This is a genomic window from Meridianimaribacter flavus (genome assembly GCF_004366715.1).
GTDB lineage: Bacteria > Bacteroidota > Bacteroidia > Flavobacteriales > Flavobacteriaceae > Gaetbulibacter_B > Gaetbulibacter_B jejuensis.
The window spans coordinates 230,686-288,356 of sequence record NZ_SOQZ01000001.1; the positions used below are offsets into that span (position 1 = coordinate 230,686).

Genomic DNA, 57,671 nt, shown 5'->3' on the forward strand with positions numbered 1-57,671 from the left:
TAATGAAGATTTTACTATCCAAAATGGTGAGCGTATTGCACAATTGGTTATTGCAAAACACGAACGTGCAGAATGGGAATTAGTAGAAGAACTCTCTGAAACCTCAAGAGGTGAAGGTGGTTTTGGGAGTACAGGAACTAAGTAAATTCCTGCAAACGCAGGAATCTCTTTTTGCAATTGTATGAAACTGTGGTATGTGTATATAATGAGCAATAGAGCTAATGGAGTTTTGTATATTGGTGTTACTGATAATATTGAAGAAAGGGTAAAAGAACATAAACTAAAAGTTTACCCAAAATCTTTCACAGCCAAGTATAATTGTACTATGCTTGTCTATTTTGAAGAGTTTGAAAATGGAAAAGATGCTGAAAAGAGAGAAAGACAATTCAAAAAATGGAAAAGAAATTGGAAAGTTGAATTGATAGAAGAAATGAATCCTAATTGGATAGATATTAGTGCCAATTGGAATCTAAATTTTAACAAACTAAGAGAATAAAGAGATTCCTACTTTTATAGGAATTAAGTTTAACACAAAAAAGATACCTGCTTTCGCAGGCAGTAATATGAAAATAATAGTTCCAATGGCTGGTCGAGGCTCTCGACTTCGTCCGCACACATTAACAGTTCCAAAACCATTAATTCCTGTTGCTGGACAACCAATAGTACATCGATTAGTAAAAGATATTGCTAAAATTTTAAAACAACCAATTGAAGAAGTTGCTTTTGTTTTAGGTGATCCTGCTTTTTTTGGCGACGATGTTGTAGATAGTTTAACTGCATTAGCGACCGATTTGGGAGCTAAAGCGTCAATTTATAGGCAAGATCAACCTTTAGGAACAGGACATGCTATAATGAGCGCTAAAGCATCACTTTCAGGACCTGCAGTTATTGCCTATGCTGATACATTAATAAGAGCCGATTTTAATTTAGACCCAGAAGCTGATGCTGTAATCTGGACAAAACAGGTTGATAACCCTCAAGCGTTTGGAGTTGTAAAACTTAACGCTAACAACGAAATTATTGAACTGGTTGAAAAACCTCAAGAATTCGTTAGTGACCAAGCGGTTATTGGTATTTACTATTTTAAAGATGTAGGTGTTTTAAAAAGCAAACTACAAGAAGTTCTTGATGAAAATATTATGAATGGTGGCGAGTACCAAATAAATGATGGTATAAAACGCATGATGGCAGAAGGAAAAGTCTTTAAAACAGGAACTGTTGATGAATGGATGGACTGTGGTAACAAACCTGTAACGGTTCAAACCAATAGTAAAATGCTCAATTTTCTTAAAAATGATGGTGAGCATCTAATTAGCGATTCTGTGACACTTCACAATTCAAAAATCATAGAGCCTTGTTTTATAGGAGAAAACGTGGTGTTAAACAATACAACAGTAGGTCCAAACGTTTCTATTGGCAATAATTGCGTTATTGAAAATTCAACCGTTAAAAATAGCTTAATTCAAACGTATACAACCGTTAAAAATGCTAATTTAGAGGATGCTATGATTGGTAATCATGTTTCCTATGACGGAAATTTTAAAACCATTAGTATTGGAGATTATTCGGTTTTGGAATAAATTCTAGTGAAAACAGGAATCTTTTAAACCTAAGTTTGGAATAACAATTGCAATAGCATTCAAGACAAAGCAAAGAAACACTAATAATGAAATACAATACCTACATCGTTGCCATACTATTTGGACTATTTTTTATTCCACAAACTAGTATTGCTCAAGTCGATTTTAACAAACGACCAGACGATGATTTAGGTAATGTCGAAGATGCGTATCAAGAATTATTTTTTGAAGCCCTAAAGCAAAAAGGTATTGAAAACTACCAACGTGCAGTAGATGCTCTTTTAAAATGCATAAAAATTGACGATTCTGATGCTGCTTTGTATTTCGAGTTAGGTAAAAACTATAATAAGCTTAAAAACTTTGGAGCTGCTGAAGATGCTCTAAGAAAAGCCATTTCAAAGTCACCAGAAAACGAGTGGTACATGGACGAGCTTTATGATGTTTACATTCAGCAGAATGATGTTGACAAAGCGGTAAAAACCGTTAAACAGCTTGTTAAATACCATCCAGACTACAAAGAAGACCTAGCAGGATTATACATAAAAGCCGAAAAGTATAAAGACGCTATAAAACTTCTTGATGAGTTAGATGAAGAATTTGGGATTAGTGAGAATAGAGATTATATGCGAAATCAAATCTATAACATAACAGGGAATGATGACGATCGCATTGAAAATCTTGAAGACCGAGTTAAAAATAATCCTCAAAACGAAGACAATTATTTAAAACTCGTGTACAGATATAGCGAAATAGGAGACACACAAAAAGCGTTTGATACAGCGCAACGTCTTTTAGAAATCAATCCAGAATCGCAATTGGTTCATCTTGCATTATATAAGTTTTATTTAAATGATAATGACACTCAAAATGCCATTAACTCTATGAAAATTGTACTTACAAGTGCATCGATTAACCCTGAGGCAAAAACCAAAGTGTTTAACGATTTTGTAGAGTTTGTATCTAAGCATCCTGAGTACGAATCGCAATTAGTAGATGTTACAGCTTTGGTGGATAATGATAAAAGCAAAAAAACACTATTAGAATTAGGTCAGTATTACTTAAAATCTGGAGACAAAACCAAAGCACTAAGCTACTATGAGGAAGCTTTAAAGCAAGAGCCTAGCAACTACAACATTATTAAAGATGTATTGTTACTTCAGTTAGAACTTAATCAGAATGATAAAGTAGTTGTTAAGAGTAACCAAGCGTTAGAACTTTATCCTGCACAACCCATATTTTACCTTTTAAATGGTGTTGCAAACAATAAGCTAAAGCAACCAAAACAAGCAATTGAAAGTTTAGAAACAGGATTAGATTATATTATTGATGATCCTAAAATGGAAGCCGATTTTTACACGCAATTAAGCACTGCATATAAATTGAATAATAATATATCAAAATCTGAAACGTTTGCTAAAAAAGCCCAAGCTATTGCTGGTGGTCAACAATAATGTTCCTGAAAATCTATGATGAAGCAAATTAAAATATTAGTTGTTACAGTTGTGGTATGTGCTGTTTATGGATGTAAATCTACCAAAAGCGTTACTGACACTGGAACGCTCAATACAAGCATTACTGCAAAACAACTTATTAGAGAAAATTCTAAACAGGAAATCCGATTTAAAACCTTGCAAGCCAAAGTAAAAATAGACTATACTCAAGGTGACGACTCTCAAGGCTATACAGTAAACCTTAGAATAAAAAAAGATGAAACCATCTGGTTGAGTGCTACTTTGGGTTTAGCTAGAGCCATGATAACACCAGATAGAGTTCAGTTTTACGACAAAATAAACAATCAGTATTTTGATGGTGACTACACCTTACTAAGTAATATTTTAGGAGTAGAATTAGACTTTAAAAAGGTTCAAAACCTACTTATGGGAGAAGCTATTTATAATCTAAAAGATGACACCTACAAGGCATCAACTCATCAAGAATCTTATGTGCTTGAGCCTAAAAATCAAAAAGCAGTATTAGAGCTGTTTTACTTAATTAATCCAGGACATTTTAAAATGGATTCTCAACAACTGTATCAACCATTACAGCAACGTATGTTGCAAGTAGATTATAAATCCTATCAGGAAGTACAACGTCAAATTGTTCCAGAAAACATACACATTTCTGCTGTTGAATCAACCAGTGAAGTTACTATTGATTTAGAGTACAAATCAGTGTCGCTTAATGAAGAAGTACGTTTTCCATTTAAAATACCTTCAGGGTTTAAAGAAATAATATTATAACATGTATAGTAAGCCAACCTTAATAGTAATGATATGTTTCTTTATGAACATTGGTTTCGGTTTTGCGCAAAGTGATAAGCAAAAGGAACTCGAAGCCCAACGTAAGAAATATCAAAATGAATTAAAGCAATTAAATGCGTTGCTGTTTTCTGATAAGAAAAAGGAAAAGTCAGTAATTTCATTGGTAGAAGACCTTAACTACAAGGTAAATGTTAGAAAAAACCTGATTAAAATTACTAATGACCAAGCCAATTTATTAACTAGGGAAATCAACGATAACCAAAATGAAATTTCCAGCCTTAGAGAGCAATTAAAACAGCTTAAAGCAGATTATGCTGCAATGATTGTAAAGTCTTATAAAAGCAAGTCAGAGCAAAGTAAAATAATGTTTCTGTTATCGGCAGATAATTTTCAGCAAGCTTATAAGCGTTTACAATACCTAAAGCAGTATAGAAATTACCAAGAAGAACAAGGCGAAGCGATTAAATCAAAAACTGCACGTTTACAAGAATTAAATACGTCTTTAATACAACAAAGAGAAGACAAGCAAAAGCTTATTGAAGAAAACCGAATTGCCAAAAAGCAGTTGGAAGGAGAACTCAAAGAGCACGAAACACTTATGGCTTCTATACGCCAAAACATGAGTAAATATGCGTCTCAAATAAAAGTAAAGCAGCAGGAAATAGATAAAATTGACAAAGAGATTGACAGGTTAATTAAAGAAGCTATTGCTGCGTCTAATAAAAAAGCAGGAAAATCCACTACATCTAAAGGGTTTGCATTAACAGCTGAAGCTAAACAGTTGGCTGCTAACTTTCAGTCTAACAAAGGACAATTACCTTGGCCTGTTGAAAAAGGAGTTGTTAAAGTACGCTATGGTAATCAACCATCACCAATTGATAGAACTGTAACGTTTAATAGTCCTGGAGTTAGAATTGCAACCGAACAAGGCGCAAAAGTGCGAGCGGTTTTTGATGGTGAAGTTTCTGAAATTTTAGTTATACCAAATGCTAATCCTGTAATTATGATTAGGCATGGTAACTACATTACAGTTTATAAAAACCTATCAAAAATTTACGTCAAAAAAGGCGATAAAATTACTACCAAACAAGAAATAGGAGAGGTGTTTACCAATAAAAATACAGGTGAAACTATGCTAGGTTTTGGAGTTTACAAAGATTCCCAAACTCAAAATCCTGCAAGCTGGATTTACAAAATGTGATAGCATTTTGAAAACTATTTTAGGATTTACAAATGTGATAGCATTTTGTAAACTCTATCATTCTGTACTTGATAGGGAACCCAAAAAACTAATTACTCAAACAATGCTTTAAGTTCAGTTGCGTCGTTTGGTTTTAGCTTTCCTGCAAGTACTAAACTTAACTGTTTACGTCTTAAAGCAGCATCAAAGCGTTCTTTTTCTAAATCGGTTTCAGGAACAATTTCAGGAACAGATACAGGTCTTCCAGTTTCATCTACAGCTACAAAAGTGTATATAGCTTCGTTAGCTTTGGTTTTAATTCCAGACTCTCTATCATCAATCCAAACGTCAATATAAACTTCCATAGATGTTTTAAAAGCTCTTGATACCTTAGCTTCAACAGTCACAACACTCCCTAATGGTACTGACCTATTAAAAGCTACATGGTTAACCGAAGCAGTAACTACAATACGTCTGCTGTGGCGTCTTGCAGCAATACTAGCAGCACGATCCATACGAGCTAAAAGCTCTCCTCCAAAAAGGTTGTTTAATGGATTGGTTTCACTTGGAAGTACCAAGTCGGTCATTACAGTTTTAGATGCATTGGGTGTCTTTGCTTTCATGTCTATGAATTTGAATGCAAAGGTAAGGTGCTTTTAAAAACTAAAGAAAGAAAATATTAGTTTAATGCTTTTACTAATAACCAAGCGTCAGGATTATGGGTTCTTTTTATGTCACGCAAGGTTTTAAGAGCTTCAAGTCTATCAACATGACTAGAATATACTACCTCGTGTAAGCCATATTTGTTAACACCAATTTTTCTAGCCTTATAACCAAGTGCTTTTAACTGTGCTACTTTCTTATCAGAGTTTTCTTCAACTCTAAAAGCACCAGCAATAATGTGGTAGTTGCCTTGTTGTTTTTCAACAGTTAGTGTTGCAGCAGGTAAAGGATTTTCAATTACAAACGTAGCCTCTTGTACTTTGTTGTCTAGTTGGGTGTTAGCTTCTTCTTGTGCTAATTGATTTTGAGATTCTATTTCATTAATGTAATAGTTAGAAGCTACAAAACCACCAAGACCTAAAAATAGAACAGCAATGGCAGCATATTTTAAATAGGGTCTAGATTTGCGTTTTTCAGGAGTTACAGTAATTGGAATGACGTTCTCAATAGTTTCAACTTCTTCTTTGTAAACTTCTCGACTAACTTGATTTGATACAAATTGAGATAAACCAAAAGCATCAGTTAAGTAATTGATGTGATAAGAAGGGTCAAAAACAATTTTTCCTTCAGCATTTAAAACCAATTCACCAATATTATCAAAGGTTAAGGTTTCACCTTGAACCAAATACGATTTAATAGATTTAACGTGCTTGTTTAGTTTTTGAGAAGCAATTTCATAAGGAATTTTTTCTACCTCAGCAATATAAGATGATAATAAACCATCATTATGTTGTAGTTGCTCGTTAAAAGACAACACTTTTTTTGGAGGATAGAATGAGTTAGTAGACTCATGTACTTTTGCAGAAACGCTTTTGGTTAAAAACGCTCCAAACTCTGGTATAGTTACACAATCATATCTGTATAACAAATCACTTATGTAGGTTTCCAATTGCATAAAAACAAAGTTAAAAATTTTTGTATGCGAATAAAAATTCGGCTTAACTATTTATTAACACTTTAAAATTTAGTTTATTGTAGGTTCAAAACCAGCGTGATAGTTATGAATACCGAACAATTAATTTATACATTGGCGTTACAACACGTACCAAATATTGGTGATATTACCGCTAAGAAGCTTATAAAAAGTTGTGGTTCTGCTGAAGCTGTTTTAAAAGAAAAGAAGCAAAACCTTTTAAAAATAGATGGTATTGGTAGTGCTACAATTAGCGATTTGTTTAATTCATCGCATATTGTAGCTGCTGAAAATGAAATTAAATTTATTGAAGACAACAATATTGCTTGCTTATATTTTATGGATAACGATTATCCAGAACGGTTAAAACATTGTATTGATGGACCAATTGTGTTGTTTCAGTCTGGAAATATCAACCTTAAAGAAAAACGCATTATTAGCATTGTTGGAGCAAGAAAAATTACTACATATGGTATAGCCTTTTGCGAAAAGTTGGTTGAAGAATTAGCTGTTTTTAATCCTGTAATCGTTTCAGGGTTTGCTTATGGAACAGATATTACTGCCCAAAAAGCAGCATTACAACATAATTTGCAAACCATAGGTTGCTTAGCTCATGGTTTAAATCAAATTTATCCTAAAACCCATAAAAAATATATGGTTGATGTTGAGAAGCATGGAGGGTTTTTTACTGATTTTTGGAGTACTGACGTTTTTGACAGAACCAATTTTTTAAAACGCAACAGGATTATTGCAGGACTTAGTGAAGCTACTGTAGTTATTGAATCTGCAGAAAAAGGAGGTAGCTTGGTCACTGCTGATATTGCAAGCTCATATAACAGAGATGTATTTGCTGTTCCTGGAAGAACTACCGATTTGCAAAGTGTAGGTTGCAATAATTTGATTAAATATCAAAAGGCACATGCATTAACTACACCATTAGATATTCCATATATATTAAATTGGCAGTTAGAAGGCGAAAAAAAGCCAGTAGTACAAAAGCAATTGTTTGTTGAACTAGATACTACAGAAAAAGCAATATATAATTACCTAAAAGAAAACGAAAAGCAACAACTAGATGTCATAGCCATTAACTGTAATTTGCCTATTTTTAAAGTAAGCAGTACGTTGCTAAATATGGAGCTAAAAGGCGTGATAAGACCTTTACCAGGAAAGCTGTTTGAGGTTATTTAATAACCAGCTTTTTCTCTAACTCTTTTTAAAACATCGTCAGCAACCACTTTTGCTTTCTCAGCACCTAAAGCAAGTGCTTTATCAATTTCGCTAAGGTTATTCATATAGTAGTTGTATTGCTCACGTTGTTTCGCAAATTTTTCAATAATTAATTCAAACAAAGCCTGTTTAGCATGTCCATAACCATAACCACCTTTTTCATAATTGGCTTTCATGGTTTCTATTTGACTTTCTGTAGCTAGTAAACTATAAATCGCAAAACAATTACAAGTTTTCCAGTCTTTTGGCTCTTCAAGAGGTGTACTATCCGTTTCAATAGACATAATTTGTTTACGCAGCTTTTTATCAGCTAAAAAGATATTAATAAAATTACCTCTACTCTTACTCATTTTTTCACCATCGGTTCCAGGAATGAGTTTGGTGCTTTCTTGAACTTTAGCCTCTGGTAAAACAAAAGTTTCACCCATTTTAGTATGAAAACGAGTCGCTACATCACGTGTCATTTCAAGGTGTTGTAGTTGGTCTTTTCCAACAGGAACAATATTGGCATCGTATAATAAAATATCAGCAGCCATAAGCATTGGGTACATAAACAAACCAGCATTTACATCGTCTAGCCTATCAGCTTTGTCTTTAAAACCATGCGCTAATTTTAAACGTTGATAAGGAAAAAAGCAATCTAAATACCAAGCAAGTTCGGTTACTTGCGGTACGTCGCTTTGTCTGTAAAACACAGTTTTTTCAACATCTAACCCAAAGGCTAACCAGGTTGCTGCAACAGAGTAGGTATTGTGTCGTAACTCCTCAGCATCTTTTATTTGTGTAAGTGTATGCAAATTGGCAATAAATAAAAACGATTCGTTTTTTTGATCGTTTGCCATTTCTATTGCAGGTATAATTGCACCTAAAATATTACCTAAATGTGGAGTTCCTGTACTTTGTATTCCTGTTAAAATTCTTGCCATATCAACTTCCCTCTTAAGGGAGAATCTCATTAAATTAAACTTGATTATATCGTCAGCAAAGGTAATTTTTTTAGTAGAATTGTTGAATTAATTTGAGTAGTTTTGAGGCTTATGAAAATTTTCAAGTACATTTTTTGGGTTTTTTACAGGATTTGGTTCTACATTTTAGTAGCACTACCTATAATTGTGCTCTTCCCTGTACTTTTAATTTCTATCTTAAAAGAGTCTTGGTATCCATTTTTTTTCAAGTTAGCACGCATTTGGGCTAAGTTTATTTTAATTGGGATGGGTTTCAATTACAAAATTGAAAGAGAGCAAACACCTGAAAAAGGAAAAAGCTATATGTTTATTGCTAACCATACCTCTATGACAGACATTATGCTAATGCTAGTGGCTGTTAAAAATCCATTTGTGTTTGTTGGAAAAGCTGAATTAGCTAAAATACCTTTGTTTGGATTTTTCTATAAACGTACAAGTATATTAGTAGACAGAAGTAGTGAAAAAAGCCGAAAAGCAGTTTTTTTAAGAGCGCAACGAAGACTCAAACAAGGTATGAGTATTTGTATTTTTCCTGAAGGTGGTGTTCCTGATGAAAGTATTGTTTTAGACGAATTTAAAGATGGCGCTTTTAGAATGGCTATTAACCATCAAATACCAATTGTACCTTTAACTTTTGCTGATAATAAAAAACGTTTTTCTTATACTTTTTTTAGTGGAGGACCAGGAAAAATGAGAGTTAAAGTACATAAGTTTTTAATCACTAATGGACTTAAAGTTGACGCAACAAAACCATTGAATTCTAAAGCACATAGCATTATTTTAAATCAGTTATCAAAGTATCATAAAACCTAAAAAGCTGCCCTTGGCACAGAGCAGCTTTTAGTCATCATTGCGAGTTTGCAATAACTAATCTAACCAACTAAAAAAACCTAAAACTTATAACTTAAACCTGTATATACGCCAATAAAGTAAGGTTGAAAATCGCCTGAACTGTTAGAGAACGTATTTATTTGGTACTTGAACATAGGTTCAAGATTTATTTTTACTTTTTCTGATAAGTTATAGTTCATTCCTAATCCAAAATTGGCACTATAACTCATGTCTTTTATATTAGTAGCTTCACCTATAAGAGTTCTACCATTTTCATTAACAGCATAAATTTCATTTTTGTTTACAAACAACGTACTGAAACCACCAATAACATTAATTCCTACCTTTTTATTTAACAATGTATACTCCAGTTCAATAGGAACTTCTATAAACCCAAATTGCTGATCGATGGAACTATTTGCTTGAGCTTTTATAAGTTCTGGTGAGTGAACATTGTTTAAACTTTGAGCGCTTATTAGTGTATTGTTAGAGGCACTGTTGTTAAGTTTTACATTGCTTAACCTAGCACTCATAGAGTCAATGTTTTGGTAGGCAATAACATTGTTTGTGCCATAACCTAAATCTACTTTATTTACACCAACTCTTACTTTTAGTTTATCGTTAAACGCATAGCTACCGTTAATACCATAACTCATGCTGATTTCACCAGTTTTTGAGTTGTCCACAAACTGCTCGTCAATAGCTGAACCTTTACCTAGTGAATTGAAATAAACAGGCGCCACATTTGGAGAAATGTTCCACCTGCTTAGTTTCGATTCTTCTTTTTCTTCTTCATTTGTATTATTAGCTTCAGCAATAGCGTCTTCTATAGTTTTGTCTTCTGTATTTTCGTTTTCTTCATCTATAGCATTAGTTTTAGGATCATTGTCCTCTGCTGTATCACTATTATTGTCCTTAGTTGATGATTGAGCAACAGTCGTTTCAGAATCTTTAGCTCCTTTTATAAGATTATCTAAGTCTTCTTTGTTTTTCAAATGGCTTTCAGGCTTTTGATTGCTATTTGATGATTTAGTATCATTTTGGGCAACTGTAGTTGCTTTATTTGGATTGGTAGTTGGGTTGTTTTGATTTTTAGAAAAATGCTTTTGATTTTCTTGAGTTTTATAATTGATGTCTTTGGTAGTGTTGGAGCTTGCTACTTTAGATGTTGAATTTGATGAGTTATCACTTATAACTTTTGATGTTTTATTTTTATCTTCTTCAAAAGTACTGGTGTTTTCATTTGCAACTTCAGAGGTATTACTTATTGAGGTGCTGTTGTTTTCAAAATTACTATTGTCTTTGTTAGAATCTTCGTTGTTTGAAGCTCCATTAGGAGTTTCAGTATCTACAATTTCAGAAGGTGTGTTTGTAGTGCTAGAATCTGACAAGATACTATTACCTACAGTAAATAACAGCACTAAAAATGCTGCAACACCTGCAACTTTCCACCAAATAGGAATAACTCTGCGTTTACGTTTTTTATTATTTAAGTTAGCCTGAATGTTTTCCCATACAGCATCATTAGGAGTGGCTTCAAAGTTTTTGAGCTTCTCCTGAAAAAGTCTGTCTATGTTCTTTTTTTCACTCATTATAATGTTTGCGAGTTTATGCTCGCCTTGTATTGTTCAATCTTTTCTTTTAAAATCAATCGTGCTCTGGCAAGATTAGATTTTGAGGTTCCTGTTGATATGTTTAGCATCTCTGCTATTTCTTTATGCGAATAACCGTCTAGAGCATAAAGGTTAAATACTAACCTATAACGATCTGGTAACTCTTGAATAATGCTTAGTAAAAAGTCAATAGTTACTGCGTCTTCATCAATTTCTACACTAACATCTTCAATTTGCTCTTCATTAACAATATCAAAAACACCAACACTTCTATACCTTTGTAACGCAGTGTTAATAGTTATTCGTTTCATCCAGCCTTCTAAAGAACCTTTACTTTTATATTGTGATATTTTGTTGAAAATAGTCACAAAAGCATCTTGCAGATTGTCTTCTGCCTCTACATAATTTCTTGAGTACTTAAGACAAAGCGAAAATAGTTTGCTCGAATAGAGCTTATATAGTTGACTTTGAGCTTTAGTATCATTTTTTTTACAATGTTCTATGAGTTGCTCTAAACTCACATTATAAAGGTATTAGTTAGTCCAAATTAATTACTCAACAACAGGAATTTCTACTATGTAGTACAAATCGTTACCATTTTCGTCTTCACCTTGCCAAAATCTAAACACATAATTACCATTGCTGTTTACCATAAAGTTAAAGGATACTTCCTCTAAAGTAGCTGATTGGGTACAGCTTTGCTCTGGGTATACTGTGTTTATGACAGCAATAGTTCGTTGGTTTAACTCACTATCGTAATAAAAGTCATTAAACACATAACAGCCTGATGGTTTGTAGTAGCTTACATATATTGTGTAAGTTTCACCTAATACAAATTCTTCTGGCATATCCACACTCTCTACAGGTAATATCTCATAGTAAAATGAGGGAGCATCATCTTCTAACGAACATGACGTTAGTGATAGGATAAAAACAAATAGAAATAATATTTTTTTCATAGTTAAATTTGGTTTTGGGTAATACCTTTTTCAAAAGGTAGATACATAAAGTGTAAAAAGGTTGCGTTAAAAAATAAAAAAAATCCCGTTTTAAGGGATTTTTAAGTTTTAATTAGCTTCTTTAATAGTATTCCTAACTTTCTCTTCGAGTTCATCCATAAGTTCAGGATTGTCTTTAATTAGGTTTTTTACAGCATCTCTACCTTGACCTAGTTTGGTGTCATCATAACTAAACCACGAACCGCTTTTCTTTATAATTTCATGTTCAACAGCAATATCCAAGATTTCACCAACTTTTGAAACTCCTTCTCCATACATAATATCAAATTCAGCAGTTTTAAACGGTGGAGCTACTTTATTTTTAACCACTTTAACTCGTGTTTTATTACCAGAAACATTTCCGTCAGATTCTTTAATTTGAGTAGAGCGTCTAATGTCTAATCTAACTGAGGCATAGAATTTTAAAGCGTTACCACCAGTTGTAGTTTCAGGGTTTCCAAACATAACACCAATTTTTTCACGTAATTGGTTAATGAAAATCATTGTACAATTAGTCTTACTGATAGAGCCTGTGAGTTTTCTAAGTGCTTGAGACATTAATCGTGCGTGTAGTCCCATTTTAGAGTCACCCATTTCACCTTCAATTTCACTTTTAGGTGTAAGAGCAGCAACAGAATCAATTACTATAATATCAATAGCTCCAGAACGCACTAAGTTGTCGGCAATTTCAAGTGCTTGTTCACCATTGTCTGGTTGAGAAATGATTAGATTTTCTAAGTCAACACCTAATTTTTCAGCGTAAAATCTATCAAAAGCATGCTCAGCATCAATAAAAGCAGCAATACCTCCAGATTTTTGAGCTTCAGCAATAGCATGTAACGTTAAGGTTGTTTTACCAGAAGATTCCGGACCATAAATTTCAATAATTCTACCTCTTGGATAACCACCAACTCCTAATGCAATGTCAAGCCCTAATGAACCAGAAGGGATAGAATCAACATCCGCAACAGCTTGGTCACTCATTTTCATTACAGTCCCTTTTCCATAGGCTTTATCTAGTTTATCTAAAGTAAGCTTAAGTGCTTTTAATTTAGCGTCTTTTTCAGTACTCATCTACACAGTGTTTTTCTTAAATTAATCATGCTAAAATACGATAACTTTTGATTTTTTTCAATCATACGACGCAACCTTTTTACACTTTTTGCATCTACTTAATAATTAAGGGAAATCTTGCTATGAAATTCTTTAAAAAAACAATTGTAAACAATGCATTAGGTGTTTCAGTTGCTATACATATAAATAGCAACTGTAAAGCCGATGGAGGTTAACTCGTGTTATATTTTGGATTTTTAAATGAAAAAATATTAATAACGAGTTAGTCTACTAAAAGCACTTTATGAAAACCATAAAGTGCTTTTTGCATTTTAATAAGGCTAATCCTTAAAAAATAGTACCTTTGCCTAAAATTAATCTTTAACCTTAAAAAAATAGTATAGCATGCAACTGTACAATAACTTAAGTGCTAAAGAAAGAGCAGAACTTATTGAAAAAGCGGGAAAAGAACGCTTAACGATCTCTTTCTACAAATATGCCAAAATTGGCAACACTCAACTTTTTAGAAATCACATGTTTTTAGCTTGGGACGATCTTGACGTCTTGGGAAGAATTTATGTTGCACACGAAGGTATTAACGCACAACTTTCTGTTCCTGCAGATAATTTTGATGCTTTTAAAACGCATTTAGATACCATCACTTTTCTTGAAAACGTGCGTTTAAACATTGCAATTGAACACGATAATTATGCGTTTTTAAAGCTGAAGGTAAAAGTGCGCGACAAAATTGTAGCTGATGGATTAAACGACAATACTTTTGATGTTACTGATAAAGGAGTTCATGTTGAAGCTGAAAAGTTTAACGAGCTTATTGAAGACCCTAATACTGTTTTGGTAGACATGCGTAACCACTACGAAAGTGAAATAGGACATTTTAAAAATGCCATTACTCCAGATGTGGATACCTTTAGAGAATCTTTAGACCTAATAGAAGAAGATTTAAGAGAGCACAAGGAAGATAAAAAGCTAGTGATGTATTGTACTGGTGGAATTAGATGTGAAAAAGCTAGTGCATATTACAAACATAAAGGCTTTAAGCAAGTCTATCAGTTAGAAGGCGGTATTATAAATTATGTAAGACAAGTTGAAGAAAAAGGGCTTGAAAATAAGTTTATTGGTAAAAATTTTGTGTTTGATCAAAGACGTTCAGAACGTATAAGTGATGATGTTATAGCGCAATGCCATCAGTGTGGTGAACCTGCTGATATGCACACTAACTGTGCTAATGAAGCTTGTCATTTACTATTTATTCAATGTGATGCTTGTAAAGAAAAAATGGAAAACTGCTGCTCTACAACATGTATGGAAATAAACCGTTTACCACATGAAGAACAAAAAGCATTACGTAAAGGACAAGGCAATAGCAATGATATTTTCAAAAAAGGAAGAGCAGACCATTTACCGTTTAAAAAAGATTTGCGCAATATTTTTGAGACTATAGGCAAAAAAGTATAAATGAATACGTATAGGCTTTTACAACTTAACAGAAAAATTGAAGATCATAGAATAAAATTTTTTTGGATCTATTTGTTGCATAAGCTTAACAAACGTTATTTGGCTGTCAATTTAGACCCTGTAATGGCATGTAATTTACGTTGTAAAATGTGCTATTTTACAGATGCCGACTATGTAAAAACTCTTAAAGGCCAATTTAAGGAAGAAGACTTAAAGCTTGTCGCAGACACAATTTTTAATAGAGCTTTAAAACTTCAAATAGGTTGTGGAACCGAACCAACACTTTTTAAGGATTTACCAAAAATTGTAGCATTGGGTAAACAATATAATGTACCTTATATTTCGTTAACTACAAATGCGAATTTATTGACCGAAGAAAAGATTGAAGAACTTGTTAAAGCAGGCTTAAATGAGTTTACTATTTCATTGCATGGAGTCACTAAAGAAACCTATGAAGGCTTTATGAAAAAAGCCAGCTATGAAAAGTTTCACAATGCATTTAAGGCTTTTGCTAAGTTGAAAACTAAATATAATTTTAAGGTTCGAATTAATTATACATTCAATAAAGACAATTTTTACGAGCTAAAAGAGTTTTTCAATCACTTTAATCCAAATAGTTTTGATATTCTTCAAATACGACCTATTCAAAAAATAGGAAATACAGAGTATAATGATTTTGACATTTCGTCATTAACTCAGGACTATCCTGAGGTAATAGCTAGCATAAAAGAGGTTTGTAAAACAAATAACATAACTCTATTAGCACCTAATACACTAACGGGTTTAAATTCTGAAAATCAATCTAGCTTTGTGTTTGACTATACATTTTGCTACATTTCGCCTCAAAAGTTTTGGAAAGAAGGCTTTAATTGGAGAGAAGTAAGTTTTAATGAGTTTTCCAAACAAATAAACTGGAGTCAAACACTGTTTTCAAATATTTTTAGGTCTAAAAAACAACTTAAGTCACTGTCTAATAGACTTAACTATGAAATTGAGTTTAATTAAAACTCGGTTAAATAGTGCTTTTTAAGTCGATATAATAATCTTATATTTACAACTTAAACGATTTTTTAATTTCCTTCTGAAGAACGTGTTTTTCAGAATCAATATATATATCAAAAATATGGCTTGTAACAGTTGCTCAACTGGTAAAGATGGTCAACCAAAAGGATGTAAGAATAATGGAACATGCGGAACAGATAGCTGCAATAAACTAACTGTTTTTGATTGGTTGGCGAATATGTCTTTACCTAATGGAGAAGAACCTTTTATTGGTGTTGAGGTTAGGTTTAAAAATGGAAGAAAGCAATATTATAAAAACACTGAGAACTTAACATTAAGTATTGGAGACATAGTTGCTACTCAAGCTAAGTCAGGACATGATATAGGTATGGTAACGCTTACAGGAGAATTGGTAAGAATTCAAATGAAGCGAAAAAAGGTTGACATTAATGACGAAGAAGAAGTCTTAAAAATTTACCGCAAAGCCAACCAAAAAGATATTGATGTTTGGTCTTCTGCAAGAGATAAAGAAGAAGCTATGAAAGTTAAAGCAAGACAGTTTGCGATTGACTTAAAGCTAAAAATGAAAATCTCTGATATTGAATATCAAGGAGATGCCAGTAAAGCTACGTTTTACTATACTGCTGAAGAGCGTGTAGACTTTAGAGAACTTATAAAAGTATTTGCTAAAGAGTTTAGAACACGTATTGAGATGAAGCAAGTAGGTTTTCGTCAAGAAGCTGCAAGACTTGGTGGTATTGGCTCTTGTGGTAGAGAATTATGCTGCTCAACTTGGTTGACAGATTTTAGGTCTGTAAGTACTTCAGCAGCACGTTACCAACAGTTGTCGCTTAATCCATTAAAATTAGCAGGACAATGCGGAAAGTTAAAATGCTGCTTAAACTATGAATTAGACGCTTATCTAGAAGCGCTTAAACAATTTCCTAAAACTGAAATTAAACTTCATACAGAAAAAGGAACAGCGGTTTGTCAAAAAACTGATATTTTTAAAGGTCATATGTGGTATGCCTATGAAGGCGAATGGATGAATTGGCATAAGCTCACTACTGACCAAGCTAATGAAATCATAGAAAAAAATAAGAAAAAGCAAAAGGTTGCAAGCCTTGAAGAATATGCGGTTGAACTACTTGAAGATACTAAAGTTGCTTTTGAAAACGTTGTTGGTCAAGATAGTTTAACACGCTTTGATAGTCCAAAACGCAAAAAGAAACGTAGAAATAATAGAGGGAAACAAAAACGAAATAACAAGTCTCGAAATAATGCTAAAAAATAGTTGTATTGCACTTATAATGAGTATCCTTTGTTACTCATGCGATTCTAACCTTGTTTTTGATGAGTACCAAACTGTACCTAACCAATGGAATAAAGACTCATTAGTTTCGTTTAATGTAACACCTCCAGATTCAACCAATACTTATAATTTATTTCTTAATTTAAGAAACAACAATAGTTATAAGTACAGTAATTTATTTCTTATTGTTGAAATGAACTACCCAAACGGTAAGGTTCAAAAAGATACTCTAGAGTATGATATGACTGCTCCAGATGGCACTTTTTTAGGAAAAGGATTTACCGATGTTAAAGAAAATAAACTTTGGTATAAAGGTTATGAAAAACCATTTGTATTTAATGAAGTAGGAGAATATACGGTTAAAATTCAGCAAGCAATGAGAGAAAACGGTAAAGTTGATGGAGTAGAAAATCTAGAGGGAATTACTGAAGTAGGATTTAGAATAGAACATTCAAATACTAATTGATTATGGCTAAAAAAGCAGCTTCAAAAAAGCAAGAAACGAACGATTTCTCAAAGTATATACGTTGGTTTTGGATCGTATTTTTAGGAGGAATCCTTTCAATAGGTTTAATATTTCTATTAGCATCTTGGGGCGTTTTTGGTGAAATGCCTGATCATACGGTTTTAGAAAACCCTAAAACAAATTTAGCAACCGAAATTATTTCTTCTGACGGAAAAACCCTAGGTAAATTCTATTTTGACGACAACCGTACACCTGTTGATTATAGCGAGCTACCAAAAAACTTGGTTGATGCTTTAATTGCAACCGAAGATGCGCGTTTTTATGACCATTCAGGAATTGATGCTAGAGGAACATTAAGAGCTGCAATAAAACTTGGAAGTGGAGGAGGAGCAAGTACAATTTCGCAGCAATTAGCGAAACAGTTATTTCATGGAGAAGGTTCAAAAAACATTATAGAGCGTGTATTGCAAAAAGCTAAAGAATGGATAATTGCTACAAGATTAGAACGTCAATATACTAAAGAAGAAATCATCGCTCAATACTTCAATATTTATGATTTTGGTAATAATGCTGATGGTATAAGAAGTGCATCAAGAATTTATTTTGGAAAAGAGCCACAAGACTTAAACCTTAAAGAGTCTGCAATGTTGGTAGGAATGTTCAAAAACTCATCATTGTACAATCCTAGGCGAAATCCTGTTGGAGTTAAAAATAGACGTAATGTAGTCTTAGCTCAAATGAATAAATATGAGTTTATTGATGAAACAGTAAAGGACTCATTACAAAAAACAGAATTAGATTTAGATTACACTCCAGAAACCCACAATGCAGGAATAGCGACTTACTTTAGAGAATACTTAAGGGATTTTATGAAGCAGTGGATTAAAGATAATCCAAAACCAGACGGTGAAAAGTGGAGTTTATACAACGACGGATTAAAAATTTATACCACAATAGATTCTAGAATGCAACAGTATGCCGAAGACGCTGTGCAAAAGCACATGCCAAGGCTGCAAGCTGAATTTGACCATCAAAACACACCAGATAGAAACCCAACAGCTCCTTTTTTAGAATTAGATTTGGATGAGATTGATGCTTTAATGAAACGTAGTATGCGTCAGTCAGAACGATGGAGACACATGAAGTATGATTTGAAAAAATCTGATAAAGAAATTATCGAGTCTTTTGATAAACCTACCCAAATGGAAGTGTTTTCATGGAAAGGAGAAATTGATACCATCATGAAACCAATAGACTCTATGCGTTACTACAAATCATTTTTGCATACAGGTATGATGTCTATGGATCCTCAAACAGGACATGTAAAAGCATGGGTTGGAGGAGTTAATTATAAACACTTTCAGTATGACCATGTAAAACAAGGAAAGCGTCAAGTAGGTTCAACTTTTAAGCCTTTTGTATATGCTACAGCAATTGACCAATTGCACCTTTCACCTTGTGACACGCTTCCAAATACCCAAATTACAATTGAAGCAAATAAGTATGGAAATCCAGAGCCTTGGACTGCTAAAAATTCTGATGGAAAATATGGAGGTTTTAAAACATTAAAGAACGCTTTAGCCAATTCTACAAATACTATTACTGCAAGACTAATGGATAAAGTTGGTCCGCAACCAGTTATTGATATGGCAAAAAACTTAGGCGTTGAAGAAGAGATTTTACCAGTACCTGCAATTGCATTAGGAACACCAGATTTAAGTGTTTATGAAATGGTTGCAGCATACTCAACCTTTGCAAATAAAGGAGTTTATAACAAGCCTGTTTTGGTGACCAGAATAGAAGATAAAAATGGCACAGTATTATTTCAGTTTACTCCAGAGTCTAAAGACGTTTTAAGTGAAGAAGTAGCCTATGTAACTGTTAATCTTATGGAAGGAGTTACCCAAGGTGGTTCGGGTACTAGATTAAGACATACTTGGGCAGGAAATACTCAAGTATATAAAGAAATAATCACAGGTTATCCTTATGGATTTGATAACCCAATTGCTGGAAAAACAGGAACTACACAAAACCAAAGTGATGGTTGGTTTATGGGAATGGTCCCAAATTTAGTAACAGGTGTTTGGGTTGGTGCCGAAGATAGAGCAGCTCACTTTAGAACCATTACCTATGGTCAAGGAGCGTCTATGGCATTGCCAATTTGGGGATTGTATATGAAGAGTTGTTATGAAAATCCTGAGCTAGGAATTTCTAAAGGTAATTTTGAAAAACCTAATGAGTTATCCATACAAGTTGATTGTGACAATTATCAACCCGATGAAGGTGCAAGTCAGTCCATTGATGAGGATTTAGATGGAGTCATAAACTTTTAAAAAAATCAAAAGCCATTCATTTTAGAATGGCTTTTTTATTTTGTATTTTTCGGTAGAAAATATTCTTAAAAATGATAAATAAAAAAGTTGCAGATGTCACAGAAGCACTCAAAGGTGTTTCTGATAATATGACATTTATGCTTGGTGGTTTTGGGCTTTGTGGTATTCCTGAAAACAGTATTTCTGAATTGGTTAAACGCAATGTAAAAGGTGTGACTTGTATTTCTAACAATGCAGGTGTTGACGATTTTGGATTGGGATTATTACTTCAAAAACATCAAATAAAAAAAATGGTGTCTTCTTATGTAGGAGAAAACGATGAGTTTGAACGCCAAATGCTAACTGGAGAACTCGAAGTTGAGCTTATTCCTCAAGGCACTTTAGCTGAACGTTGTAGAGCTGCTCAATCTGGTTTTCCTGCATTTTACACTCCTGCAGGTTATGGAACCGAAGTTGCAGAAGGCAAGGAAACAAGAGAGTTTAATGGAAAAATGTATGTGCTAGAACAAGCCTTTGAAGCCGATTTTGCTTTTGTAAAAGCTTGGAAAGGTGATGAGGCTGGTAACTTAATTTTTAAAGGTACAGCAAGAAACTTTAACCCAGTAATGTGTGGTGCAGCCAAAATAACTGTGGCTGAGGTTGAAGAGCTAGTACCTATTGGAGAATTGGATCCAAACCAAATACATATCCCTGGAATTTTTGTACAGCGCATTTTCCAAGGAAAAGACTATGAAAAACGAATTGAGCAACGCACAGTAAGACAAAGAGATTAATTATGTTAGACAAAAACGGAATTGCAAAACGCATAGCAAAAGAGGTGCAAGATGGTTACTATGTAAACCTTGGTATTGGAATACCAACTTTAGTTGCCAATTATGTAAGAGATGATATTGAGGTTGAATTTCAAAGTGAAAATGGTGTTTTAGGTATGGGTCCTTTTCCTTTTGAAGGCGATGAAGATGCTGATATTATAAACGCTGGAAAGCAAACTATCACCACACTACCAGGAGCTAGTTTTTTTGACTCTGCTACTAGTTTTTCAATGATTAGAGGTAAGCACGTTCATTTAACAATACTTGGTGCTATGGAAGTTGCTGAGAATGGAGATATAGCCAATTGGAAAATTCCTGGACGTATGGTAAAAGGTATGGGAGGCGCAATGGATCTTGTTGCAAGTGCCGAAAATATTATTGTAGCAATGATGCATACTAATAAAGTAGGTGAATCTAAACTTCTAAAAAAATGTTCATTACCACTAACAGGAGTGGGATGTGTAAAAAAGATTGTGACCAATATGGCTGTTTTGGAAGTAACTGATGACGGTTTTAAACTTTTAGAAAGAGCTCCAGGTGTTTCGGTTGAAGCTATTAAAAATGCAACCGAAGGTCGTTTAATTGTTGAAGGAGATATTCCTGAAATGGACGTTTAAAATTCAATATAAATTATAATAAATTGAGCCACTTTTTTAAGTGGCTTTATTTTTTTACAACCTATATTTGTAAGAAAAATCTTCAGACAATCGCTTAAATGTTAAAAATTTATGCTTTTTATCGATTTTTTATGTATTTAAGCCGATTTATTCAAAAGTTTATTTCATATTAGCAAAACCAAATCGAAACTAAATAATTAACCAAATCTGTCATAAACTTAATTTATGATTTTCCCCAAATCTATCATAAATTTCTACTTATGAAAAATGTAGCCCCAAATCTACCAAGACCTACTTTTTTTGAAAGCAAGATTTTTTCAACCTTTCAAAGCACGTTAAGATTAATGAGAAACATCTTAGCGTTAACCAAAAAAATATTCATGCTATAACCCTTTTGGGATGGCATGAATTAATTTTTTTGTGTACTCTTTCTGAGGAGAGTTGTAAATTTCATCAGCATCATTCATTTCTTCTATTTCACCTTTATTCATAACCACTAATTGGTCTGACATATATTTCACTACAGATAAGTCGTGCGAAATGAAAATATATGTAAAGTTGAAGTTTTCTTTCAACTCGTTTAAAAGATTCAATACCTGTGCTTGAACCGAAATATCTAAAGCCGAAACCGATTCGTCACAGATAATTAACTTTGGTTGTAATGCTATAGCTCTTGCAATACCTACTCGTTGACGTTGCCCACCAGAAAACTCATGTGGATACTTGTAAAAAGAATCATTATCTAAACCAACCCTTTCTAGCAAGTCCATTACTTTCTCTTTCCTTTCATTATTTGAAGTTCCTATACGATGCACTTTCATAGGTTCCATTATGGCTTTACCAATAGGTAGTCTAGGATTTAACGAAGCATAAGGGTCTTGAAAAATAATTTGGATGTCTTTTCTAAGAGCTCTGATTTTAGATTTTGATAAGGTATTAATGTCAACTCCATTGTATAGGATTTTACCAGCTGATGCTTTGTCTAATAATAAAATGGCATTTGCTAATGTTGACTTACCACAACCAGATTCTCCAACAAGCCCCAAAGTTTCTCCACTGTACAATTTAAAACTTACATTATTAACCGCTTTAAAAACTGTAGGCTTAGAAAACCATCCAGATTTTGAGAAATACTCTTTTTCCAAATTAACTATTTCAAGCAATGGAGGTTTTGAATAAATAGTCTTATGAGTTATTTGTCTTTCTTCAGTAGATACAACTGTATAATCAGTAGTTTTATTAATAAAATCGCTAATGGTTGGTAGGGTTTTCAGTCTAACATCCAATGAAGGTTTTGAATTTATTAATGCTTTTGTGTAAATGTGTTCAGGTGTTTTAAAGACTGTATTAACATCACCTTGCTCAACAATTTCGCCCTTGTACATAACAACAATTCTGTTCGAAATTTCTGAGACCAAAGCGAGATCATGAGAAATAAAAATAATGCTCATGCCTTCGTTTTTTTGAAGCTCTTTTAAGAGTTTAATAATTTCTTTTTGAACAGTAACATCTAGAGCTGTTGTAGGTTCGTCAGCTATAAGTATTTTAGGTTTACATGCAATAGCCATGGCTATCATTACACGTTGCTTTTGTCCGCCAGAAATTTCATGAGGATATGCGCTAAACACACGTTCAGGTAATGGCAGTTTTACTTTTTCAAAAAGAGATAAAGTTTCTGCTTTAGCTTCAGTTTTTGAAAGCGTGGTATGTTTTAAAATAATTTCAGAAACCTGCTTACCACATGTCATAGAAGGATTTAACGAACTCATTGGTTCTTGAAAAATCATAGCAATATCATTGCCTCTAATATGTTCAAAAGCTTTTGGTTTTAATTTTGTTAAATCAAGATTGTTAAATACAATTTCACCAGAAGTTATTTTTGATATTTTATTAGGCAAAAGTCCTAAAATAGCTAGAGAAGATACTGATTTTCCAGAACCAGACTCTCCAACAATTCCTAAAATTTCATTTTCATAAAGCGTATACGAAATGTGTTTAATTATGTCTTTTTCTCCAGAATTTGAAGAAAATGAAATTGACAAGTCGTTAACCGAAAGTAATTTTGATTTGGACATGTGTAAATGTAATCAAATTTTAAGATGAAATATTGAGGTTTAAGATAGCTTATTGAAATATGTAAGACATTTCTTGTGATGAATTACGGAAAAACCGTAAAAATCAATTTTTATTACGAAGTTATCAACAAAACAGTTAATTTTTTGAATTTTAATATTATTTTGAACAAATAATTAATAAAAAAAGCTATCAATAACCCTTAAATCCCTAAATGATGAAAGTAAAATTACTTTTGCTCATTTTTACAATGAGTATGAGCATTGCTATGGCTCAAAACAAATCTTTATGGCAAAAACAATCACTTAATAATAGTGAAAAGATCAAACCTTCAAAAGCAAATTTGCCTAGAGCAAATAGCTATGTTTTAGACATTGAAAGTTTAAAACATGCGCTTAAAAGAGCACCATTAAGGTCTTCTTCATTAAATTCATCAAGTGTTGTTTTATCTTTTCCTAATTCTGAAGGACAACTCGAACGCTTTAAAATATTTGAAGCTCCTGTCTTTAGTCCAGAGTTAGCTGCAAAGTATCCTAACATTAAATCTTATATAGGAAAAGGTGTTGAGGATCCTTCTTTAACAATACGATTTAGTGTTTCTCATTTAGGCTTTCAATCTATGAGATTAGCTGCTGATAAATATGCAACATTTATTGAAGCTATAACTGACGATTTATCATATTATACAGTTTATAAAAGAGCAGATAAAATTGATTTTTCAGATGATTTTGAATGTGAAGTTACAGCACAAATGAACTCTAGTTTAAATGGTCAAAACCCTCAAATGGCTATGAGAAATGCCGATGATGGTATACTACGAACGTATAGGCTTGCGGTTTCTGCTACTGGAGAGTACACACAATATCATGGTGGTACAAAGGCTTCAGCATTGGCAGCAATAAACGCAACTATGACTAGAGTTAATGGTGTTTTTGAAAACGACTTTAATGTTAATATGGTTTTAATTGGCAATAATGACGACGTAATCTATACAAACGCTAATACTGATCCATATAGTAATGGAAGTTATAACAGTCAGTTACAGTCTACCCTTACTAGTGTAATAGGAGAATCTAATTATGATATAGGTCACTTATTTGCAAGAGCTTCTAATAATGGAAACGCAGGATGTATAGGTTGTGTTTGTGTAAATGGTCAAAAAGGTAGTGCATTTACATCGCGAACTGATCCTGAAGGAGATCCTTTTGATATTGATTATGTTGCTCATGAAATTGGGCATCAGTTTGGGGCAAATCACACTTGGACTTTCAATGGAAATGAAGGCACAAATGCACAAATGGAACCAGGAAGTGGTTCAACAATTATGGGTTATGCAGGAATTACAGGTGCAACAGACGTACAATCAAATAGTGACCCTTATTTCCATGCAGTTTCAATTGAGCAGGTAACAGACTATATTAAATCTACAAGTTGCCAAACAAATACAAATACAGGTAATGCTGTTCCGGTTGTAAATGCGGGAGCTAATTATACTATTCCAAGAGGAACTCCATTTGTATTAGAAGGTTCAGCAACCGATGCTGATTCTGGAGATGTACTAACCTATTGCTGGGAACAATATGATGAAAACAATGCATCTACAACTTATCCAAGTGTTAATGCAACTAGTGGAGTTGCGTTTAGATCATATAACCCAACAACTGACAATAAAAGATACTTTCCAAGATTATCTACCATAAAAGCAGGTAATACATCGTGGCAATGGGAAGCGGTACCTAATGTAGCAAGAACTTTAAATTTTAGATTGACCGTTAGAGATAATCAAATAGGAGGAGGAACTAATAATAGTGACGACATGGTTGTTTCTGTAAACAGTAACGCAGGACCATTTGTGGTTAACTCACCAAATACTAATGTTACATGGAACGCAGGTACAACTCAAACCGTAACTTGGGATGTTGCAGGTACAACCGGAAATGGAGTTAATACTGCTAATGTTGATATTTTCTTATCCACTGATGGCGGAGACACTTATCCAATTTCGTTAGCATCTGGTGTTCCAAACGATGGTTCACATGATATTATAGTTCCTAATAACCAAGGAAATCAAAACAGAGTTATGGTTAGAGGTTCAAATAATATATTTTTTGATATCTCAAACAGCAATTTTACAATTGCAGGACAAGTGGTTTGTAATGCAACAGTTCCAACTGGGTTATCAGCATCAAATATAGGCTCTAACTCAGCAACATTAAGCTGGGATGCAGTTCCTGGAGCGTCTTACGATGTTCAGTATAGGGAAACTGGAGCGTCAACATGGACAACCTTATCTGTAAATGGAGTATCTACTAACTTATCTGGTTTAGCTACATTAACGCAGTATGATGCAAGACTAAGAAGTGTCTGTCCTGATAACGCTACATCGTCTTATAGTAGTATTATTAATTTCACAACTACTGATGTGCAATTAAACTACTGTTCATCTACAAGCTCAAATGTAAATGATGAATATATAAGTAGAGTACAGCTAAACACAATTGACAATAGCTCAGGAGCTCAGTTCTATTCAGATTTTACTAGTATATCAACTACCTTAATTAAGGGAAATCAATATACAATTACTGTAACACCAACATGGACAGGAACTGTGTATAATGAGGCATATTCGGTATGGATAGATTACAATAGAGATGGAGATTTTAATGATGCAGGAGAACAAGTGTGGACACAATCACCAACCCAAACAACACCAGTTTCAGGAACATTTACTATTCCAACAAGTGCAGTAGAAAACGCAACAAGAATGCGTGTGTCTATGAAATATAATGGAGTTCCAACTGCATGTGAGTCGTTTACTTATGGTGAAGTTGAAGATTACACAGTTATTATTCAAGGTTCAGGACCAGATGTTGAAGCTCCTAGTGCACCAACTAGTCTTACTGCTTCAAATACAACTCAAACTACAACAGATTTAAGCTGGAATGCTTCAACCGATAATGTTGGAGTTACAGGTTATGATGTCTATCAAGATGGAAGTGTAATAGCAACAGTTACTGGTACAAATTACCAAGTTACAGGATTAACGGCTAGTACAACTTATGCGTTTTATGTGGTTGCTTTTGATGCTGAAGGAAATGAATCGAATAATAGTAATACAGCTAACGTAACTACCTTAGACCCACCAGATACACAAGCACCAACAGTTCCAACAAATTTAGTAGCGTCTAATACAACACAAACCACAACAGATTTAAGTTGGAGCGCTTCGTCAGATAATGTTGGTGTTGCTGGATATTACGTATACCAAGACGGAGTTAATATTGCAACAGTTTCAGGAACTACATATCAAGCTGTAGGCTTATCACCAGAAACATCGTATAGTTTTAATGTAGCTGCATTTGATGCTGCAAGTAACACCTCTTCACAAAGTAATACAGCTAATGTAACAACGTTAGTACAACCAGATACCCAAGCACCAACTGCACCAACAAGTTTAACAGCGTCCAATACAACTCAAACTACAACAGACTTAAGTTGGAATGCTTCAACTGATAATGTAGGTGTTTCAGGGTATGATGTGTATCAAGACGGAAGTGTAATAGCTACAGTTACTAGTACAAGCTATCAAGTAACAGGTTTAACAGCGAGTACATCCTATGCATTTTATGTGGTTGCTTTTGATTTAGCAGGTAATCAATCTAGTGCTAGTAATACAGCAAATGTAACTACTTTAAGCCCACCAGATACTCAGGCACCAACAGCACCTACAAGTTTGACTGCATCAAATACAACAGATACATCAACAGATTTAAGCTGGAATGCTTCAACAGATAATGTAGGTGTAACTGCGTATAATGTTTATCAAGATGGAAGCTTAATAGCATCTACGCCTTCAACAAGCTATCAAGTAACAGGGTTAAGTCCTAGTACAACGTATGCGTTTTATGTTACTGCGTTAGATGCAGCAGGAAATATGTCTTCGCAAAGTAATATAGTTAATGTTACTACTCAAGATGTACAGATTACATACTGTTCATCTACAAGCTCAAATGTAAATGATGAATATATAAGTAGAGTACAGCTAAACACAATTGACAATAGCTCAGGAGCTCAGTTCTATTCAGATTTTACAAGTATTTCAACTACCTTAACTAAGGGAAGTCAATATACAATTACTGTAACACCAACTTGGACAGGAACAACCTATAACGAAGCATATTCGGTATGGATAGATTACAATAGAGATGGAGATTTTAATGATGCAGGAGAGCAAGTGTGGACACAATCACCAACACAAACAACACCAGTTTCTGGAACATTTACTATTCCAACAAATGCAGTAGAAAACGCAACAAGAATGCGTGTGTCTATGAAATATAATGGAGTTCCAACTGCATGTGAGTCGTTTACCTATGGTGAAGTTGAAGATTATACAGTTGTGATTCAAGGTTCAGGACCAGATACAGTTGCGCCTGTTATAACACTTAATGGAGCTTCAGCAATTAATCTAGTTGAGGGTTCAACATATAGTGAGTTAGGAGCTACTGCTACTGATAATGTTGATGGCGATATTACAGCAAATATTGTTATTGGAGGAGATGTGGTAAATACAAGTTCTGTTGGTACTTATGTAGTAACGTATAATGTTAGTGATGCTGCAGGTAATGCCGCTGCAGAAGTTACTAGAACTGTTACTGTAACCGAAGCACCTGATGGCTGTTCAGGAGGAATTTCGTCTTTCCCTTATACCGAAGGGTTTGAAAATACTTTAGGTGCATGGACACAATCAACTAGCGATGATGTTGATTGGACAGTAGATGCAAATGGAACACCATCAAGCAATACAGGACCTTCAAGCGCTTTCCAAGGATCTTACTATGTGTATGTTGAGGCTTCTAGCCCAAATTATCCAAATCAACGAGCAATATTAAACTCACCTTGTTTTGACTTAAGTAGTTTATCTGATGCTACGTTTAGTTTTAAATATCATATGTATGGAGCTGCTGACATGGGAACTCTTGATTTAGAAATTAGTACTGATAGTGGAAATTCTTGGAGTAGTATTTGGAATCAATCAGGAAACCAAGGAAATGCATGGCAAACTGCTAGTATAGACCTTTCAAGTTATGTAGGTTCAGCAGTTCAATTACGTTTTAATCGTTTTGTAGGCGGAACATGGCAAGCTGATGTTGCTGTTGATGATATTAGTTTATCTGAAAGTGGAAGCACAGGAGGTAACGGTTGTGTTAGTGGTATTAGCTCTTATCCTTATTCTGAAAGTTTTGAAAACACAATTGGAGCTTGGAGTCAATCTTCTTCTGACGATTTAGATTGGACAGTTGATGCAAATGGAACTCCATCTAGTGGTACAGGACCATCAAGTGCTGCTCAAGGGTCTTACTATATCTATGTTGAGGCTTCGGGTCAAAATACGGGTTACCCTAATAAACGAGCAATTATCACATCACCTTGTTTTGATTTAAGTGCAGTTGTATCAGCTTCGTTTAGTTTTCAATATCACATGTATGGAGCTGCTGATATGGGAACTATTGACTTAGAAGTTAGTAATGACAATGGAGCTAGTTGGACTAGTCTATGGAGTCAATCAGGTAATCAAGGTAACTCTTGGCAATCACAAACGGTAAACTTATCTGCATATATTGGTGAAAGTATTCAATTACGCTTTAACAGATTTGTAGCTAGTACTTGGCAAGCCGATTTAGCAATAGATGCTATTAACTTAACAACAGCAACAAGTGCTAAAACTGAGACTTCAAAAGGAGAAGATATAGCAGATGTTTTTGATGATATTAAATTGTATCCTAACCCAGTAAAAAGTAATGTGTTAAATATTCAAACTAGTCATAACAATATTGCATATGAAATTTACAATACTATTGGTCAAACAGTAGCTAAAGGAGAGGTAGTCAACAATAAAATTGACGTTTCAAATTTAAAAGGAGCTGTTTATCAAGTTAGGTTTACTATTGAAGATAAAATTGTTGTAAAACGATTTATTAAAGAGTAAAATAAGTCTACCAACAAAAAAGTCCGAATTTAAAATTCGGACTTTTTTATTTTTTACAATTTTTTAAATGTGAATAATCTCGTTATCATGCAGCAGTTCGTCACCACGCAATCGAAGTAATATTTGTGCTACTGCAATTGTATCTTTTTCACAATAAGTGACAATTCGGTCAATATCATTTTCTTCATAATACACTCTGTAAACTTCACTACCATCAATATCATCCTTAGGCGAAGGAATACCTAAAACATTGGTTAAAAGCTTTAAAGAAGTATAGGTTTTGTAATCACCAAATTTCCAAAGTTCAAGAGTGTCTAGGTGAGGTACTTCCCAAGGTTTTTTCCCAAAAAGGTTGAGTTTATAAGGTAATTCTATATTATGAATAATCATTCGTCTTGCTATGTAAGGAAAATCAAATTCTTTTCCGTTATGAGCACAAAGCAAATGCTTGTTTTGACTAAAATGAGTGATCAATAAGTTTTTAAAATCTTTTAAAATTTTGATCTCATCACCATGAAAAGAGGTTACTCTAAAGGTTCTAACATCTCCTTGCATTTTAAAATAGCCTACTGATATGCAAACTATTTTACCAAACTCTGACCAAATTCCTGCGCGATCATAAAATTCTTCAGCAGTGTATTCGTCTTGTCTTTGGTATCTCGATTTTGCTTCCCAAAGAGCTTGCTTAGTATCGTCTAAATCTGAAAAACGAGGTGTCTCTGGAACAGTTTCAATATCCAAAAAGAGAATGTTTTCAAGATTTAGTTTACTAATCATAATTTATTGTTCTAACATTTTATAGGCTTCATCAATATACGCTGAAATATCAGGTGTAAAAGATGCCACAGCATCTCCAGGACCTTTAGAGTGTCCTAAACGAACTATAATAACATTGTCATTTGGTTCAACAATAACATATTGTCCTAGATGACCACGCATCATAAAAAAGTGTTTATCGCCAACTGTTTTTAACCACCATCCATATCCATACTCTGGGCTTTCAGTAAAACGAGGTGTAATAGATTTAGCTATAAATGCCGAATCCAATAACTGCTTCCCATTCCATTTACCATGGTCTTTATACAATTTACCCATTCTTGCAAAGTCCTTAGCATTACTTGCTATACAACAATAGGCTTTAACCAAATCGTGGTCTTCACTATCTACTTGCCAAAGTGCTTGGTTTTCGCTACCTAAAGGTTCCCAAAAACTTTCGGTTAGATAGTCATATAATTTTTTTCCAGATGCACGTTCTATTGCAATAGCTAGCATTTGAGTATCACCACTGGCATACTTATATGACGTACCAGGTTCTCTAACTACTTTTAAACCTGTCATAACCTTGGTTAAATCGTCGTCAAAATACGCACGAGTAGTTATTGAAAAAGGAGAGTAGTAACGTTCGTCCCAGTTGGTTCCTGAAGCCATACTAGATAAGTCGCCAACGGTCATTTTTGCAGCTTCGCCTTCACAAAATTCTGGTATAAAATCGCAAACAGGTTGGTCAAGATTTTTTATGTAACCATCCATAATCGCTTTTCCTAATAGAGCAGACACATAACTTTTTGCCATAGAAAAAGAGTTGGATTTAGAATCTTCATCAAAACCATCATAATAGTTTTCAAACCAAATACTGTCATTTTTTATAATAACGTAAGCAATCGTACCGTTTTGAGCATTAACATTTTTAAGGGTTTCAGTTTCTTTTACTGAGTTATAGTCTTTGTGATTTGGCCAAGGCTGAGGTGTTCCAGTATCTAGAGGTTTATTGTCAAAATGTTTATAATCTTCTAGATAAGCAGTTGTATGACCTTTCATATAAATGGTTCTTACAGCTTTTAAAAGATAATCAGTATCAGTGACGTAAAGTGTAATTATGAGTAAACCAAATAGAATAGCAACCCATTTAAGGAGTTTTTTGAGGAATTTCATTCAGTGATTATTTAATAATTAAATATAACTAAAAATTTAAAATAACGATTGTTGTTTATAAGGACTTTCGTGTTCTAAAAGCCATTGTTTTCTATGAAGTCCTCCAGCATAACCTGTTAAACTACCATCAGTTCCTATAATTCGGTGACATGGAACAATAATCCATAACGGATTTTTACCGTTAGCATTAGCCACAGCTCTAATGGCTTTGACGTCTCCAAGTTGTTTTGAAAGTTCAAGGTAAGACATCGTTTTTCCGTACGGAATAGTTAAAAGAGCTTCCCAAACTGTTTTTTGAAAATCGGTACCTTGAGGATTTAAGTTTAAATCAAAAACTTGTCGTTTGCCTTCAAAATATTCGTTGAGTTGATACACGCAGTCTTCTAAAGACTCAGGAATAATATCAGAGATTTGCTCTTCAGAATTTAAAACCGTTACACTTGCAATACCATCATTATCACCAGTTATTTTGGTGTAACCCAAAGGTGTTTTGATGATACAGGCTTCCATTATTGGTTGTCGTCTTTAGTATCTTCAAAAAGTCCAAGATGTTTTGCTCTTGTTTCCCAACTTTTTCTTGCAAGTAATTGTAGGTCAGGAACATTATCGCTTTCGTCCATTATTTCTAAACCAAGTAAAGTTTCAATAACATCTTCTTGGGTTACTAAACCACTTACACTTCCATATTCATCAACTACCAATGCCATATGGTTTTTACTTTCAATAAGCTTTTCAAAAAGATCAGGAATTGGTAGGCTGCGACCCACTATAATAATGTTTCGTTTAATGTCAGACAGCTTTTTGTCGCCATTATCAAAGGCCATTTCTTTAAAGACATCGTCCTTTAAAACTAATCCTGTAATATTATCAGGATCGTTAGTGTATACTGGAATTCTTGAAAAGCGAATGTTATGGTTTTCAGCAAAAAAAGACGAGATAGTTGTGTTTTCATTTTCTGTTTTAATCACAGTTCTAGGCGTCATTACATCTTTTGCCATTACGTTTTTAAAGGTCAAAAGATTTCTAATTACTTTACTTTCAGATTCATGAAAAACACCTTCTTCGTGCGCAATATCAGTCATTGCAAGAAAACCTTCTCTACTTAAAACACTACCATGACCTTTGCCACCAATAAGTTTTGTGGTAAGTTGTAATAACCATAAAATTCCTGTCCATTTTAATGGAAAAATTAAAACGTTTAAAGCTTTTGCGGTAAAGTTTGCAAGTTGTTTCCAGTAAGTTGCACCAATGGTTTTTGGTATAATTTCAGAAGCTACAAGAATTAAAACCGTCATTATAGAAGATACAATACCAACCATAACATCTTCGGTAATTGTAAGTCCAAAAGCAGTACTAGGGTTGCTTCCGTAGAGTTCGGCATAAGCAACTTTGGCTTGTACACCAACTAAAATTGCACCTACAGTATGCGCAATAGTATTAAGTGTAAGTATGGCAATAAGTGGCTTGTCAACATCTTTTTTAAAGGTTTCTAAAGTAAGCGCATAGGCTTTGCCTTCTTTCTTTTTAATATTAATAAACGTTGGTGTTACACTTAAAAGCACAGCTTCTAGTATTGAACATAAAAAGGAAAAGAAAATAGATACGAGAGCGTAAAGTATGAGTAAACCCATTAGTGTGTTTTAGTTTGATTAATGCGAAGTTACGAAATAGAATATTTAAATTAAGGGTTAAATTATTTTTCATAAATTGAAGTATGAAAAACCTGTTTTATATTTTATTGTTTTTGACTTCAGGAGCAATAGTATCTCAAACCAAAGGAAAGATTACCTATTTGGCTACTATGAATAAGGACAGTATTAAAAAGCCTACTGAAGACATAAAAGACCAAGCTAAATATGACGCATTACAACTCATTCATGGGTCGCATCCTGTTGAAGCATATTTAGTATTTAACGATAGTATTGCGTTGTACTCTGTAGAGCCTAAAATTGAAATTCCTGGATGGAATACTTCTGATGGTCAAATAACTATTTCAAAGGCTAACTTAAACTTAACTTGGATTTTTGCAGGAGGAGAATCGTTATACTATACCGATTGGAGTAGGGATTGGAATATTTCACAGAAAGATGTGTATTTTGAGCGTAAGCGTATTAAATACGAAGAAAAGCCTTGGGAACTCACAAAAGAGACTAAGGAAATTTTAGGATATGTTTGTTATAAAGCTGTATCAGAAGACTCTAAACTTGAAGTATGGTATGCTCCTGAACTTAATGTAAAACATGGACCACAAGGAATTAATGGTTTACCTGGATTGGTTTTGGAAGCAAAACGAAATAGGTTTTTAATTAAAGCCACAAGCATCGATTTAGAAAACAATGAATATGAAATTATAGAAGAACCAGTTGAAGGCGAACTCATGCAAGAAGCTGAATACAGAAAACTAGGTAAAGCTATATTTTCAAAAGAATAATATTACTTATTCAAAATTTTCACAACATCCTTAGCAAAATAAGACGCAATAACATCAGCACCAGCGCGTTTTATGGCAGTAATTTGCTCCATCATAACAGCATCGTGGTCTAACCAGCCTTTTTCAGCAGCAGCTTTAAGCATAGCATATTCACCAGAAACCTGATATACAGCTACAGGAACATCCACTTCATTTTTGATTTCGCGAACAATATCCAAATAACATAAACCTGGTTTTATCATAACAATATCAGCACCTTCATCAATATCCATTTCGGTTTCTCTAATGGCTTCAAAACGGTTAGCAGGATCCATTTGATAGGTTTTTTTGTCTTTTGGAATATTTTGAATATCAACAGGAGCAGAATCTAAAGCATCACGAAATGGTCCATAAAATGCCGAAGCATATTTAGCAGAATAACTCATAATCCCAGTATCTGTAAACCCATTATCTTCTAAAGCTTCGCGAATGGTTAAAATACGACCATCCATCATGTCGCTTGGTGCTACAAAATTTGCGCCTGCTTCAGCGTGTGATAAGCTCATTTCAGCTAAAACATCAGCAGTTTCATCATTAAGAATAACACCGTTTTCAATTATACCATCATGTCCATAAACAGAATAAGGGTCTAAAGCAACATCAGTCATTACCAGCATGTCTGGACAAGCGTTTTTAACTGTTTTTATAGCGCGTTGCATAAGTCCGTTAGGGTTTAACGCTTCCGTACCTTTGTTGTCTTTAAGGTTGTCAGGAACTTTTACAAACAACAATACCGATTTTAAGCCTAAACGCCACAGTTCTTTAACCTCGTTTTCCAAAAGGTCTAAACTATACCGAAAGTAATTTGGCATAGAAGCAATTTCTTCTTTTACACCTTTACCTTCAACCACAAAAAGTGGTACTAAAAAATCATTTGGTGAAATTATAGTTTCTCTAACTAGGCTTCGAATAGCTTCGTTGGTTCTAAGTCTTCGGTTTCTTCTTAGTGGGAACATAAGTATAAGTTTTAAGTTGTAAGCTCTTTAAACCCAATTTTTAGGGTTTTGTAATACTTTAATTAGTTTTTCTTCTTCACTTCCTGTTTCAGGATGATGGTCATAAATCCATTGCACATGAGGTGGTAAGCTCATTAAGATACTTTCAATACGACCATTTGTTTTTAGTCCAAACAACGTGCCTTTATCGTGCACCAAATTAAACTCTACATAACGACCACGTCTTATTTCTTGCCAATTTCTTTGAGTTTCAGTGTATGGTAGCTGCTTGCGTTTTTCAACAATTGGAACGTAAGCTTCTAAAAAGCTATTGCCAACTTCGGTTACAAAATCATACCAATTTTCCATGCTCATTTCATCTGTTGCTTTGCAATAATCAAAGAATAACCCACCAATACCACGTGCTTCGTTACGATGTGTGTTGTAAAAATATTCATCACATCGTGCTTTGTAGTTTGGGTAAAACTCTGCATTGTGTTTGTCGCAAGCCGTTTTACAAGTTTGGTGAAAATGTTTTGCGTCTTCCTCAAAGAGATAGTATGGTGTTAAATCTTGTCCGCCACCAAACCATTGGTCAACAATGTTTCCGTTTTGGTCATACATTTCAAAGTATCGCCAATTGGCATGAACCGTTGGAACCATTGGATTTTTTGGGTGAAGCACTAAACTCAATCCACAAGCAAAAAAGTCGGCATCTTTTACGCCAAAATAGTTTTGCATGCTCTCAGGTAAAGCACCATGAACAGCAGAAATATTTACACCTCCTTTTTCAAAAACAGCTCCATTTTCAATAACACGAGTACGTCCACCACCACCTTCAGGTCGTTTCCAAAGGTCTTCTTTAAATTGAGCAACACCATCAATAGTCTCGAGTTTTGACGTGATAGTGTTTTGTAAATCTTGTATATATTGATAGAATTTATCTTTCATGATTATTGTTTTAAAAGGCTTCTTTATGCAATTCATAAAGTTCCATATCTAGAGTAGATTTCCCAGAAACATACTCTTTTGGTAAGGTTTTAACCCAAGTAAATCCAGAACGCTCAGCGACATTTACACTTTCGGTATTAGTTTTATGTACTACTATTTGCAACGTGTTTAATTGTAATTCTGAAAAGGCAAAATTTGTTACTGCTTTAATGCTTTTGGTCATCCAGCCATTACCAGAATATTTGCTTCCTAAGCAATATGCGAATTCACCTAATTTAGATTGATAATCCAAGTGTTTTAAAATCACTAAGCCAGCAATAGCATTAGAGTCTTTATCTTTTATGGCAAAAGTGAATTCGGTTTTATTCTGTATTTCACTATTCTTTTTTTTGATATAGTCTTTTGAAGCGTCTTCAGAAATATTCTGAGATAGTGTTATTGGTAAATACTTTTGAAATCGTTTTCCGTTAGAAATCATTAATCGGCTTAAGTTTGAAGCGTCTGAGGGTTGTAACGTTTCTAATCGAAATATGTCAGTAACCAATACCATTTTTAAGCGTTTGATGAAATATGATTATTGGCTTTTAAAATAGAAACGGTCTCTTTTGAAGCTGCTGTAACCGAAAACGGTAATACCAAAATAACTCCCAAAACAGGAATTAACAAAAACAGCATAAACACAATACCATTACCTATGGCAACACCTCTATTTTTACGAACAAAACGTAAACTTTCGGCATATTTAAAATGACGTTCTAAGGTATAGTCCATGTTTCCAAATCCAGCATAGTAGGCTTGTACTAAAAACAATATAATACTAGACAAGAACCCTATTACAGGAATAAAACTTATAAGAAGAATAGGAATGGTAAGTAAGAGCTCCATACATAGGTTTCTGAGGTTAATTCTAATACCTCTCCACAGTTGCTCCTTAAACGAAGTGTTTCTATGAGAATGCTCTTCAATATTTAGTAAGTAAGCTTCAATTTTTTCAGACACAGGACTCATAAAAGGCGCAGACAATGCCATAATAATATGCTTGTATAAAATAAGCCCTAAAATAATAATAGTAAGACCACCTATAACATTACTAATTGTAGTAAAAGTTTCTTTTCCCCAATCCCAAACCCAAATTTTTGAGATGTAAAACCCTAAATTATCAGAAAGCCCATAAGCAGAAAGTCCTATAACTATTGCTGTAAATAAGCTAATAGCCATAGGAATAGCAAAATACTTCCAGAGCTTAAGTTTTGAAATTAAACCCAAAGCTCCAAAGTATGCTTGTATGCCTTTTGCTATGTTTTTAAACATGATACTCTTTTACTGCATCAACAAACGCTTTAGCATTATCTAAAGGAATGTTTGGTAGTATACCATGACCTAAATTTACGATATATTTATCCTTTCCAAACTCATTTATCATTTGATGCACCATTTTTTTAATTTCAGCAGGAGGAGACAATAATCTTGAAGGATCAAAATTTCCTTGTAGTGTAATATTTCCACCTGTTAGGTAGCGTGCATTTTTAGCAGAACATGTCCAGTCTACTCCTAAAGCCGAAGCACCAGATTTTGACATTTCATTAAGCGCAAACCAACAACCTTTTCCGAAGGCAATAACAGGAGCATCGTCTTTTAACGCGTCAATAATTTGTTGAATATATTGCCATGAAAATTCTTGATAATCTACAGGAGACAACATGCCTCCCCAAGAATCAAATACTTGAACTGCATTACAACCTGCTTTTACCTTTTCTTTTAAATAAGCAATAGTAGTGTCGGTAATTTTTTGAAGTAATTGATGCGCAGCAATAGGATTGGTAAAACAAAACTCTTTAGCTTTATCAAAATTTTTGCTGCCTTGACCTTGTACACAATAACATAAAATGGTCCAAGGAGAACCCGCAAAACCTATTAAAGGAATCTCATTGTTTAACTTTTCTTTGGTGGCTTTTATAGCTTGGTAAACATAATCTAATGCAGTGGTTACGTCAGGAACAATAACATTATCGACATCTTTTTGAGAGCGAACCGGATTAGGTAAATACGGACCAAAATTAGGTTTCATTTGTACCTCGATGTTCATAGCTTGAGGAATAACCAAAATATCTGAAAACAAAATGGCAGCGTCCATACCATATCTGCGTATAGGCTGTACGGTAATTTCACTTGCTAACTCAGGTGTTTGGCAACGTGTAAAGAAGTCGTACTTAGCTTTTATTTCCATAAATTCAGGAAGATAACGCCCTGCTTGACGCATCATCCATACAGGAGGACGGTTAACAGTTTCTCCTTTTAATGCTCTTAAGAATAAATCGTTGCGAATACCTTCGGAAGAAGGTATCTTATTAATGTTGTTTTCCATATTTATGTTATTCCTGGATTGTCAGGAATTTAGTTTAATTGTAACTTTATGTTTTAAGGTTTCTGCTTTCGCAGGAAATATTCATTCACCAATTCAATAACGCTTTCAACAGTTGGTACTTTTGCAACACGAACATCTTTAAAATGCTTTTGTGCTTCTTTAGCTGTGGTTTCTCCAATGCAAAACGCAACAACTTCAGTGTTGTTTTGCTGTACAAAACTCTCTACTGTTGAAGGGCTATAAAACATGACACTTTCAATAGCTTTATCAACTTTTAAAGCATCGTATTTTGTTTGGTAGGCTTCAACTTCGTTAAGTTTTATTTGGTGCTCGTTTAAAATATTTGGTAAATCTTCAAGTCTTATGTCACTACAAAAAAATGTAGCTTCAGTGCCATCCATAAATTCAACCATATATTCAGCTAAAGCTTTAGCATTCTTTTCAGAATGGGTAACTTTTCCTATTCTTTGCTCTATTAATCGCTTGGTACGACGACCAACACAATAAATGTTTTTAAATTTTAATTCTTCAGCTGGACAATTGGTTAAAATAGCTTCTACTGCATTTTTACTAGTGATAATCACGTTTTCTATTGGTGATTTTAAAACAGTAGGCGGAATTCTATTTAAGCTAATTTTAATAGCATCGTTGCTTTCAACCACTAAATTTTCATTAAACAGAAAACGCTGGTCTTCGGTTAAAGACTTGGTAGAATAGATGTTTGTAGGTTTGCCTGAATGTTTAATATCATCCATAAGACGTTTGCCACCACGCTCAATAATATAATCGCTTGCATATTGTGCAATGTCATGATGGTTGCCTAATTTTTCTGAACGTGAAACTTCAATTTTTTTGCTTCCGTCAGGACTTAACAATACACCTTTAAAATGAACTTCTTCGTTTTTGATAACTGCTAATGCGCCAATTGGAGCAGAGCAACCACCTTCTAGTAGTCTTAAAAACTGACGTTCAATAGTGGTGCATATTTCAGTATCTTCGTGGTTTATTTGTTGGCAAATGGCTTTAGTTTCTTCGTCATCGTCCAATGCAACTACCATTATAGCACCTTGTGCTGGAGCTGGTATCATCCAGTCTAGATTGATTGAAGTTTCAGGTCTTATCCCTAATCGTCCTAATCCTGCAGCAGCAAAAATGGCTCCATTCCAATCGTTGTCTTCAAGTTTTTGAAGTCTTAAATTTACATTTCCTCTTAAATCTACAACGTTGTGAGTTGGATAGCGGTTAAGCCATTGCGCTCTTCTGCGTAAACTTCCTGTTGCGATAACACCTTCTCTTTGTGATAAAAACTCTTCGTTGTTTTTAAATACCAAAAGATCTTTAGTATTACCACGTTTTAAAACAGCAGCTTGTACAATACCATTAGGTAAAATTGTTGGTACATCTTTTAGAGAATGAACAGCAATGTCAATATCTCCATTAAGCATAGCAATGTCCAATGTTTTAGTGAAAACACCAGTGATTCCTAGCTCATACAATGGTTTGTCAAGCACTAAGTCGCCAGTTGACTTTACAGGAACAAGTACAGTTTTGTGTCCTAATTGTTCTAGTTGTTGTTGTACAGTTTTGGCTTGCCACAGTGCAAGTTCACTATCGCGAGTTCCAATTCTAATGAGTTTAGACATGGTTTTTTGAAGGTTCTTCTAACTGAAATACTTTTTTAATTAATTCAAGGCTTTCAATGGTAGAAATGCCATCATCTTTTAAATGATGTGCAAAATGATTGGTTATTTTTTGAATAATATTGTTGCTGATGAGTTCAGCTTGTGCTTCATTAAAATCGACTAATTTTTTACGTTGCGAATCTAGTTCAGCAATTTTAAAATCGTTGAGCTTGTGTTTTAATGCTTTTATGGTTGGTGCAAATTTTCTTGTCTCTAGCCAATTATTGAATTCAATTTTAATCTCTTCAATAATGGTTTCGGCATAAGGAACTTGACCTTTTCGCTTTTCAAGCGTTTCGTCAGTAATTTGAGATAAATCGTCGAGGTGTATTAATGTAATGTTGCTCAAGTCTTTTACATTACTGTCAACATTCTTTGGGATAGATAAATCTAAAACTAACAAAGGTTTTTTACTTTGTATTAAGTGTTTATCAACCGTTGGGTTTTGTGCTCCTGTTGCTACAATTAATATGTCAGATGCGTTTATTTCTTCTTGAAGATTAGCATAATCCTTAACCAACACATTAAACTTTCCAGCAACTTCTTCGGCTTTGGTTTTTGTTCGGTTAATTAATGTAATGTGCTCGTTTTTGGTATGTTTAATGAGGTTTTCGCAAGTATTTCTACCTATTTTTCCTGTTCCAAAAAGCAATATGTTTTTGTTTGAAATATCACTTACATTATTCAAAATATATTGAACTGAAGCAAAAGAAACCGATGTTGCTCCTGATGAAATATCAGTTTCGGTCTTAATACGTTTACTGGCTTGTATTACTGCATTTACCAAACGCTCTAAATAGGCGTTAAGCAAACCTTCTTTTTTAGCAGATTTTGCGCTAACTTTTAATTGGCTTATAATTTCAAAATCACCAAGGATTTGACTGTCCAGTCCACAACCTACTCTAAAAATATGAGAAATAGCTTCGGTGTTTTTGTAGATATAGGCAACGTTTTGAAACTCTTCAACAGTACCTTTTGTGTTGTCACAAAGCAATTTTATTAATTGGTATGGATGTTCAGCAAAACCGTAAATTTCGGTTCTGTTACATGTAGAAATAACTATTAAGCTTTCAACTCCATTGATTTTAGCTTGTTGATACAAGGCTTGTTTACCTTGTTCGTCTAAGCTAAAATGTCCTCTAATTTCAGCATCAGCCTTTTTGTAGCTTAAGCCAATAGCATAAAAGTAGGTCGTCTTTGATTTATTATTGTATTCCATTAAATCTATTTGGAAAAATATGAAAACAAAAATATAAGTATCATCGACAAAAAAATAACGCTCAAAGAACAATAAGTATCGCTTGTGGTTTTTTAACGTAGTTTTTTAATAAAATGTGATAATTGTCATATTTTTGTAGAATTAACAACGCTTTTAAAGCTTTTAGTTTAGAATCAATCTAAATAATATTAAAATGAATTCAAGTTTTAATACCATAAAAAATATCGCTAAAGGGTCTTTTAACGAAGTTGAAATTGATAAAGATTTTTATGTGCTTACTTATCAAAACAATAATGATGAGGTTGAAACACTTGAGCGAGAAATAGATAGTAGTTTTATACAATTTCACTTTTGTTTAAAAGGCTCAAGTAATTTTATTTTTAACAACGGAAATTACACCTTAGAGATTAAAGATGAAAACTCGTTGTTGCTTTACAATCCACAACGCGATTTGCCTATTCACCTTAAAAGTAATCCTGATAGTTGGTTGGTTTCGGTTTTAATTTCTATTAAAAAATTCCATAGCTTGTTTTCTCAAGAAGCCGATTATATTACGTTTCTAAGTGATGATAACAAGGATAAAAAGTATTATAAAGATGGAAAAATTACACCATCAATGGCTGTTGTGTTAACTCAGCTTATTCATTACAACCTTAATAAGTCAATCAAAAACCTTTACTTTAAAGGGAAAGCTTATGAACTTTTAAGTTTGTATTTCAATAGAAGTGAAGATGCAAATATTGAACAATGTCCATTTTTGGTAGATGAAACCAATGTGATAAAAATTAGAAAGGCTAAAGATATCATTATTGCTCGTATGACAGAGCCTCCTACACTGCAAGAGTTAGCTGATGAAATTCAACTTAGCTTAAAGAAACTAAAAGAAGGTTTTAAAGAAATTTATGGCGATTCAGTTTTTAGTTTTTTATTTGATTATAAAATGGAAGTTGCTAGAAAACTACTAGAGTCAGGAAACAATAATGTTAACGAAGTAGGACTTAAAGTTGGGTACAGTACTGCAAGCCATTTTATTTCAGCTTTCAAGAAAAAGTATGGAACAACTCCAAAAAAGTATTTAATGTCATTAACCTAAAACTTGAATAATACTGTCGTATTTTTGCTAAAAACAAATTTAATAATGAAGCACTTTTTAACGCTTGCCCTTTTTTACCTTATATCTTTTTCAACATTTTCTCAATCTCATAAAGAGGTAATCACCAAAGAAGTCAATGTGTATTTCAACAATATGACAACTCAAAATTTTGATGGTGTTTTAGACTACATGTATCCAAAAATATTTGATATGGCTCCAAGAGCTCAAATGAAATTAGGTATGGAACAAATGTTTAACGCTAAAGATATGCGTATTGAATTTTTGGCTAATGATATTACTAAAATTTCAGATAAAATGGAAGTGGATGATATTGCATACGCAGCCGTTTTTTATGATAGTAAAATGAAAATGACCTTCTTAACCGAAGACAACCAAACCCAAGAAGACAAAAAAGGATTTTTAATGTTTATGAAATCCACCATGCAAACCCAATTTGGTGAAGATAATGTTACTGATGATTTAGACACTATGTCGTTAATTATAAAAATGAGTGCAACAATGTATGCGATTAACGATCCTCAATATCAAGGATGGAAGTTTTTAGGCAATGACGATGCACTTAAAATGTTAGTGGACAAAATTGTTCCAGAAACCGTTAGAACACAATTGCTAAATAATTAAAATTGATTTATGAAAGGCGTTTTACTTGTAAATCTAGGTTCTCCTGATAGTCCAAACCCAAAAGATGTAAAAAAGTATTTGGGTGAGTTTTTAATGGACGAACGTGTTATTGATATTCCTTATCCTGCAAGAGCAGCTTTAGTAAAAGGAATTATTTTAAAAACAAGACCAAAGGCATCAGCAGCTGCTTACAAAAAGATTTGGTGGGAAGAAGGTTCTCCGCTTATTGTAATTTCTGAACGTTTACAAAAAGGAATTCAACAGCATACTGATATTCCTATTGCATTAGCAATGCGTTATGGAAGTATGACTATAAAAAAAGGATTGCAAGAGTTGGTAGATAAAGGTGTTGATGAGGTGTTACTATTTCCTTTGTATCCTCAGTTTGCAATGGCAACTACCGAAACAATTACGGTTTTGGTTGATGAACTTCAAAAGGAATTTTTTCCAAATTTAAAGATTGAATCTGTTCCTGCATTTTACAATAAGCCAGATTATATTGAGGTACTTTCAAACTCTATTCAATTTCATTTAAAAGATAAAAACCCTGAACACATATTGTTTTCTTATCATGGTGTTCCTGAACGTCATATTAGAAAAAGAGATGTTACAAAATCACATTGTAAAATTGATGGAAGCTGTTGTGTTACACCATCAAAAGCGCATGAGTTTTGTTATAGACATCAATGCTTGGAAGTTACACGATTAGTTGCTGAAAAATTACAACTTAAAGAAGGTACTTACTCTACATCGTTTCAATCGAGATTAGGATTTGACCCATGGTTGCAACCTTATACTGACCGAACTATTGAAAGAATGGGAAAACAAGGCACTAAAAATATGGCTATTGTTACACCAGCGTTTGTTAGTGATTGTCTAGAAACTCTTGAAGAAATTGCTATGGAAGGCGAAGAGATTTTTCATGAAATGGGAGGCGAAGAATTTACTACAATTCCTTGTTTAAACGATGATAAAGAGTTTGTTGAGCTATTGGCTAAATGGATTAATACTTGGGTAAGTAAAAATTAAAGCAATGAATGGCTAAAATAAAAGCTACAGATTTAGGGACGCAACCCATAGGTAAGCTATTGATTAGACAAGCTGTACCAGCATCAATAGGTATATTGGTAATGTCTTTAAATATTTTAGTAGATACCATATTTGTTGGAAACTGGATTGGCTCTATTGCTATTGCTGCCATTAATGTAGTATTGCCTGTATCATTTTTTATTGCAGCTCTAGGAATGAGTATTGGAGTAGGAGGTTCTTCAATAATATCAAGAGCGTTAGGGGCTGATAATAAAGAAAAAGCCTTAAAAACCTTTGGTAACCAAATAACTTTAACGCTTTTATTTACCTCAACTTTAGCAGTTTTTGGATTAGCTTATGTAGATAGTATTATTCCTGCTTTTGGAGGTAAAGGGGCTATTTTTGAACCTGCTAAAATTTACTACACAATTGTGCTATATGGAGTGCCATTTTTAGCACTGAGCATGATGGGAAATACTGTCATAAGAGCAGAAGGTAAACCTAAATTTGCCATGTATGCAATGATGATTCCTTCAGTTGGAAACCTTATTCTAGACTATGTATTTATTAATGTTTTAGATTTTGGCATGCAAGGAGCTGCTTGGGCTACTACTGGATCTTATGTTTTATGTTTAGGGTTTATTATTTGGTTTTTCTTTTCTAAACACTCCGAATTAAAAATAAACCTATCACATTTTAGGTTGCAAAAAAGTATAATTTCAGAAATTGGTTCGCTTGGGTTTGTCACTTTAGCTAGACAAGCTGTGGTAAGCATTACTTACTTGTTTATGAATAACATATTATTCAATTTAGGAGGAGAAACTTCGGTAACAGCCTATGCTATAGTTGGTAGAATGCTCATGTTTGCGCTTTTTCCTGTGTATGGAATTACACAAGGATTTTTACCTATTGCAGGCTATAATTATGGTGCATTAGCTTATAGTAGAGTTAGAGAAACCATTAATACAGCTATTAAATATGCAGTAATTTTAGCAACAATGGTTTTTGTGTTGCTTATGGTATTTCCTGAGTTTATTACAAGATTATTTACGCACGATGCTGAAGTTATTAAGCAAACACCTAGTGCAATGCGTTGGGTATTTGCTGCTACACCAATAATTGCAGTACAGTTGATAGGAGCAGCGTATTTTCAAGCTATAGGAAAAGCGACTCCAGCATTATTATTAACCTTAACACGACAAGGCTTTTTCTTTATTCCTTTGATATTTATTTTACCAGAGTTTTATGGAGAATTAGGTGTGTGGATGTCATTTCCAATTGCTGATGTGTTATCTACCTTGGTTACAGCCTACTTTTTACATCGTGAAGTCAAGTTAAAATTGGTGTCAGAATCTAATTAACCGTATTTAATTATTATTTTTAGTCCACATTGATATTAAAACCAACCAAAATGAAACGCTCTTTTCTGTTTTCGCTATGTCTAATTTTTACAACCTTAAATTTTAATGCTCAAGATTTTGAACAATCTGATTTTTCTGCTTTAGAGTATCGTTTAATCGGTCCTTTTAGAGGAGGAAGAAGTGCAGCAGTAACAGGTGTGCCAAACCAACCTAATCTATATTACTTTGGTGCAACAGGAGGAGGAATTTGGAAAACAAAAGATGGAGGACGAAGCTGGGAAAATATTTCCGATGGTTTTTTTGGCGGAAGTATAGGAGCCATTACAGTATCTAAAAGTGACCCAAACGTGATATATGTTGGTGGAGGAGAAAAAACCGTTCGTGGTAATGTATCTTCAGGATATGGTATTTGGAAAAGTGTTGATGCAGGAAAAACATGGACATCTTCAGGATTAAAAACGTCTCGTCATATACCAAGAATTGCAGTAGATCCAACAAACCACAATATCGTTTATGCAGGTGTGTTAGGTAATATCTATAAACCAACCCAAGAAAGAGGTGTTTATAAAAGTACAGATGGTGGAGCAACATGGAAAAAAACATTATTTGCTAACAACCAAGCAGGAGTTGTCGACTTATTGATTGACCCAACCAACCCTAGAATTTTATATGCTTCAACATGGAATGTACAACGAACGCCTTACAGCTTAAGTTCAGGTGGAGAAGGATCTGCACTTTGGAAAAGTACTGATAGAGGTGAAACCTGGACAGAAATATCAATCAATGAAGGGTTTGCCGAAGGTACTTTAGGTATTATAGGAGTGTCAGTATCACCAATAAACAATCAACGTGTTTGGGCTATGGTTGAAAATAAAGATCAAGGCGGTTTGTATAGAAGTGATAATGGAGGAGAAACTTGGACTAAAGTTAATAGTGATAGAAACTTACGACAAAGAGCGTGGTATTATACTAGAGTTTATGCTGATACCAAAGATGTAGATGTAGTATATGTGCTAAACGTAAGATACCATAAAAGTACTGATGGAGGTAAAACATTTAGTTCGCATAATGCACCACATGGAGACCATCATGATTTATGGATAGCACCTGAAGATCCAAATAGAATGATTATTGGAGACGATGGAGGAGCTCAGGTAACTTATGATGGAGGAGAAACCTGGAGCACCTATCACAACCAGCCAACATCACAATTTTATCGTGTTACAACCGATAATCATTTTCCGTATCGTATTTATGCAGCACAACAAGACAATTCTACAGTAAGAATTTCGCATAGAACAGATGGACGATATATTACTGAAGATGATTGGGAGTCAACTGCTGGTGGAGAATCGGCTCATATTGCAGTAGACCCAGAAGATAACGACATAGTTTATGGTGGAAGTTATGACGGATTTTTAACACGATTAAATCACAAAACAGGTACTGTAAGAGCTATAAACGTATGGCCTGATAACCCAATGGGACATGGAGCTGAAGGTATGAAATATCGTTTTCAATGGAATTTTCCAATACTGTTTTCTAAGCATAATCCTAACCGACTATACACGTTTTCTCAACATGTTCATGTTACTGAAAATGAAGGGCAATCTTGGGATATTATAAGTCCTGACTTAACACGAAATGATCCTGAAAAATTAAAATCTTCAGGAGGACCTATTACTCAAGACAATACTTCGGTAGAATATTACTGTACCATTTTTGCTGCTCAAGAATCTCCAATTACCGAAGGTTTACTTTGGGTTGGTAGTGATGATGGATTAATTCATGTTACCAAAGATGGAGGAAAAAGCTGGGAAAATGTTACACCTAAGGGAATGCCTGAATGGATGATGATTAACAGTATTGAACCAAGTGCTTTTGATGCTGGCACATGTTATGTTGCTGGTACAAAGTATAAAACAGGAGATTTCACACCTTATTTGTATAAAACAACCGATTACGGAAAAACTTGGAAAAAAATCACTGATGGAATTAATTCAGAACATTTTACCAGAGTTCTTAGAGAAGACCCAAAACAAAAAGGATTGTTGTACGCAGGAACAGAAACAGGAATGTATATTTCGTTTAATGATGGAAAAAACTGGCAACCATTTCAGTTAAATCTTCCTATTGTTCCTATTACAGATTTGACGATTAAAGATAATAATTTAATTGTTGCAACTCAAGGACGAAGCCTTTGGATTATTGATGATTTAACAGTGTTACATCAACTGTATGGTTCTTCTTCCGAAGGAAATAAATTATTCAAACCAAAAGACACCTACAGGATGAGTGCTGGTTATAGAACAGGAAGTAAAACAGCAGGAACCAATCATCCTAATGGAGTAATGGCCTATTTTGATTTAAACAAATATGATAAAGAAAACGATGAGGTGTCTTTGACGTTTTTCAATCAAAAAGGAGATACTATCAATTCGTTTTCTACTAAAAACAAAAAGAAAAATACATTAGAAGTTAAAGAAGGAATGAACCAATTTGTTTGGGACATGACATACGATGGAGCCGAAAAACTAGATGATATGATTTTATGGTGGGCAAGTCTTGATGGCCCAAGAGCAATACCAGGAACTTATAAAGTAAGCTTAAATGTAAACAGTAATGTTACTTCCCAAACATTTAATATTGTTGCTGACCCAAGAGCTGAAAGTTCTCAGGCAGATATGCAAAAACAGTTTGATTTTATTACTGATGTGAATAAAACCATGGACAAAGCACATAAGTCCATTAAAAAAATAAGAAACATAAAAGAACAGCTCACAGCCTTTGAAACGCAATATAAAGGGAATGACGATTTAAAAGAGTTGCTAGAAGCTGCCAAGAAACTAAAAGAAGACTTTACTAAAATTGAAGAAGCATTATATCAAACTCAAAATAGAAGTGGACAAGACCCTTTAAACTTCCCAATAAGACTAACAAATAAGCTGGGACACCTTAATGCCTTAGTTGGTATGGGAGATTTTGCACCAACTGATCAGGATGTAGCTGTAAAAAATGAATTGACTAAAAAAATCAATGTACAATTAGATGCGTTTAATCAATTAATAAATACTGAAATCAGTGCTTTTAATACAGCATTTAACGAAAAACAATTAAACTACCTATTTGTTGAAGATTAATGGAATATTATAATTACATAAAGGCATTACACCTCATTTTTGTGGTCACTTGGTTTGCAGGTTTGTTTTACATTCCTAGATTGTTTGTGTATCATATTGAAGCGTCTCAAAAACCATCTCCTGAAAAGGAAATTCTTTCTGAACAACTCAAGTTAATGACCAAACGATTATGGACTATCATTACATGGCCTTCAGCTATTTTAGCTACCATTTTTGCGGTTTGGTTGCTTATACTCATACCAAGTTGGTTACAACAACCTTGGATGCATGTAAAACTCACATTTGTAGTGTTACTCTTTATCTATCATTATAAAACGCATGTGTTTTACAAACAGTTGCAGCAAGATGATATAAGGAAGACCTCAAACTTTATGCGATTATGGAATGAAGGAGCAACATTTATCCTTTTTGCTGTGGTGTTTTTAGTCATTTTAAAAAACGCTATTTCTTGGGTTTTTGGTGTTATAGGTTTGGTGGTTTTAGCAATACTTTTAATGCTAGGATTTAAAATGTACAAGCGCATTAGAGAAAAAAATAAGAGACCTTAAATGCATTTTTCTGTTTTTTAAAACACCTTAGGTGGTTTGGTGCGATTATTGTTATCTTTAGCTTCACAAGCTATTACATGAAACTAAAAAAACTCTCCTTACGATTTAGAATTTTTATAGCCATGATACTATTGGTATTATTGGCTTCTATTTTAATAGCTATTGTTACCATTTATCAGTATAATGAAGAAGCTCAAGACTATCACAAAGAACGACTAGAGCGTAAAGAAGAAAACATAAAAAGTAGTATTGATTTTACCATTAAAGAAACTACTTATCCTGTAAACACTGAGAATATTCCGTTGATATTTAAGGAAAAAATCCATGAGATTGCAACCATTCATAAATTGCAAATTAACCTTTATGATTTAGATGGAACTATACTAAAAAGTTCTAAAGAAAGCTTTTCAAAAAACGATACTATAACTAAATGCATTGATGTTGAAATACTGAATGCTATTTCTAATACTGCCGAACATAGATATGTAATTAAACGTGTTGAAAACGGGAAGAATTATCAATCGTCATACTCTTACATTACAGATACTAAATTTAAGCCTTTAGCTATATTGAATTTACCTTATCTTGAAGACGACGATTTCTTAAACAAAGAGCTTAGAGAGTTTTTAGAGCGTTTGTCGTATGCTTATTTGGTTATGCTGCTTATTGCTATTGGATTGGCGTATTTGCTGTCAAAATACATTACAAAATCACTTAAAACCATAAGTGATAAAATGAATGAAACACGACTGGAAAAGCGAAACAAGAAAATTGAAATCGCGTCCTCTAGCGAAGAAATTGAAACGCTTGTAAAATCGTACAATAGTATGATTGATGAACTCGAAGAAAGTGCAGTAAAATTAGCCACTAGCGAACGTGAACAAGCTTGGAGAGAAATGGCAAAACAGGTAGCTCACGAAATTAAAAATCCGTTAACTCCAATGCGTTTGAGTGTACAAAGTTTTCAGCGTAAGTTTGATGCCAACGATCCTGATATCGATAAAAAAGTGAATGAGTACAGTAAAACACTTATTCAGCAAATTGATACCATGAGTTCTATAGCTTCGGCGTTTTCAAACTTTGCTAAAATGCCAGCTCAAAAGAATGAAATACTTAATGTGGTTGAAATTACTAAGCTAGCACTGGATATTTTTAGTGAAGAGTACATTCATTTTATTTCTGATAAGGAGCATATTAATGCTAAATTTGATAGAACCCAACTTATAAGAGTTATTACAAACCTTGTAAAAAACGGTACACAAGCCATTCCTGAAGAGCAAAAGGATAAGAAAATTGTGGTGAATGTTTCAGAAGTTGAAGACCAAGTACTTATCACAATATCTGATAATGGTGTAGGTATTTCCGAAGAAAATAAAGAGAAAATCTTTGAACCAAAATTCACAACTAAGTCAAGCGGAATGGGTCTTGGATTGGCAATGGTAAAAAACATTGTGGAAACTTATAAAGGAAATATTACCTTTACAACACAAAAAAATAAAGGCACCACTTTTAAAGTGTCTTTTCCAAAACAATAACCATGGATTTCCAAAATATTCTTTTTCAAGTCAATAACAGTATTGCGCAAATAACTATAAACAGACCTAGCAAACTCAACGCTTTAAACAAAGCAACCATACAAGAGCTTCACGAGGCTTTTGATACTGCTGATAAGGACAAAGCAGTTAAAGTTATTATAGTTACAGGAAGTGGTGAAAAGGCATTTGTTGCAGGAGCTGATATTAGTGAGTTTGCACATTTTGATGTTGAAAACGGAAGCAAATTGGCACAAAAAGGACAAGAATTATTGTTCGATTTTGTTGAAAACCTATCCACTCCTGTTATTGCCGCAGTTAACGGTTTTGCACTTGGTGGCGGACTAGAGTTGGCAATGGCTTGCCATTTTAGAGTAGCGAGCGACAATGCAAAAATGGGCTTACCAGAAACCTCTCTTGGTGTTATTCCTGGTTATGGTGGTACGCAACGTTTACCACAACTTATTGGTAAAGGTCGTGCTATGGAGTTGGTAATGACTGCTGGTATGATTGATGCGCAAACAGCCTTAAGTTATGGTTTGGTAAACCATGTCACTACACAAGACGACTTATTGCCTTTAGCTGAAAAAATTGCAGGTAAAATTATGCGAAACTCCTCTGTGGCAATTAGTAAAGCTATTAAAGCTGTAAATGCCAATTTTAAAGATGGTGTTGATGGTTTTGCTATTGAAATTGAAGAATTTGGTAACTGCTTTGGAACCGAAGATTTTGCCGAAGGAACTACCGCATTTTTAGAAAAGCGTAAAGCTGATTTTCCTGGGAAATAGTTAGAATGAGCTATCCACATTTTTGTGTTTTAGTGCTTTTTCTTTTTTATTAATTCCTTTAATTCAACACATTTTTTATCCATAAAATGAAAATTTGGTAGTTTTAATTTTGATTCAATTCCGCCTGATTTGTAAATAATCCGATTATTTTTTATTTCAATAATTTTATCTAATTCAATCCGCTCAATTCCATTTTTCAAATAAATATAACTGTCGTCAAATTCAATTTCATTTGGTTTGTCAAAAACCTTTTTCATTAGAATTAACGTATAAATCACAAATAAACAACAAAAAATAATTGCTCCGATTTCTTTAATCCAGATGCTATAAATTAGAAATCCTATTCCACCAATAAGAGCAATTCTTGTGCCTATATATTGAACATAATGCAGAGTAGTGTCAATTCGTTTTTTTGTCATTTATTTTTGTCCGTAATCGTTTTGAGCATTACTTACAACCAGTGGCTATTGATAAATATACAATGGTTTTAGCCGTATACAATGTTGTATAGCGTTTTATCCATTCTCTACGAATTTCGACTATTTATTTTATAAATTCAAGAGTATAAGTGATTTAATACTCTTTTTCGCGTTTGTTAATAACCCATTTTGGTTTTAACAGTTTCAAGAGCAATTAATCCCTAATTTTAAGTCACCACTTTTTTAAGTACTCACTTTATACTTTACTGTTATGAACCCAAAACCTACCATAAAAGGACGTGGTGCACAACTAAACGTGCACAATAAATTCTTTGAATTCAGTCATGAAATCCGAGACGATTTTTTAGAATATTGTGCTAAAGAAGGCGAAGAGGCTGATAAAAACAAAACACTTTACTTACCTGTATTTCCTAAAACCATCGTTAATAAAGTAGAGAGTCCAGATGTTGGTATGGCGTATTCCATGAACATGTATCAAGGTTGCGAACAAGGTTGTATTTATTGCTATGCTAGAAACAGCCATGAGTTTTGGGGTTATAGTGCAGGATTGGATTTTGAACGTCGCATTTTGGTAAAAAAAGACGCTCCTAAACTTCTAGAGGCACTACTAAAAAAGAAAAGCTGGAAAGCGCATCCTATTGTTATGTCTGGTAATACGGATTGCTATCAACCAGCCGAAAAAGAGTTTGAACTTACAAAGCAGTGTTTAGAAGTGTTTTTAAAATACAAGCATCCTGTGGCAATCATTACTAAAAACGCATTAATATTAAGAGATTTGGAACTTTTAAAAGCCTTGGCAAAAGACAATCTAATCAACGTTAATATATCCATTACCTCATTGTCAGAAACTACAAGACGCGTTTTAGAACCACGAACAGCAACAATAAAAAAGCGGTTAGAAACAGTAAAAGTGTTATCGCAAAACAACATTCCTGTAAATGTGATGTTGGCACCTATAATTCCGTCTATAAATAGTCATGAAATTTTACCATTAGCAAAAGCAGTGTCTGACGCTGGAGCGTTGTCTATAGCGCATACCATTGTACGATTAAATGGAGCTATTGGTGAGATTTTTGCCGATTGGATTAAAAAAACACTACCAGACAGAGCTGATAAAGTATTGCACCAAATTGAAAGTTGCCATGGTGGTAATCTCAACGATTCGCGTTATGGAACACGCATGCGAGGAGAAGGTAAAATTGCTGAACAAATAAATATGCTAGTGCGATTAGCGCGTAAAAAATACTTTAAAGACAAGGCAATGCCAAAGTTGAATACTGAACTGCATGAGCAGTATAAAGACGGACAGTTAAAGTTGTTTTAAAAAGTAAGCGGCAAACCTTTGGTTTGCCGCTTTACTAACTAACATTCTAACATTATTTAAATAATCAATTTAAATCATTTTTACGGTTTGGGTAAACTCTCTTCCATCTGTTTTTATTACAACTTTGTAATCTCCTGTGTTACCCTTCATTAATTTATAAACACGTTCAAAAATTTGAGAAGTGCTATCTATGTTTTCAGAATAGATTAATTCAAAATCTTTATGAGTAGCTTCATTATTTGCATAATGAATTTCTAAACTTAAAGGCGCATTGTTTAACGAGAACTTTGATACAAACAAACGGTTATCTTCCATTCTCAAAATTGGTTTAAAGACCTTAGACTCTAAACTCTTATTAAATTCTACTCTGTTTTCTACAACTTTAAACGGAATGACATTAATTTCAACATCCTTGTTCAACTCAAAAAAGTAGTCTCCATTAGGAAGCTGAGTAAGGTCAAACAAATTATTGTATGTTCCTGTTGCGTTTATGGTTTCTTTATATAGTATAATACCATTAACATCTTTTATTAATAGTTGCTGTCCTTGTTTAACATCGTCTAATGCTAACATTGTTTTTTTCTCCTTACCAACTATTAAAGTAGCAGTTGCATTTGCGTTGGTTACCATGGCAGCAATAATAGCTACCATAACGATACTGTTTTTAATTGCTTTTTTCATGACATATAAATATTTAGGTTAATAATTTTGGACACTTCAAAAGTACACTGAAACGCAAGGTTTAAAAACATCGATTTTTCCCAATTTATATACAGAATTAACTCTATTAACAATACTATAACTATAGGTTGTTAAAATAGTATATAATTGAGGTAATTTTAAATAGGTTTTTAATTTCATTACTTGTAATTTTGCATTGAAAGTTATGGGTATGATAACACGAAAACCTACACTCGAAAAAATTAGTCCAGAATTTGGAAGTTCCATTTTTGTGAGACGACATGAAAACTACACGTTTCAAGAAGAAGTAAAACCGTTTTGGCATTTTCATCCTGAAATTGAACTGATTTACGTAAACAAAGGAAAAGGAAAACGTCACATAGGTAATCACTTATCATATTTTAATAATAGTCAATTACTGTTAATTGGTCCCAACTTACCTCATAATGGATTTACTGACCGTTTAACCATTAACGGTTCGCAAACTTTAATTCAATTTAAACCTGATTTTTTAGGAGCACATTTTTTTAATATTCCTGAAATGGAACGTATTAATAATTTGTTTGAACGTTCTAAGAAAGGTATTTTGTTTGGAGTTAAAACCAAGAAAAAGTTAGGCGATAAAATTGAAAGGTTTGCTAAAAAAGAAGGATTTAAAAAAATACTGGTTCTACTTGAAATTTTACACACTTTAGCTAAAGCCGAAGATTATACACTTTTAAATGCTGATGGGTTTGCTTTTGAAACTGAAGCTCAGGATAGTGCAAAAATTGACATTATTTTTAAACATGTCAATCAAAATTTTACTGAGCACATAAGCTTAGATGAAATTGCTGATAAAGTGAGTATGACAGTACCTGCGTTTTGTAGATACTTTAAAAAGGTAACAGGAAAAACCTTTACTAAGTTTGTTAATGAGTATAGAGTAGTGCATGCTACCAAGCTACTTTCTGAAAGTCAAATTAGTATTACTGATGTGTGTTATGAGTGCGGATTCAATAACTTTTCACACTTTAATAAAGTCTTTAAGGAAGTAACAGGTAAAAGTGCATCAAAATATAGAGGCGAAGTAAAACGTATTATCCACAATTAATTTAGCTGCTTTTCAAACACTATTTTGGTTTGACCAGTTTCATTTGTGTAAACACTTTTAATGTCAAAGCCATTTTTAAGGTTTAAAATCATCATAGGTTTAAAACGATTCATGGATTTGGTTCTTAACGTATTATAACCTTTGCGCTTTATAACTTGTTCTTGCAATTGCGATAGTTGTTTTCCAATACCATTTTTTCTGTGATCTGGTAAAACGCCACCAACCCAACTGTAAAAAGTACTAGCATTATATTTGTAACCAATTTTAAAACCAATTAATTGCTTTTGATGATAACAAAGTAGAGTTAATAGGTCTTCTTTTTGTTGAATTCGGTCGTTAAAAAAATCGATATTATAGTCTTCAAAAACAGATTTATAAACGGTTAAAATTGCATTTAAGTTGTTTTTAGAAGGAATGCCTTCTAGTGTTTTAAAAGTAAATTTAGCGTTCTCCATCCCATTCTGCATAAAATTGCTCTAGATAGGTTTCCATAAATTGATGTCTTTTAGAGGCAATTTGTTGTCCTGTTTTGGTATTCATTTTGTCTTTTAACAACAATAGCTTTTCATAAAAATGATTTATCGTAGGTGCCGCTGAGGTTTTGTATTCCTCTTTGGTCATGTTCATGTTGGGTTGTATTGAAGGATCAAACAACGGTCTGTTTTTAAAACCACCATAATTAAAACAACGTGCAATACCAATAGCTCCAATGGCATCTAACCTATCAGCATCCTGAACAACTTGTAATTCTTTAGATGTAAATTCAGTGTTTCCACTTAGGGAGTTTTTAAAGGAAATGTGTTTTATAATATTTACAACATGCTCAATAATTAAGGAATCAACATTTAGTTCAAACAAAAATACTCTTGCCATTTCAGGACCCACAGTTTCATCTCCATTATGAAATTTACTATCAGCAATATCATGTAGTAATGCTCCAAGTTGTACTACAAAATCATCAACAGGTTCTTTTTTAGAAATCAATACAGCGTTGTTGTAAACTCTTAAGGTATGAAACCAATCATGACCTCCTTCGGCATTTTTAAGAGTTTCTTTTACATAAGCTTTAGTAGCGTCAATTATTTGTTGATTAGTCATGATTTTACTGAAGAAGTTATGGTCTGTTCAATATTGTTAATAAGTGCAATATGGTCTTTACTGTCGCTTAAAATTATAGGTTCATGAACAGTAAACGTAATATGAGCTCCAAGTCCCATTGGAAATTTACCATAACGCAAGGTTTTCCATGAGTTGTTTATGGTTACAGGAACTATGGTTGCAGAAGGAATATGCTCAAACAAGGTAAGTAGTCCTTTTCTTTGAAAAGGTTTTGGTGTTCCAGTTCTACTTCTTGTCCCTTCAGGAAAAATCACAGCTGCACGCTTGGTGGTTTCAATATAGTGCGAAAAATCTTCAATAGCTTTTATGGCTTGTTTTGGGTTTTTTCGGTCAATCAATGCAGAACCACCATGACGTAAATTAAACGATACACTTGGGATGCCTTTACCTAATTCTTTCTTGCTAATAAACTTTACATGGTGTTTTCGCATGTACCAAATTAAAGGAGGAATATCGTACATACTTTGGTGGTTAGCAACAATAATAACTGGTTGGTTACTGCTAATTTGAAACGGATTAGAAAACGAAAAACGAGTACCTAAAACATTAAGACATCGCATAATGAAAAACTGTAACCAATCTACACTTATCTTATGAGCTTTATATCCAAATACATTAAGACACAGCCATTGTATTGGATGAAAAATAACTAGCGTTAATCCAAACAATATAAAGTAAATAACCGTTAAAGGGTAGGCAAAAAGTTTTGTCATATTACAAAAGTAATTCAATGAAATGTATGCACAAAAAAACCACGACTATATCGTGGTTTTTTCATAATTCTTTAATGTTGTAGCAAATTAACAGTGCTCGTTATAAGCATCAACTAGGTTGTCAGCAATCATGTCAGCTGGACGACCTTCAATGTGGTGACGCTCTAACATATGAACCAATTCACCATCTTTAAATAAAGCCATACTTGGAGAACTTGGAGGAAAAGGAACCATGTAAGCTCTAGCTTTATCAGTAGCTTCTTTATCTACACCTGCAAAAACAGTTACTAAGTGATCAGGACGTTTAGCATTTTGTAAACTCATTCTAGCTCCTGGACGTGCATTTGCTGCAGCACAACCACAAACCGAGTTTACAACTACTAAAGTTGTTCCTTTTTTTGCTAAAGCAGCATCAACAGCTTCAACAGTATGTAATTCTTCAAAACCAACATTGGTCAAATCTTCGCGCATTGGTTTTACTAATTCTGCTGGATACATATATCGTAAATTTTATAAGATTAATAATTTATTGTGCAAAGATACGGAAAAATAGTAGGCAATCGACAGATTGTAGTTGTTAGAATAAATAGAACCATTTAGGTTTTCAATGGGTAATTTCAGTAACAAAAGCTGTTAAAAAACTACTAACTATAGTATATTTGAGTCCCTTATAAAATTAAAATACACATATGAGTTTTTCAAAATGGATTGGAGCTTCAATTGGTTGGTCTGTTGGAGGTCCAATAGGAGCAATTGTAGGTTTAGCTTTAGGTAGTATTGTTGATGCTATGACCAATGGCAATGGTGGTCCGCTTTTAGGACAAAGTGAACCAAAACGTACAAGACAAGGTCGTTATAGCTCAAGACCAACTAAGGCACCAAAACAAACACAATCTGGCGATTTTGAAGTAAGTCTACTCATTTTAGCGTCTATAGTTATAAAAGCCGATGGTAACCAAGACCAAAGAGAACTGGATTTTGTAAGGCAACAGTTTACCAATATGTATGGTAAAGACCGAGCAAATAATGCGTTTAGACTCTTTAAAAGTATTAGTAAGCAGAATATTTCTACAAGACAAGTTTGTATGCAAATACGCAGTATGATGGATCATGCGTCGCGTTTACAACTCCTTCATTTTTTATTTGGAATAGCAAAAGCCGATGGACACGTTACTGAAGATGAAGTA

53 protein-coding genes (2 of these 53 only partly in view) are annotated in these 57,671 nt (G+C 33.7%); 28 read left to right on the forward strand and 25 right to left on the reverse strand.

All coding sequences use genetic code 11. From position 1 onward, the window contains the following. The 6 genes from dut to A8975_RS01100 form a co-directional block, all read left to right on the forward strand. Nucleotides 1-145, forward strand: partial view of a dUTP diphosphatase gene (gene dut / locus A8975_RS01075; RefSeq protein WP_134198376.1) — the final stretch only. The gene continues 290 nt to the left of window position 1, outside the view; only the last 145 of its 435 coding nucleotides appear in the window; its start codon lies beyond the left edge, outside the window; its stop codon occupies nt 143-145. Between the two features lie 36 nt (nt 146-181). After that, nucleotides 182-496, forward strand: coding sequence for a GIY-YIG nuclease family protein (locus A8975_RS01080; protein ID WP_243832927.1), 315 nt, complete (start codon nt 182-184; stop codon nt 494-496). Between the two features lie 67 nt (nt 497-563). Continuing rightward, nucleotides 564-1,580, forward strand: coding sequence for a sugar phosphate nucleotidyltransferase (locus A8975_RS01085; RefSeq protein WP_134198377.1), 1,017 nt, complete (start codon nt 564-566; stop codon nt 1,578-1,580). 86 nt (nt 1,581-1,666) lie between these two features. Next, nucleotides 1,667-3,031 carry a tetratricopeptide repeat protein gene (locus tag A8975_RS01090; RefSeq protein WP_134198378.1) on the forward strand — a complete coding sequence of 455 codons (1,365 nt, stop codon included), beginning with the start codon at nt 1,667-1,669 and terminating at the stop codon, nt 3,029-3,031. 15 nt (nt 3,032-3,046) lie between these two features. Then, nucleotides 3,047-3,820 carry a DUF4292 domain-containing protein gene (locus tag A8975_RS01095; protein WP_243832928.1) on the forward strand — a complete coding sequence of 258 codons (774 nt, stop codon included), beginning with the start codon at nt 3,047-3,049 and terminating at the stop codon, nt 3,818-3,820. 28 nt (nt 3,821-3,848) lie between these two features. Next, nucleotides 3,849-5,042 carry a murein hydrolase activator EnvC family protein gene (locus tag A8975_RS01100; RefSeq protein ID WP_243832929.1) on the forward strand — a complete coding sequence of 398 codons (1,194 nt, stop codon included), beginning with the start codon at nt 3,849-3,851 and terminating at the stop codon, nt 5,040-5,042. A 92-nt stretch (nt 5,043-5,134) separates the two neighbouring features. On the opposite strand, the gene A8975_RS01105 is transcribed toward A8975_RS01100, so the two are convergent. Beyond that, on the reverse strand, nt 5,135-5,644 hold the full coding sequence (locus A8975_RS01105) for an acyl-CoA thioesterase (RefSeq protein WP_129759727.1): 510 nt from the start codon (nt 5,642-5,644) through the stop codon (nt 5,135-5,137). 56 nt (nt 5,645-5,700) lie between these two features. Then, complete coding sequence (locus A8975_RS01110; RefSeq protein ID WP_134198380.1) at nt 5,701-6,639, reverse strand: SPOR domain-containing protein; 939 nt, start codon at nt 6,637-6,639, stop codon at nt 5,701-5,703. 105 nt (nt 6,640-6,744) lie between these two features. On the opposite strand from A8975_RS01110, the gene dprA reads away from it, so the two are divergent. Beyond that, nucleotides 6,745-7,848, forward strand: coding sequence for a DNA-processing protein DprA (gene dprA, locus A8975_RS01115; RefSeq protein WP_134198381.1), 1,104 nt, complete (start codon nt 6,745-6,747; stop codon nt 7,846-7,848). On the opposite strand, the gene trpS is transcribed toward dprA, so the two are convergent. Then, nucleotides 7,845-8,813: a tryptophan--tRNA ligase gene (trpS, locus tag A8975_RS01120; RefSeq protein ID WP_134198857.1), complete on the reverse strand. Its 969-nt coding sequence runs from the start codon at nt 8,811-8,813 to the stop codon at nt 7,845-7,847. The genes dprA and trpS overlap by 4 nt on opposite strands. A gap of 111 nt (nt 8,814-8,924) precedes the next feature. On the opposite strand from trpS, the gene A8975_RS01125 reads away from it, so the two are divergent. After that, nucleotides 8,925-9,665 carry a lysophospholipid acyltransferase family protein gene (locus A8975_RS01125; RefSeq protein ID WP_134198382.1) on the forward strand — a complete coding sequence of 247 codons (741 nt, stop codon included), beginning with the start codon at nt 8,925-8,927 and terminating at the stop codon, nt 9,663-9,665. Nucleotides 9,666-9,742: 77 nt separating this feature from the next. On the opposite strand, the gene A8975_RS01130 is transcribed toward A8975_RS01125, so the two are convergent. The 4 genes from A8975_RS01130 to recA all read right to left on the reverse strand — a co-directional run bounded on the left by A8975_RS01130 (nt 9,743) and on the right by recA (nt 13,368). Beyond that, nucleotides 9,743-11,275 (reverse strand): hypothetical protein, encoded by a 1,533-nt coding sequence (locus A8975_RS01130; protein WP_134198383.1) that lies wholly within the window; start codon nt 11,273-11,275, stop codon nt 9,743-9,745. Then, nucleotides 11,275-11,817, reverse strand: coding sequence for an RNA polymerase sigma factor (locus A8975_RS01135; RefSeq protein WP_129759721.1), 543 nt, complete (start codon nt 11,815-11,817; stop codon nt 11,275-11,277). The genes A8975_RS01130 and A8975_RS01135 overlap by 1 nt, the downstream gene beginning before the upstream one ends. A 30-nt stretch (nt 11,818-11,847) precedes the next feature. Continuing rightward, nucleotides 11,848-12,255, reverse strand: a complete 408-nt coding sequence (locus A8975_RS01140; protein ID WP_134198384.1) for a membrane lipoprotein lipid attachment site-containing protein — start codon at nt 12,253-12,255, stop codon at nt 11,848-11,850. A 108-nt stretch (nt 12,256-12,363) separates the two neighbouring features. After that, on the reverse strand, nt 12,364-13,368 hold the full coding sequence (recA, locus tag A8975_RS01145) for a recombinase RecA (RefSeq protein WP_131506330.1): 1,005 nt from the start codon (nt 13,366-13,368) through the stop codon (nt 12,364-12,366). A 384-nt stretch (nt 13,369-13,752) separates the two neighbouring features. On the opposite strand from recA, the gene A8975_RS01150 reads away from it, so the two are divergent. The 7 genes from A8975_RS01150 (at nt 13,753) to A8975_RS01180 (ending at nt 21,365) form a co-directional block, all read left to right on the forward strand. Beyond that, the gene (locus tag A8975_RS01150) at nt 13,753-14,823 is read left to right on the forward strand and encodes a rhodanese-related sulfurtransferase (RefSeq protein WP_131506329.1); all 1,071 of its coding nucleotides are present in this window, start codon (nt 13,753-13,755) and stop codon (nt 14,821-14,823) included. Beyond that, nucleotides 14,824-15,828: a radical SAM protein gene (locus A8975_RS01155; protein ID WP_131506328.1), complete on the forward strand. Its 1,005-nt coding sequence runs from the start codon at nt 14,824-14,826 to the stop codon at nt 15,826-15,828. Between the two features lie 118 nt (nt 15,829-15,946). Continuing rightward, nucleotides 15,947-17,119: a stage 0 sporulation family protein gene (locus A8975_RS01160; protein ID WP_129759716.1), complete on the forward strand. Its 1,173-nt coding sequence runs from the start codon at nt 15,947-15,949 to the stop codon at nt 17,117-17,119. Next, nucleotides 17,106-17,603, forward strand: coding sequence for a gliding motility lipoprotein GldH (locus A8975_RS01165; protein WP_131506327.1), 498 nt, complete (start codon nt 17,106-17,108; stop codon nt 17,601-17,603). Before A8975_RS01160 ends, A8975_RS01165 begins: the two co-directional genes overlap by 14 nt. A 2-nt stretch (nt 17,604-17,605) precedes the next feature. Further along, nucleotides 17,606-19,936 carry a penicillin-binding protein 1A gene (locus A8975_RS01170; RefSeq protein ID WP_131506326.1) on the forward strand — a complete coding sequence of 777 codons (2,331 nt, stop codon included), beginning with the start codon at nt 17,606-17,608 and terminating at the stop codon, nt 19,934-19,936. 71 nt (nt 19,937-20,007) lie between these two features. Continuing rightward, a complete protein-coding gene (locus tag A8975_RS01175) occupies nt 20,008-20,709 on the forward strand; it encodes a CoA transferase subunit A (protein WP_134198385.1) in 702 nt (233 codons plus the stop codon). A 2-nt stretch (nt 20,710-20,711) separates the two neighbouring features. Continuing rightward, complete coding sequence (locus tag A8975_RS01180; protein ID WP_134198386.1) at nt 20,712-21,365, forward strand: 3-oxoacid CoA-transferase subunit B; 654 nt, start codon at nt 20,712-20,714, stop codon at nt 21,363-21,365. 383 nt (nt 21,366-21,748) lie between these two features. Here A8975_RS01180 and A8975_RS01185 read toward each other — a convergent pair whose 3' ends face one another. Continuing rightward, a complete protein-coding gene (locus tag A8975_RS01185) occupies nt 21,749-23,440 on the reverse strand; it encodes an ABC transporter ATP-binding protein (protein ID WP_134198387.1) in 1,692 nt (563 codons plus the stop codon). Between the two features lie 212 nt (nt 23,441-23,652). Here A8975_RS01185 and A8975_RS14610 point away from each other — a divergent pair, with 212 nt between their 5' ends. Then, nucleotides 23,653-29,427 carry a reprolysin-like metallopeptidase gene (locus A8975_RS14610; protein WP_134198388.1) on the forward strand — a complete coding sequence of 1,925 codons (5,775 nt, stop codon included), beginning with the start codon at nt 23,653-23,655 and terminating at the stop codon, nt 29,425-29,427. Between the two features lie 63 nt (nt 29,428-29,490). Here the strand turns inward: A8975_RS14610 and A8975_RS01195 are convergent, their stop codons facing one another. Genes A8975_RS01195 through A8975_RS01210 form a run of 4 tightly spaced genes read right to left on the reverse strand, consistent with a single transcriptional unit; the run spans nt 29,491 to nt 32,990 of the window. Beyond that, nucleotides 29,491-30,204 carry a 3'-5' exonuclease gene (locus A8975_RS01195; RefSeq protein WP_134198389.1) on the reverse strand — a complete coding sequence of 238 codons (714 nt, stop codon included), beginning with the start codon at nt 30,202-30,204 and terminating at the stop codon, nt 29,491-29,493. 3 nt (nt 30,205-30,207) lie between these two features. Further along, the gene (locus A8975_RS01200; protein ID WP_134198390.1) at nt 30,208-31,359 is read right to left on the reverse strand and encodes a serine hydrolase domain-containing protein; all 1,152 of its coding nucleotides are present in this window, start codon (nt 31,357-31,359) and stop codon (nt 30,208-30,210) included. A gap of 36 nt (nt 31,360-31,395) precedes the next feature. Then, entirely contained in the window at nt 31,396-31,869 is a 474-nt protein-coding gene (locus tag A8975_RS01205; RefSeq protein WP_134198391.1) for a methylated-DNA--[protein]-cysteine S-methyltransferase, read from the reverse strand. Continuing rightward, the gene (locus A8975_RS01210) at nt 31,869-32,990 is read right to left on the reverse strand and encodes a CNNM domain-containing protein (protein ID WP_134198392.1); all 1,122 of its coding nucleotides are present in this window, start codon (nt 32,988-32,990) and stop codon (nt 31,869-31,871) included. The genes A8975_RS01205 and A8975_RS01210 overlap by 1 nt, the downstream gene beginning before the upstream one ends. Before the next feature lie 83 nt (nt 32,991-33,073). Here A8975_RS01210 and A8975_RS01215 point away from each other — a divergent pair, with 83 nt between their 5' ends. Next, nucleotides 33,074-33,790 (forward strand): GLPGLI family protein, encoded by a 717-nt coding sequence (locus tag A8975_RS01215; RefSeq protein WP_134198393.1) that lies wholly within the window; start codon nt 33,074-33,076, stop codon nt 33,788-33,790. A gap of 2 nt (nt 33,791-33,792) precedes the next feature. Here A8975_RS01215 and hemB read toward each other — a convergent pair whose 3' ends face one another. From hemB to hemA, 7 genes are read right to left on the reverse strand one after another with little or no spacing between them, the layout of a single operon-like run. Beyond that, nucleotides 33,793-34,785: a porphobilinogen synthase gene (hemB, locus tag A8975_RS01220; RefSeq protein ID WP_134198394.1), complete on the reverse strand. Its 993-nt coding sequence runs from the start codon at nt 34,783-34,785 to the stop codon at nt 33,793-33,795. 27 nt (nt 34,786-34,812) lie between these two features. After that, nucleotides 34,813-35,715: an oxygen-dependent coproporphyrinogen oxidase gene (gene hemF / locus A8975_RS01225; RefSeq protein WP_134198395.1), complete on the reverse strand. Its 903-nt coding sequence runs from the start codon at nt 35,713-35,715 to the stop codon at nt 34,813-34,815. Nucleotides 35,716-35,725: 10 nt separating this feature from the next. Beyond that, nucleotides 35,726-36,265: a GNAT family N-acetyltransferase gene (locus A8975_RS01230; RefSeq protein WP_134198396.1), complete on the reverse strand. Its 540-nt coding sequence runs from the start codon at nt 36,263-36,265 to the stop codon at nt 35,726-35,728. A gap of 2 nt (nt 36,266-36,267) precedes the next feature. Continuing rightward, entirely contained in the window at nt 36,268-37,026 is a 759-nt protein-coding gene (locus A8975_RS01235) for an EI24 domain-containing protein (RefSeq protein ID WP_134198397.1), read from the reverse strand. Beyond that, nucleotides 37,019-38,080 (reverse strand): uroporphyrinogen decarboxylase, encoded by a 1,062-nt coding sequence (gene hemE / locus A8975_RS01240; RefSeq protein ID WP_134198398.1) that lies wholly within the window; start codon nt 38,078-38,080, stop codon nt 37,019-37,021. The genes A8975_RS01235 and hemE overlap by 8 nt, the downstream gene beginning before the upstream one ends. A gap of 53 nt (nt 38,081-38,133) precedes the next feature. Next, the gene (hemC, locus tag A8975_RS01245; RefSeq protein ID WP_134198399.1) at nt 38,134-39,723 is read right to left on the reverse strand and encodes a hydroxymethylbilane synthase; all 1,590 of its coding nucleotides are present in this window, start codon (nt 39,721-39,723) and stop codon (nt 38,134-38,136) included. Continuing rightward, nucleotides 39,716-40,981, reverse strand: a complete 1,266-nt coding sequence (gene hemA / locus A8975_RS01250; RefSeq protein ID WP_131506313.1) for a glutamyl-tRNA reductase — start codon at nt 40,979-40,981, stop codon at nt 39,716-39,718. Before hemA ends, hemC begins: the two co-directional genes overlap by 8 nt. 193 nt (nt 40,982-41,174) lie before the next feature. On the opposite strand from hemA, the gene A8975_RS01255 reads away from it, so the two are divergent. The 8 genes from A8975_RS01255 to A8975_RS01290 all read left to right on the forward strand — a co-directional run bounded on the left by A8975_RS01255 (nt 41,175) and on the right by A8975_RS01290 (nt 51,114). Next, on the forward strand, nt 41,175-42,074 hold the full coding sequence (locus tag A8975_RS01255; RefSeq protein ID WP_129759697.1) for a helix-turn-helix transcriptional regulator: 900 nt from the start codon (nt 41,175-41,177) through the stop codon (nt 42,072-42,074). A 45-nt stretch (nt 42,075-42,119) separates the two neighbouring features. After that, nucleotides 42,120-42,716: a hypothetical protein gene (locus tag A8975_RS01260; RefSeq protein WP_129759696.1), complete on the forward strand. Its 597-nt coding sequence runs from the start codon at nt 42,120-42,122 to the stop codon at nt 42,714-42,716. 9 nt (nt 42,717-42,725) lie between these two features. Next, a complete protein-coding gene (gene hemH / locus A8975_RS01265; RefSeq protein WP_131506311.1) occupies nt 42,726-43,745 on the forward strand; it encodes a ferrochelatase in 1,020 nt (339 codons plus the stop codon). A gap of 8 nt (nt 43,746-43,753) precedes the next feature. Further along, nucleotides 43,754-45,106 carry an MATE family efflux transporter gene (locus A8975_RS01270; RefSeq protein WP_134198400.1) on the forward strand — a complete coding sequence of 451 codons (1,353 nt, stop codon included), beginning with the start codon at nt 43,754-43,756 and terminating at the stop codon, nt 45,104-45,106. 50 nt (nt 45,107-45,156) lie between these two features. Then, nucleotides 45,157-48,246 carry a WD40/YVTN/BNR-like repeat-containing protein gene (locus A8975_RS01275; protein ID WP_134198401.1) on the forward strand — a complete coding sequence of 1,030 codons (3,090 nt, stop codon included), beginning with the start codon at nt 45,157-45,159 and terminating at the stop codon, nt 48,244-48,246. After that, nucleotides 48,246-48,794, forward strand: coding sequence for a CopD family protein (locus A8975_RS01280; RefSeq protein WP_131506308.1), 549 nt, complete (start codon nt 48,246-48,248; stop codon nt 48,792-48,794). Before A8975_RS01275 ends, A8975_RS01280 begins: the two co-directional genes overlap by 1 nt. A 77-nt stretch (nt 48,795-48,871) precedes the next feature. Continuing rightward, on the forward strand, nt 48,872-50,329 hold the full coding sequence (locus A8975_RS01285; RefSeq protein WP_134198402.1) for a sensor histidine kinase: 1,458 nt from the start codon (nt 48,872-48,874) through the stop codon (nt 50,327-50,329). Nucleotides 50,330-50,331: 2 nt separating this feature from the next. After that, nucleotides 50,332-51,114 carry an enoyl-CoA hydratase/isomerase family protein gene (locus A8975_RS01290; protein ID WP_134198403.1) on the forward strand — a complete coding sequence of 261 codons (783 nt, stop codon included), beginning with the start codon at nt 50,332-50,334 and terminating at the stop codon, nt 51,112-51,114. Between the two features lie 29 nt (nt 51,115-51,143). Here the strand turns inward: A8975_RS01290 and A8975_RS01295 are convergent, their stop codons facing one another. Further along, a complete protein-coding gene (locus tag A8975_RS01295; protein ID WP_134198404.1) occupies nt 51,144-51,533 on the reverse strand; it encodes a hypothetical protein in 390 nt (129 codons plus the stop codon). Nucleotides 51,534-51,804: 271 nt separating this feature from the next. Here A8975_RS01295 and A8975_RS01300 point away from each other — a divergent pair, with 271 nt between their 5' ends. Next, complete coding sequence (locus A8975_RS01300) at nt 51,805-52,878, forward strand: PA0069 family radical SAM protein (RefSeq protein WP_134198405.1); 1,074 nt, start codon at nt 51,805-51,807, stop codon at nt 52,876-52,878. 69 nt (nt 52,879-52,947) lie between these two features. Here A8975_RS01300 and A8975_RS01305 read toward each other — a convergent pair whose 3' ends face one another. Further along, nucleotides 52,948-53,559 (reverse strand): hypothetical protein, encoded by a 612-nt coding sequence (locus tag A8975_RS01305; protein WP_129759687.1) that lies wholly within the window; start codon nt 53,557-53,559, stop codon nt 52,948-52,950. A gap of 211 nt (nt 53,560-53,770) precedes the next feature. Between A8975_RS01305 and A8975_RS01310 the strand changes: the two genes are divergently transcribed. After that, nucleotides 53,771-54,652: an AraC family transcriptional regulator gene (locus A8975_RS01310; RefSeq protein ID WP_129759686.1), complete on the forward strand. Its 882-nt coding sequence runs from the start codon at nt 53,771-53,773 to the stop codon at nt 54,650-54,652. On the opposite strand, the gene A8975_RS01315 is transcribed toward A8975_RS01310, so the two are convergent. The 4 genes from A8975_RS01315 to A8975_RS01330 form a co-directional block, all read right to left on the reverse strand. After that, nucleotides 54,649-55,107 (reverse strand): GNAT family N-acetyltransferase, encoded by a 459-nt coding sequence (locus tag A8975_RS01315; protein WP_161566729.1) that lies wholly within the window; start codon nt 55,105-55,107, stop codon nt 54,649-54,651. The genes A8975_RS01310 and A8975_RS01315 overlap by 4 nt on opposite strands. Beyond that, on the reverse strand, nt 55,094-55,750 hold the full coding sequence (locus tag A8975_RS01320) for an HD domain-containing protein (RefSeq protein ID WP_131506300.1): 657 nt from the start codon (nt 55,748-55,750) through the stop codon (nt 55,094-55,096). The genes A8975_RS01315 and A8975_RS01320 overlap by 14 nt, the downstream gene beginning before the upstream one ends. Then, nucleotides 55,747-56,484 (reverse strand): lysophospholipid acyltransferase family protein, encoded by a 738-nt coding sequence (locus tag A8975_RS01325; RefSeq protein WP_129759683.1) that lies wholly within the window; start codon nt 56,482-56,484, stop codon nt 55,747-55,749. Before A8975_RS01325 ends, A8975_RS01320 begins: the two co-directional genes overlap by 4 nt. An 87-nt stretch (nt 56,485-56,571) precedes the next feature. Further along, entirely contained in the window at nt 56,572-56,982 is a 411-nt protein-coding gene (locus A8975_RS01330) for a BrxA/BrxB family bacilliredoxin (RefSeq protein WP_129759682.1), read from the reverse strand. Nucleotides 56,983-57,173: 191 nt separating this feature from the next. On the opposite strand from A8975_RS01330, the gene A8975_RS01335 reads away from it, so the two are divergent. After that, nucleotides 57,174-57,671, forward strand: partial view of a TerB family tellurite resistance protein gene (locus A8975_RS01335; protein WP_129759681.1) — the 5' portion only. Its footprint extends 282 nt past the window's final position; only the first 498 of its 780 coding nucleotides appear in the window; the start codon lies at nt 57,174-57,176; its stop codon lies off the right edge, out of view.

Bases quoted from the DNA above. Each gene is read 5' to 3' on its own strand.
- A8975_RS01285 (WP_134198402.1), top strand. From the start codon at position 48,872: ATGAAACTAAAAAAACTCTCCTTACGATTTAGAATTTTTATAGCCATG.
- hemB (WP_134198394.1), bottom strand. From the start codon at position 34,785: ATGTTCCCACTAAGAAGAAACCGAAGACTTAGAACCAACGAAGCTATT.
- A8975_RS01110 (WP_134198380.1), bottom strand. From the start codon at position 6,639: ATGCAATTGGAAACCTACATAAGTGATTTGTTATACAGATATGATTGT.
- A8975_RS01155 (WP_131506328.1), top strand. From the start codon at position 14,824: ATGAATACGTATAGGCTTTTACAACTTAACAGAAAAATTGAAGATCAT.
- A8975_RS01130 (WP_134198383.1), bottom strand. From the start codon at position 11,275: ATGAGTGAAAAAAAGAACATAGACAGACTTTTTCAGGAGAAGCTCAAA.
- A8975_RS01195 (WP_134198389.1), bottom strand. From the start codon at position 30,204: ATGATTAGTAAACTAAATCTTGAAAACATTCTCTTTTTGGATATTGAA.
- A8975_RS01255 (WP_129759697.1), top strand. From the start codon at position 41,175: ATGAATTCAAGTTTTAATACCATAAAAAATATCGCTAAAGGGTCTTTT.
- A8975_RS01105 (WP_129759727.1), bottom strand. From the start codon at position 5,644: ATGAAAGCAAAGACACCCAATGCATCTAAAACTGTAATGACCGACTTG.
- A8975_RS01200 (WP_134198390.1), bottom strand. From the start codon at position 31,359: ATGAAATTCCTCAAAAAACTCCTTAAATGGGTTGCTATTCTATTTGGT.
- A8975_RS01090 (WP_134198378.1), top strand. From the start codon at position 1,667: ATGAAATACAATACCTACATCGTTGCCATACTATTTGGACTATTTTTT.
- A8975_RS01100 (WP_243832929.1), top strand. From the start codon at position 3,849: ATGATATGTTTCTTTATGAACATTGGTTTCGGTTTTGCGCAAAGTGAT.
- A8975_RS01165 (WP_131506327.1), top strand. From the start codon at position 17,106: ATGCTAAAAAATAGTTGTATTGCACTTATAATGAGTATCCTTTGTTAC.
- dprA (WP_134198381.1), top strand. From the start codon at position 6,745: ATGAATACCGAACAATTAATTTATACATTGGCGTTACAACACGTACCA.
- A8975_RS01085 (WP_134198377.1), top strand. From the start codon at position 564: ATGAAAATAATAGTTCCAATGGCTGGTCGAGGCTCTCGACTTCGTCCG.
- A8975_RS01260 (WP_129759696.1), top strand. From the start codon at position 42,120: ATGAAGCACTTTTTAACGCTTGCCCTTTTTTACCTTATATCTTTTTCA.
- A8975_RS01180 (WP_134198386.1), top strand. From the start codon at position 20,712: ATGTTAGACAAAAACGGAATTGCAAAACGCATAGCAAAAGAGGTGCAA.
- A8975_RS01235 (WP_134198397.1), bottom strand. From the start codon at position 37,026: ATGTTTAAAAACATAGCAAAAGGCATACAAGCATACTTTGGAGCTTTG.
- recA (WP_131506330.1), bottom strand. From the start codon at position 13,368: ATGAGTACTGAAAAAGACGCTAAATTAAAAGCACTTAAGCTTACTTTA.
- A8975_RS01170 (WP_131506326.1), top strand. From the start codon at position 17,606: ATGGCTAAAAAAGCAGCTTCAAAAAAGCAAGAAACGAACGATTTCTCA.
- A8975_RS01140 (WP_134198384.1), bottom strand. From the start codon at position 12,255: ATGAAAAAAATATTATTTCTATTTGTTTTTATCCTATCACTAACGTCA.
- A8975_RS01295 (WP_134198404.1), bottom strand. From the start codon at position 51,533: ATGACAAAAAAACGAATTGACACTACTCTGCATTATGTTCAATATATA.
- A8975_RS01080 (WP_243832927.1), top strand. From the start codon at position 182: ATGAAACTGTGGTATGTGTATATAATGAGCAATAGAGCTAATGGAGTT.
- A8975_RS01160 (WP_129759716.1), top strand. From the start codon at position 15,947: ATGGCTTGTAACAGTTGCTCAACTGGTAAAGATGGTCAACCAAAAGGA.
- A8975_RS01150 (WP_131506329.1), top strand. From the start codon at position 13,753: ATGCAACTGTACAATAACTTAAGTGCTAAAGAAAGAGCAGAACTTATT.
- hemC (WP_134198399.1), bottom strand. From the start codon at position 39,723: ATGTCTAAACTCATTAGAATTGGAACTCGCGATAGTGAACTTGCACTG.
- A8975_RS01215 (WP_134198393.1), top strand. From the start codon at position 33,074: ATGAAAAACCTGTTTTATATTTTATTGTTTTTGACTTCAGGAGCAATA.
- A8975_RS01275 (WP_134198401.1), top strand. From the start codon at position 45,157: ATGAAACGCTCTTTTCTGTTTTCGCTATGTCTAATTTTTACAACCTTA.
- A8975_RS01230 (WP_134198396.1), bottom strand. From the start codon at position 36,265: ATGGTATTGGTTACTGACATATTTCGATTAGAAACGTTACAACCCTCA.
- A8975_RS01205 (WP_134198391.1), bottom strand. From the start codon at position 31,869: ATGGAAGCCTGTATCATCAAAACACCTTTGGGTTACACCAAAATAACT.
- trpS (WP_134198857.1), bottom strand. From the start codon at position 8,813: ATGGCAAGAATTTTAACAGGAATACAAAGTACAGGAACTCCACATTTA.
- hemA (WP_131506313.1), bottom strand. From the start codon at position 40,981: ATGGAATACAATAATAAATCAAAGACGACCTACTTTTATGCTATTGGC.
- A8975_RS01305 (WP_129759687.1), bottom strand. From the start codon at position 53,559: ATGAAAAAAGCAATTAAAAACAGTATCGTTATGGTAGCTATTATTGCT.
- A8975_RS14610 (WP_134198388.1), top strand. From the start codon at position 23,653: ATGATGAAAGTAAAATTACTTTTGCTCATTTTTACAATGAGTATGAGC.
- A8975_RS01175 (WP_134198385.1), top strand. From the start codon at position 20,008: ATGATAAATAAAAAAGTTGCAGATGTCACAGAAGCACTCAAAGGTGTT.
- A8975_RS01280 (WP_131506308.1), top strand. From the start codon at position 48,246: ATGGAATATTATAATTACATAAAGGCATTACACCTCATTTTTGTGGTC.
- A8975_RS01270 (WP_134198400.1), top strand. From the start codon at position 43,754: ATGGCTAAAATAAAAGCTACAGATTTAGGGACGCAACCCATAGGTAAG.
- A8975_RS01330 (WP_129759682.1), bottom strand. From the start codon at position 56,982: ATGTATCCAGCAGAATTAGTAAAACCAATGCGCGAAGATTTGACCAAT.
- A8975_RS01125 (WP_134198382.1), top strand. From the start codon at position 8,925: ATGAAAATTTTCAAGTACATTTTTTGGGTTTTTTACAGGATTTGGTTC.
- A8975_RS01185 (WP_134198387.1), bottom strand. From the start codon at position 23,440: ATGTCCAAATCAAAATTACTTTCGGTTAACGACTTGTCAATTTCATTT.
- A8975_RS01320 (WP_131506300.1), bottom strand. From the start codon at position 55,750: ATGACTAATCAACAAATAATTGACGCTACTAAAGCTTATGTAAAAGAA.
- hemH (WP_131506311.1), top strand. From the start codon at position 42,726: ATGAAAGGCGTTTTACTTGTAAATCTAGGTTCTCCTGATAGTCCAAAC.
- A8975_RS01315 (WP_161566729.1), bottom strand. From the start codon at position 55,107: ATGGAGAACGCTAAATTTACTTTTAAAACACTAGAAGGCATTCCTTCT.
- A8975_RS01210 (WP_134198392.1), bottom strand. From the start codon at position 32,990: ATGGGTTTACTCATACTTTACGCTCTCGTATCTATTTTCTTTTCCTTT.
- hemE (WP_134198398.1), bottom strand. From the start codon at position 38,080: ATGGAAAACAACATTAATAAGATACCTTCTTCCGAAGGTATTCGCAAC.
- hemF (WP_134198395.1), bottom strand. From the start codon at position 35,715: ATGAAAGATAAATTCTATCAATATATACAAGATTTACAAAACACTATC.
- A8975_RS01290 (WP_134198403.1), top strand. From the start codon at position 50,332: ATGGATTTCCAAAATATTCTTTTTCAAGTCAATAACAGTATTGCGCAA.
- A8975_RS01300 (WP_134198405.1), top strand. From the start codon at position 51,805: ATGAACCCAAAACCTACCATAAAAGGACGTGGTGCACAACTAAACGTG.
- A8975_RS01095 (WP_243832928.1), top strand. From the start codon at position 3,047: ATGATGAAGCAAATTAAAATATTAGTTGTTACAGTTGTGGTATGTGCT.
- A8975_RS01310 (WP_129759686.1), top strand. From the start codon at position 53,771: ATGATAACACGAAAACCTACACTCGAAAAAATTAGTCCAGAATTTGGA.
- A8975_RS01325 (WP_129759683.1), bottom strand. From the start codon at position 56,484: ATGACAAAACTTTTTGCCTACCCTTTAACGGTTATTTACTTTATATTG.